General features: G+C 62.9%; 45 protein-coding genes and 3 pseudogenes. 28 read left to right on the forward strand and 20 right to left on the reverse strand.

Annotated elements, in window-relative coordinates:
* The 3 genes and pseudogenes from B3397_RS18925 to ligD all read left to right on the forward strand — a co-directional run.
* A pseudogene (locus B3397_RS18925) lies at positions 1-195 on the forward strand (GntR family transcriptional regulator); the annotation flags it as partial.
* Positions 196-504: 309 nt separating this feature from the next.
* Positions 505-2,652 (forward strand): ergothioneine biosynthesis protein EgtB, encoded by a 2,148-nt coding sequence (gene egtB, locus B3397_RS18930; RefSeq protein ID WP_296253066.1) that lies wholly within the window; start codon positions 505-507, stop codon positions 2,650-2,652.
* An 18-nt stretch (positions 2,653-2,670) separates the two neighbouring features.
* Complete coding sequence (ligD, locus tag B3397_RS18935; RefSeq protein ID WP_296253069.1) at positions 2,671-5,220, forward strand: DNA ligase D; 2,550 nt, start codon at positions 2,671-2,673, stop codon at positions 5,218-5,220.
* Between the two features lie 250 nt (positions 5,221-5,470).
* Here the strand turns inward: ligD and uraH are convergent, their stop codons facing one another.
* Positions 5,471-5,824, reverse strand: coding sequence for a hydroxyisourate hydrolase (uraH, locus tag B3397_RS18940; protein WP_296253071.1), 354 nt, complete (start codon positions 5,822-5,824; stop codon positions 5,471-5,473).
* 418 nt (positions 5,825-6,242) lie between these two features.
* Between uraH and puuE the strand changes: the two genes are divergently transcribed.
* The 7 genes from puuE to B3397_RS18975 all read left to right on the forward strand — a co-directional run bounded on the left by puuE (position 6,243) and on the right by B3397_RS18975 (position 13,624).
* On the forward strand, positions 6,243-7,172 hold the full coding sequence (gene puuE / locus B3397_RS18945) for an allantoinase PuuE (protein ID WP_296253073.1): 930 nt from the start codon (positions 6,243-6,245) through the stop codon (positions 7,170-7,172).
* On the forward strand, positions 7,169-7,693 hold the full coding sequence (gene uraD / locus B3397_RS18950; protein WP_296253074.1) for a 2-oxo-4-hydroxy-4-carboxy-5-ureidoimidazoline decarboxylase: 525 nt from the start codon (positions 7,169-7,171) through the stop codon (positions 7,691-7,693). The genes puuE and uraD overlap by 4 nt, the downstream gene beginning before the upstream one ends.
* 86 nt (positions 7,694-7,779) lie before the next feature.
* Entirely contained in the window at positions 7,780-8,775 is a 996-nt protein-coding gene (gene alc / locus B3397_RS18955; protein WP_296253076.1) for an allantoicase, read from the forward strand.
* A gap of 138 nt (positions 8,776-8,913) precedes the next feature.
* A complete protein-coding gene (locus B3397_RS18960) occupies positions 8,914-9,417 on the forward strand; it encodes an ureidoglycolate lyase (RefSeq protein WP_296253078.1) in 504 nt (167 codons plus the stop codon).
* A 47-nt stretch (positions 9,418-9,464) separates the two neighbouring features.
* A complete protein-coding gene (locus B3397_RS18965; RefSeq protein ID WP_296253080.1) occupies positions 9,465-10,757 on the forward strand; it encodes a urate hydroxylase PuuD in 1,293 nt (430 codons plus the stop codon).
* 292 nt (positions 10,758-11,049) lie between these two features.
* Positions 11,050-12,402, forward strand: coding sequence for a nucleobase:cation symporter-2 family protein (locus B3397_RS18970; protein WP_296253082.1), 1,353 nt, complete (start codon positions 11,050-11,052; stop codon positions 12,400-12,402).
* 433 nt (positions 12,403-12,835) lie between these two features.
* The gene (locus tag B3397_RS18975) at positions 12,836-13,624 is read left to right on the forward strand and encodes an outer membrane protein OmpK (protein ID WP_296253084.1); all 789 of its coding nucleotides are present in this window, start codon (positions 12,836-12,838) and stop codon (positions 13,622-13,624) included.
* Positions 13,625-13,700: 76 nt separating this feature from the next.
* On the opposite strand, the gene B3397_RS18980 is transcribed toward B3397_RS18975, so the two are convergent.
* Positions 13,701-14,903, reverse strand: a complete 1,203-nt coding sequence (locus B3397_RS18980) for a PLP-dependent aminotransferase family protein (protein WP_296253086.1) — start codon at positions 14,901-14,903, stop codon at positions 13,701-13,703.
* 287 nt (positions 14,904-15,190) lie between these two features.
* On the opposite strand from B3397_RS18980, the gene B3397_RS18985 reads away from it, so the two are divergent.
* From B3397_RS18985 to B3397_RS19000, 4 genes are read left to right on the forward strand one after another with little or no spacing between them, the layout of a single operon-like run.
* A complete protein-coding gene (locus tag B3397_RS18985) occupies positions 15,191-15,802 on the forward strand; it encodes a paraquat-inducible protein A (RefSeq protein WP_296253088.1) in 612 nt (203 codons plus the stop codon).
* Entirely contained in the window at positions 15,799-16,413 is a 615-nt protein-coding gene (locus tag B3397_RS18990) for a paraquat-inducible protein A (RefSeq protein ID WP_296253089.1), read from the forward strand. The genes B3397_RS18985 and B3397_RS18990 overlap by 4 nt, the downstream gene beginning before the upstream one ends.
* The gene (locus tag B3397_RS18995) at positions 16,406-18,088 is read left to right on the forward strand and encodes an intermembrane transport protein PqiB (protein ID WP_296253091.1); all 1,683 of its coding nucleotides are present in this window, start codon (positions 16,406-16,408) and stop codon (positions 18,086-18,088) included. The genes B3397_RS18990 and B3397_RS18995 overlap by 8 nt, the downstream gene beginning before the upstream one ends.
* The gene (locus B3397_RS19000) at positions 18,085-18,687 is read left to right on the forward strand and encodes a PqiC family protein (RefSeq protein WP_296253094.1); all 603 of its coding nucleotides are present in this window, start codon (positions 18,085-18,087) and stop codon (positions 18,685-18,687) included. The genes B3397_RS18995 and B3397_RS19000 overlap by 4 nt, the downstream gene beginning before the upstream one ends.
* Here the strand turns inward: B3397_RS19000 and B3397_RS19005 are convergent.
* The 11 genes from B3397_RS19005 to B3397_RS19055 all read right to left on the reverse strand — a co-directional run bounded on the left by B3397_RS19005 (position 18,680) and on the right by B3397_RS19055 (position 32,506).
* Positions 18,680-19,096, reverse strand: coding sequence for a response regulator (locus tag B3397_RS19005; RefSeq protein WP_296253095.1), 417 nt, complete (start codon positions 19,094-19,096; stop codon positions 18,680-18,682). The two genes, B3397_RS19000 and B3397_RS19005, sit on opposite strands and share 8 nt — an antisense overlap.
* 252 nt (positions 19,097-19,348) lie before the next feature.
* Entirely contained in the window at positions 19,349-22,924 is a 3,576-nt protein-coding gene (locus B3397_RS19010) for a molybdopterin cofactor-binding domain-containing protein (RefSeq protein ID WP_296253097.1), read from the reverse strand.
* Positions 22,917-23,426: a (2Fe-2S)-binding protein gene (locus B3397_RS19015; RefSeq protein WP_296253099.1), complete on the reverse strand. Its 510-nt coding sequence runs from the start codon at positions 23,424-23,426 to the stop codon at positions 22,917-22,919. Before B3397_RS19015 ends, B3397_RS19010 begins: the two co-directional genes overlap by 8 nt.
* A gap of 307 nt (positions 23,427-23,733) precedes the next feature.
* Positions 23,734-24,207 carry a MarR family winged helix-turn-helix transcriptional regulator gene (locus B3397_RS19020; RefSeq protein WP_296253100.1) on the reverse strand — a complete coding sequence of 158 codons (474 nt, stop codon included), beginning with the start codon at positions 24,205-24,207 and terminating at the stop codon, positions 23,734-23,736.
* 136 nt (positions 24,208-24,343) lie between these two features.
* Positions 24,344-25,393, reverse strand: coding sequence for a 2,5-dihydroxypyridine 5,6-dioxygenase (locus B3397_RS19025; protein WP_296253102.1), 1,050 nt, complete (start codon positions 25,391-25,393; stop codon positions 24,344-24,346).
* A gap of 331 nt (positions 25,394-25,724) precedes the next feature.
* Positions 25,725-26,834, reverse strand: coding sequence for a glutamate 5-kinase (gene proB / locus B3397_RS19030; RefSeq protein ID WP_296253104.1), 1,110 nt, complete (start codon positions 26,832-26,834; stop codon positions 25,725-25,727).
* A 352-nt stretch (positions 26,835-27,186) separates the two neighbouring features.
* A complete protein-coding gene (gene phnN, locus B3397_RS19035; RefSeq protein WP_296253106.1) occupies positions 27,187-29,232 on the reverse strand; it encodes a phosphonate metabolism protein/1,5-bisphosphokinase (PRPP-forming) PhnN in 2,046 nt (681 codons plus the stop codon).
* A 5-nt stretch (positions 29,233-29,237) separates the two neighbouring features.
* Positions 29,238-30,074: a carboxylating nicotinate-nucleotide diphosphorylase gene (nadC, locus tag B3397_RS19040; RefSeq protein WP_296253108.1), complete on the reverse strand. Its 837-nt coding sequence runs from the start codon at positions 30,072-30,074 to the stop codon at positions 29,238-29,240.
* Positions 30,075-30,135: 61 nt separating this feature from the next.
* The gene (locus B3397_RS19045) at positions 30,136-30,867 is read right to left on the reverse strand and encodes an ABC transporter permease (protein WP_296253110.1); all 732 of its coding nucleotides are present in this window, start codon (positions 30,865-30,867) and stop codon (positions 30,136-30,138) included.
* Between the two features lie 5 nt (positions 30,868-30,872).
* Complete coding sequence (locus B3397_RS19050) at positions 30,873-31,622, reverse strand: ABC transporter permease (RefSeq protein WP_296253112.1); 750 nt, start codon at positions 31,620-31,622, stop codon at positions 30,873-30,875.
* A 32-nt stretch (positions 31,623-31,654) separates the two neighbouring features.
* Entirely contained in the window at positions 31,655-32,506 is an 852-nt protein-coding gene (locus tag B3397_RS19055) for an ABC transporter ATP-binding protein (RefSeq protein WP_296253115.1), read from the reverse strand.
* Between the two features lie 620 nt (positions 32,507-33,126).
* Here B3397_RS19055 and B3397_RS19060 point away from each other — a divergent pair.
* The 6 genes from B3397_RS19060 (at position 33,127) to B3397_RS19085 (ending at position 39,329) form a co-directional block, all read left to right on the forward strand.
* Positions 33,127-34,113 carry an ABC transporter substrate-binding protein gene (locus B3397_RS19060; protein ID WP_296253117.1) on the forward strand — a complete coding sequence of 329 codons (987 nt, stop codon included), beginning with the start codon at positions 33,127-33,129 and terminating at the stop codon, positions 34,111-34,113.
* A 363-nt stretch (positions 34,114-34,476) separates the two neighbouring features.
* Positions 34,477-35,625: an FAD-dependent monooxygenase gene (locus B3397_RS19065; protein ID WP_296253120.1), complete on the forward strand. Its 1,149-nt coding sequence runs from the start codon at positions 34,477-34,479 to the stop codon at positions 35,623-35,625.
* Positions 35,622-36,434: an alpha/beta fold hydrolase gene (locus B3397_RS19070; RefSeq protein WP_296253122.1), complete on the forward strand. Its 813-nt coding sequence runs from the start codon at positions 35,622-35,624 to the stop codon at positions 36,432-36,434. Before B3397_RS19065 ends, B3397_RS19070 begins: the two co-directional genes overlap by 4 nt.
* Positions 36,435-37,187: a maleate cis-trans isomerase family protein gene (locus B3397_RS19075; protein WP_296253124.1), complete on the forward strand. Its 753-nt coding sequence runs from the start codon at positions 36,435-36,437 to the stop codon at positions 37,185-37,187. It abuts the gene before it with no gap.
* Positions 37,188-37,197: 10 nt separating this feature from the next.
* Positions 37,198-37,824 carry an N-carbamoylsarcosine amidohydrolase gene (locus tag B3397_RS19080; protein ID WP_296253126.1) on the forward strand — a complete coding sequence of 209 codons (627 nt, stop codon included), beginning with the start codon at positions 37,198-37,200 and terminating at the stop codon, positions 37,822-37,824.
* Between the two features lie 197 nt (positions 37,825-38,021).
* The gene (locus B3397_RS19085; protein WP_296253128.1) at positions 38,022-39,329 is read left to right on the forward strand and encodes an MFS transporter; all 1,308 of its coding nucleotides are present in this window, start codon (positions 38,022-38,024) and stop codon (positions 39,327-39,329) included.
* A gap of 290 nt (positions 39,330-39,619) precedes the next feature.
* Here the strand turns inward: B3397_RS19085 and B3397_RS19090 are convergent, their stop codons facing one another.
* Positions 39,620-40,825, reverse strand: coding sequence for a sensor domain-containing phosphodiesterase (locus tag B3397_RS19090; RefSeq protein WP_296253130.1), 1,206 nt, complete (start codon positions 40,823-40,825; stop codon positions 39,620-39,622).
* Positions 40,826-41,059: 234 nt separating this feature from the next.
* On the opposite strand from B3397_RS19090, the pseudogene B3397_RS22600 reads away from it, so the two are divergent.
* The 3 genes and pseudogenes from B3397_RS22600 to B3397_RS19100 all read left to right on the forward strand — a co-directional run.
* Positions 41,060-41,764 (forward strand): annotated as a pseudogene (locus B3397_RS22600) (PAS domain-containing protein); the annotation flags it as partial.
* 120 nt (positions 41,765-41,884) lie between these two features.
* Positions 41,885-42,319, forward strand: a pseudogene (locus tag B3397_RS22605) (methyl-accepting chemotaxis protein); the annotation flags it as partial.
* Positions 42,320-42,419: 100 nt separating this feature from the next.
* Positions 42,420-43,358 (forward strand): AEC family transporter, encoded by a 939-nt coding sequence (locus B3397_RS19100; protein ID WP_296253135.1) that lies wholly within the window; start codon positions 42,420-42,422, stop codon positions 43,356-43,358.
* A 410-nt stretch (positions 43,359-43,768) separates the two neighbouring features.
* Here B3397_RS19100 and B3397_RS19105 read toward each other — a convergent pair whose 3' ends face one another.
* Positions 43,769-44,536 (reverse strand): SDR family NAD(P)-dependent oxidoreductase, encoded by a 768-nt coding sequence (locus tag B3397_RS19105; protein WP_296253137.1) that lies wholly within the window; start codon positions 44,534-44,536, stop codon positions 43,769-43,771.
* A gap of 37 nt (positions 44,537-44,573) precedes the next feature.
* Positions 44,574-45,629 carry a sigma-54-dependent Fis family transcriptional regulator gene (locus B3397_RS19110; protein WP_296253138.1) on the reverse strand — a complete coding sequence of 352 codons (1,056 nt, stop codon included), beginning with the start codon at positions 45,627-45,629 and terminating at the stop codon, positions 44,574-44,576.
* Positions 45,630-45,785: 156 nt separating this feature from the next.
* Here B3397_RS19110 and B3397_RS19115 point away from each other — a divergent pair, with 156 nt between their 5' ends.
* Positions 45,786-46,685, forward strand: a complete 900-nt coding sequence (locus B3397_RS19115; RefSeq protein ID WP_296253140.1) for a LysR family transcriptional regulator — start codon at positions 45,786-45,788, stop codon at positions 46,683-46,685.
* A gap of 157 nt (positions 46,686-46,842) precedes the next feature.
* Here the strand turns inward: B3397_RS19115 and B3397_RS19120 are convergent, their stop codons facing one another.
* The 3 genes from B3397_RS19120 to B3397_RS19130 are packed head-to-tail and all read right to left on the reverse strand — an operon-like array spanning position 46,843 to position 50,565.
* Positions 46,843-47,640, reverse strand: a complete 798-nt coding sequence (locus tag B3397_RS19120; protein ID WP_296253142.1) for an SDR family NAD(P)-dependent oxidoreductase — start codon at positions 47,638-47,640, stop codon at positions 46,843-46,845.
* A gap of 13 nt (positions 47,641-47,653) precedes the next feature.
* The gene (locus tag B3397_RS19125; protein ID WP_296253144.1) at positions 47,654-49,537 is read right to left on the reverse strand and encodes a TRAP transporter large permease subunit; all 1,884 of its coding nucleotides are present in this window, start codon (positions 49,535-49,537) and stop codon (positions 47,654-47,656) included.
* A complete protein-coding gene (locus tag B3397_RS19130) occupies positions 49,534-50,565 on the reverse strand; it encodes a TRAP transporter substrate-binding protein (protein ID WP_296253146.1) in 1,032 nt (343 codons plus the stop codon). Before B3397_RS19130 ends, B3397_RS19125 begins: the two co-directional genes overlap by 4 nt.
* A 402-nt stretch (positions 50,566-50,967) precedes the next feature.
* Here B3397_RS19130 and B3397_RS19135 point away from each other — a divergent pair, with 402 nt between their 5' ends.
* From B3397_RS19135 to B3397_RS19150, 4 genes are read left to right on the forward strand one after another with little or no spacing between them, the layout of a single operon-like run.
* A complete protein-coding gene (locus tag B3397_RS19135) occupies positions 50,968-52,137 on the forward strand; it encodes an acetyl-CoA acetyltransferase (RefSeq protein WP_296253148.1) in 1,170 nt (389 codons plus the stop codon).
* On the forward strand, positions 52,134-53,708 hold the full coding sequence (locus tag B3397_RS19140) for an acyl-CoA synthetase (protein ID WP_296253150.1): 1,575 nt from the start codon (positions 52,134-52,136) through the stop codon (positions 53,706-53,708). The genes B3397_RS19135 and B3397_RS19140 overlap by 4 nt, the downstream gene beginning before the upstream one ends.
* Positions 53,708-54,259: a hypothetical protein gene (locus B3397_RS19145; RefSeq protein WP_296253152.1), complete on the forward strand. Its 552-nt coding sequence runs from the start codon at positions 53,708-53,710 to the stop codon at positions 54,257-54,259. The genes B3397_RS19140 and B3397_RS19145 overlap by 1 nt, the downstream gene beginning before the upstream one ends.
* The gene (locus B3397_RS19150; RefSeq protein WP_296253153.1) at positions 54,256-54,666 is read left to right on the forward strand and encodes a PPC domain-containing DNA-binding protein; all 411 of its coding nucleotides are present in this window, start codon (positions 54,256-54,258) and stop codon (positions 54,664-54,666) included. The genes B3397_RS19145 and B3397_RS19150 overlap by 4 nt, the downstream gene beginning before the upstream one ends.
* A gap of 115 nt (positions 54,667-54,781) precedes the next feature.
* Here the strand turns inward: B3397_RS19150 and B3397_RS19155 are convergent.
* Positions 54,782-54,927, reverse strand: a 146-nt coding sequence (locus B3397_RS19155) for an HAD family hydrolase (protein WP_414704412.1), incomplete at its 5' end; no start/stop codon positions are given.

A 54,927-nucleotide genomic window follows, 5' to 3' on the forward strand; every position in this document is an offset into this window, starting at 1 on the left:
CATTGCTCCTACGACGAACACACCCAGCTGATTGATGCGATCGAAGCCCAGGACGCCGTGCTGGCGGTGAATTTGATGATGCATCACATGGATCACATCGACAGCAAGCTCAACCTGGACGAAGAGAGCGCCTCGGATGACCTGCACGCAGTGTTTTCGCATCTGTTGATGGGCAAGAAGGCGGTAAAGGGTTAAAGCAACCAAGCGATATAAGCCACACCCCCGAACGGCTCCCTCTCCCCCAGGGAGAGGGCTGGGGTGAGGGGACCATTCACCCCATAACTCCCGCCCCACCCCACCACTCAAGCAACATCCGGCAAAAATCTCCGAACCCCGCCCTCCTCGTACAGTCACACCTTCTAGACCCGCGCTCTGAACCCCAGCCGCCGGTCCCGTTGGAAGTGACACAACCCGACAGCCTGGGCCTTACACCCGGGACATGTCAGCGCTTCCACCCTCGTTTCCCATCGTCGCCAGCGACGGAGCCGTCGGAGCAGCCTTTTGATGAACAGCCTTTCCCAGCAAACACTGCCGGTCAGCCAGGCCCATGACCTATTGCAGCGCTACCGCGAGGTTCGTCAGCACAGTGCGCACCTGGCCAGCCCGCTGAGCCCCGAAGACCTGGGCGCGCAATCGATGCCCGATGCCAGCCCGGGAAAATGGCACCTGGCGCACACCAGCTGGTTCTTCGAGACCTTTCTGCTGGCCGAGCAAGTCGCGGACTATCGCCCGTTCGACCCGACTTTCTGCTACCTCTTCAACTCCTATTACGAAGCCGTCGGCCCGCGCCAGCCGCGCCCGCAGCGTGGCCTGATGACCCGCCCGGCGCTGGATCAAGTACTGGCCTACCGGGCCTATGTCGACCAGCACATGCAACAACTGCTCGCCCAGGACCTGGATGACGACACCCAGGCGCTCATTGAACTGGGTCTGTCCCATGAGCAGCAGCATCAGGAACTGCTGTTGATGGACATTCTGCACCTGTTCAGCCTGTCCGCCCTGAAGCCGGCCTACGATCCACAATGGCCGCGGGACAAGGGCGGCCGTCGCGGCAAGTTCGTGGACGTGGAAGGCGGCCTGGTGGACATCGGCCATGGCGGTGCCGGCTTTGCCTTCGATAACGAAGGGCCGCGTCACAAGGTTTACCTGGAACCGTTCCAGATCGCCGATCGCCTGGTCACCAACGGCCAGTGGCTGGAGTTCATCGAAGCCGGCGGCTATAGCCAGGCCAACCTGTGGCTGTCCGAGGGCTGGGCCATCGTCCAGGCCGAAGCCTGGCAGGCGCCGCTGTACTGGCAGCGTGGCCGCGATGGCGGCTGGCAGGAAATCAGTCTGCGCGGCCTGCACCCGGTCGACCCCAATGCCCCGGTCACCCACGTCAGTTATTACGAAGCCGCGGCCTTCGCCCAGTGGGCCGATGCACGCCTGCCCACCGAGGCGGAATGGGAAGTGGCCGCCTGCGCCGGTTGCCTGCAGCAGGTCGATGACGTCGCCTGGCAATGGACTCAGAGCGCCTACAGCGGCTACCCAGGCTTCAAGACCGCACCCAGCGCCGTGGGCGAATACAATGGCAAGTTCATGATCAACCAGATGGTGCTGCGCGGTGGGGCCAGCGTCACACCCATCGGCCACAGCCGCCACACCTACCGCAACTTCTTTGGTCCGGCCTGCCGCTGGATGTTCTCGGGCCTGCGCCTGGCGCGCGACGCCGGCCAGCCAGGGGCTACCGACAGCGACAACGGCGAATTCGCCCGTGATGTGATCGCGGGCCTTTCGGCGACCCCGAAGGCCCTGTCGCCCAAATATTTCTACGACAGCCAGGGTTCGAAGCTGTTCGAGGACATCTGCACCCTGCCCGAGTACTACCCCACCCGCGCCGAGACGGCCTTGCTCACCGAGGTCGCGCCGCAGCTCGCTGAGATCATCCCCGACGGTGCCGCGCTGGTGGAATTTGGCGCCGGCGCCTGCGACAAGGTGCGGCTGTTACTCGATGCCGTGCCGCAGATCGCCCTCTATGTGCCCATCGATATCTGCAGCAACGCCCTGGAGCGCGCCGCCAGCCAGCTGCGCGAGCGTTATCCAACGTTGCGCATCGCGCCGCAGGTGGACGATTTCACCCGTGCACTGCACCTGCCGGCCGCCGCCAAGGGCCATCCACGGGTCGGGTTCTTCCCGGGCTCCACGCTCGGCAATTTTACCCGCCCTCAAGCCGTGGAATTCCTGCGCTCGGCGCACGGCCTGCTGGGCCGCGATGGCTGCTTCATCATCGGCGTAGACATGGTCAAGTCGATCGACACGCTGGAGGCGGCTTATGACGACGCCTCCGGGGTTACCGCCCAGTTCAACAAGAATCTGCTGACCCGCATGAATCGCGAGCTCGGCGCGGACTTCGACGAAACCGCCTTTGACCATTTGGCGGTGTGGAATCCGCAGTTCGAGCGCATCGAAATGCACCTGGTCAGCCGTCGCGAGCAGACCGTGGAAGTGGCCGGACGGACCTTCGGCTTCCAGGCCGGCGAGCGCCTGCACACCGAGAATTCGCACAAGTTCACCGTGGAGTCCTTTACCGAACTCGCGGCGCTGGCCGGCTGGCGCGTCAGCCATCAATGGATCAGCGAGGCGCCACAGGTCGGGTTGTTCTGCCTGCGCTAGCGCTTCCCGAGGTGCACCATGAGCAAGGCCCTGGACGAGTACAACAGCAAGCGCAATTTTGACGCCACGCCGGAACCCTCCGGCGCCAAGGCGCGGGGCAAGCGGGCAAAAAAACCCGCCGGTGGCCTGCAGTTCTGTATCCAGAAACACGATGCCAGCCACTTGCACTATGACTTTCGCCTCGAGCTCGATGGCACCATGAAAAGCTGGGCGGTGCCCAAGGGGCCTTCACTGGACCCCAAGGCACGGCGCCTGGCGATTCATGTGGAAGATCACCCACTCGATTACGCAAGCTTCGAGGGCAACATTCCCGACGGCCACTACGGCGCCGGTGATGTAATCGTGTGGGATCGTGGCGTCTGGGTGCCCGAGGGCGATCCACAACAGGCGTACGCCAAGGGCAAGCTCAAGTTTGCCCTGCAGGGCGAGAAGCTGGGCGGCAGTTGGAACTTGGTCAAGACCCATCTGCAAGGCAAGAAGGAGCAGTGGTTCCTGATCAAATCCAAGGACGACGCCGCCAGGCCACAGGGCGAGTACGACATTCTCGAAGATCAGCCCGACAGCGTGCTCAGCGAACGCACCCTGCTGCCGCGCAAGAAGGCCGCCAAGGGCACTCCCAAGCCCGTGGAAAAAGCACCGGCGAAACGCCGCCGGACCAGTAAGACCACGCAACTCGAAGGGGCCAAGCCGGCCAAGCTGCCCGCCAGCCTCAAGCCGGAACTGGCCACTTTGGTGGAGTCAGCGCCCGAGGGTGAATGGCGCTACGAGATCAAGTTCGACGGCTATCGGCTGATGGCCCGAGTCGAGGGCGACACGGTCCAGTTGTTCACCCGCAACGGCCACGACTGGACCGCCAAGATGCCGCGCCAAGCCAAGGCATTGGCTGCGCTGGGCCTTGAGTCGGGCTGGCTGGACGGCGAGGTGATCGTCGCCAACGAACACGGCGTGCCGGATTTCCAGGCGCTGCAGAATGCCTTCGAAGCCGAGCGCAGTGGCGAGATGGTGTATTACCTGTTCGACGTGCCCTTTCTCAACGGCATGGACCTGCGCGAAGTGCCCCTGGAACAGCGCCGGGCAGCCCTGGCCCAGTTGCTCAAGAGCAACAAGGATGAGGGCCTGCGTTACTCCGATGATTTTGCCGAAGCGGCCGATTCGCTGCTCGACAGCGCCTGTCAGATGAACATGGAAGGCCTGATCGGCAAACGGCTGGGCAGCACTTATGTGTCCCGGCGCAGCGGCGACTGGATCAAGCTCAAGTGCAAGCACCGGCAGGAATTCGTCGTGGTCGGCTACACCGAGCCCAAAGGCAGCCGCAGTGCCTTTGGCGCATTGTTGCTGGGCCTGCACGATGCCGACAGCGGCGAGTTGCGCTACGCGGGCAAGGTCGGTACAGGCTTCAACGACGCCACCCTGCGCACCTTGCTCAAACAGCTGCAACCCCTGGAAACCGCCAACAGTGCTGTGAGCAACCCGCCCAAGGGCGCAGACGCTCGTGGGGTGCACTGGCTCGAACCGAAACTGCTGGCGGAAGTGGCTTACGCGGAAATGACCCGCGATGGCTCCGTTCGCCATTCCGTCTTCCATGGCTTGCGCGCCGACAAACCGGCCAAGGCGATTACCGAGGAGAAACCTGTGCGCAAGACCGCCGCAGCCAAAAAAGCCGCGCCCAAGGCCAATGCCGACGATCTGGTGGGCCAGGTGCGCATTACCCACCCCGAGCGGGTCATCGACGCGGCGAGCGGCACCACCAAGATGCAGCTGGCCGAATACTACGGTCGGGTGTCGCCATGGCTGCTGCCGCACCTCAAGCAACGTCCGGTCGCACTGGTGCGTGCCCCGGAGGGGATCACCGGGGAGCTGTTTTTCCAGAAAAATGCGGGGCATCTGGCCATTCCGCACATCGTCACTTTCGACAAGAGCGAGGCCGGACAGGCGGCCATGGTGATCGATGACGGCCAGGCATTGCTCGGCGCGGTACAGATGGGCACGGTGGAACTGCACACCTGGAACGCCACCGCCAAGGACTTCGAACACCCCGACCGTTTCGTGCTGGACCTGGACCCAGACCCGGCACTGCCGTGGAAAAGCATGGTAGAGGCGACGCAGCTGACGTTGACGCTGCTCGATGAGCTGGGCCTGAAGTCGTTCCTCAAGACCAGTGGCGGCAAGGGCATGCACATCGTGGTGCCACTCAATCGCAAGCTGGGCTGGGATGAGGTCAAGGATTTCAGTCATGCGATCGTCGATCACATGGCCAAGCTGATGCCGGATCGCTTCTCGGCGGTGTCGGGGCCGAAGAATCGGGTGGGCAAGATTTTCATCGACTACCTGCGCAATGGCCTGGGCGCGACCACGGCCTGTGCCTATGCCGTGAGAGCACGGGAAGGTTTGCCGGTATCAGTACCGGTGTTTCGTGAGGAAGTGGCGCAGATCAAGGGCGCCGATCAGTGGAATATCGGCAATGTGCACGAGCGGTTGGCTGAGTTGGATGATGACCCCTGGGCGGATATTTTCAAGGTCAGGCAGGGGATTACGGTGGCGATGCGCAAGAAATTGGGGTTGAGGTAGGGGGCTAGGGTTTTGGGGTTCTAGGGGTTCTGGGCAGGATTGGGATTTGTGGGGGATGGTCCCCTCACCCCAGCCCTCTCCCTTAGGGAGAGGGAGCTAAAGGCAGTACGCGGTGTGCTTTTGGCTCCCTCTCCCTCAGGGAGAGGGCTGGGGTGAGGGGACCATCCCCCACAAATCCAAAACCCTACCCCCATAAAAAAGCCCGCAGTGTGGGGCGGGCAAAGGCATCACAGGTTCAGCCGACCTACCTTTAACTCCCGCGGTAAGTCGAATAGCTGTACGGCGAAATCAGCAGAGGTACATGGTAGTGCTCCTGCGCGGCATCGATCCCGAAGCGCAACACCACCACGTCCAGAAACGCCTGATCGGGCAGGGTCAGACCCCGGCTGCGGTAATAGTCCCCGGCAGCGAACTGCAACTGGTACACCCCCGTCTCGTATTCCTCACCCTGCAACAGCGGCGCGTCGCAGCGTCCGTCGCTATTGGTCACCGCGCTGGCGACCAGCTCCAGTTGCTCACCCTGCACGCGATACAGCTGCACCGAAATGGCACTGCCAGGGCAGCCGTGGGCGGCATCCAGTACATGCGTAGTCAAACGTCCCATTGCGCGCGATCGCCTCATAGCTGATGTGAAATTGAAGGGTCGCGCACCAGATTCGAGCAGGTCGCGCGGCCTTGATGGAATTATTAAGACACTTCGCGGCAGAATTGTACACAATTTTATTGCAGGGTTAGCTTCGTCATTCAATCACAACTCCAAAGCCCCGAAATCCACATGATGCTTGCCACGCCGAGGTTGAACCGTTGCTAATTGACCGGGCAGGCAGGTTTTTTGCAGGGGTTCAGCAGGTATTCCTCGCCACGAATATTCCGCCAGCGACGCCCCACAGCCCGTCAAAAAATTTCCCGAAAATCGGGCTTACAAAATGTCGCAAAAGTTGTATACAATCGATCCATCGTCGTGGCGCACCCCTCTCGGTGAGCGTCACGCCAACCCCATCACGCACAAAAGGAAGACTGCGGTGAGTGCTGACTACCCACGTGATCTGATCGGCTATGGCCCTACCCCTCCTCACCCGCACTGGCCTGGGAACGCCCGCATCGCCCTGTCCTTCGTGCTCAATTACGAAGAAGGCGGCGAGCGCAATATCCTGCATGGCGACAAGGAATCCGAGGCCTTTCTGTCCGAGATGGTGGCGGCCCAGCCGTTGCAGGGCGAGCGCAACATGAGCATGGAGTCGCTGTACGAATACGGCAGCCGTGCCGGTGTATGGCGCATTCTGAAGCTGTTCAAGGATGCCGACATTCCGCTGACCATCTTCGCCGTCGCCATGGCTGCCCAGCGCCACCCGGACGTGATCCGCGCCATGGTCGCTGCCGGCCATGAGATCTGCAGCCACGGCTATCGCTGGATCGACTATCAGTACATGGATGAAGCCCAGGAGCGCGAGCACATGCTCGAAGCGATCCGCATCCTCACCGAAATCACCGGCCAGCGTCCGCTGGGTTGGTACACCGGGCGTACCGGGCCCAATACCCGCCGGTTGGTGATGGAGGAAGGTGGCTTTCTCTATGACTGCGACACCTACGACGACGACCTGCCCTATTGGGAACCGCATACGCCCACCGGCAAGCCGCATCTGGTGATCCCCTATACCCTGGACACCAACGACATGCGCTTCACCCAGGTGCAGGGTTTCAACAAGGGCGATGACTTTTTCGAGTACCTCAAGGACGCCTTCGACGTGCTCTATGCCGAAGGCGCCGAGGCGCCAAAAATGCTCTCGATCGGGCTGCATTGCCGCCTCATCGGCCGCCCTGGCCGGCTGGCCTCGCTCAAGCGTTTCATCGAGTACGCCAAGGGCCATGAGCAGGTCTGGTTCACCCGTCGCGTCGACATCGCCCGTCATTGGCAGCAAACCCACCCGTACAAGGTTGAGCAAGCACTATGAGCCCGTTCCAATCCCTCAAGCCGTCGAGCCTGAGCCGCGATGAGTTTGTCGCCGCCTTTGCCGACATCTATGAACATTCGCCATGGGTCGCCGAAAAAGCCTACGACCTGGGCCAGGGCGACGAGCTGGACCACGTCGAGACCCTGCACCAGCGTATGAGCGATATCCTGCTGAGCGCCGATCACACTCGCCAACTGGCCCTGGTCAACGCTCACCCGGACCTCGCGGGCAAGGCCGCCGTGCAGGGTCAACTGACCGCGGCCAGCACGGCAGAACAGGCCGGTGCCGGCATCAACCAGTGCACCCCCGAAGAGTTCCAGCGCTTCACCGAGCTCAACGATGCCTACAAAGCCAAATTCAAGTTTCCTTTCATCATGGCGGTGAAGGGCAGTAATCGGCACCAGATCCTGGCGGCGTTCGAAACACGTATCCACCATTCGGCGGACACCGAGTTCCAATGCGCCCTGACCGAAATCAACAAGATCGCCCTATTCCGCCTGCAAACCGTAGCAGCGGCATAAGCCGCGTCCGCAGATACCGCGGCTGTTCCGTTGCTACCTATTGAATGCTGACGCGGCCGACGCCGCTGCTACAGGAGAATGAACACATGAAAGCGTACGCTGCTCCCTTTGAGAAGTTCGTCAACCTGGCCGACGCCCGCCTGGGCACTCAGGCGGTTTCGGTGACCGACGATTGGTTCGCCGACGTCAACCGGCTGTTCCAACCTACGCCTGCGGTGTGGAAGGAAGGCGTGTTCGACGACAACGGCAAATGGATGGATGGCTGGGAATCGCGGCGCAAGCGCTTCGAAGGCTATGACAGCGCGGTGATCCGCCTGGGCGTGCCGGGCTCGATCAAAGGCGTGGACATCGACACCTCGTTCTTTACCGGCAACTACCCGCCTTCGGCCTCGCTGGAAGCCTGCTTCGTGGCCAGCGGCGACCCGACCGAGACCACTCAATGGGTCGAAGTGCTCAGCGCCGTGGAATTGCAGGGCAACAGCCACCACTACCACGCCATCAGCAATGACACGGCCTTCAGCCACCTGCGCTTCAACATCTATCCGGACGGCGGCGTAGCTCGCCTGCGGGTATACGGGGTGCCGTTCCGCGATTGGTCGGCGGTGGGCGACAACGAACAGGTCGACCTGGCTGCGGCCCTCAACGGGGGTCGCGCGCTGGCGTGCTCCGACGAGCACTTCGGCCGCATGAGCAACATCCTCAACCCCGGCCGTGGCGTGAACATGGGCGACGGCTGGGAAACCGCCCGCCGCCGCACGCCGGGCAACGATTGGGTGATCGTCGCCCTGGGCCACCCCGGCGTGGTCGAGCAGGTGATCGTCGACACCCTGCACTTCAAGGGCAACTACCCCGACAGCTGCTCGATCCAGGGTGCCTTCGTCAAGGGCGGCACCGACAGTCAGATCGAAACCCAGAGCCTGTTCTGGCGCGAGCTGTTACCCAGCCAGAAACTGGAAATGCACCAGGAGCACAGTTTCCAGGAGCAGATCAAGGCGCTGGGGCCCATCACCCACATCCGCCTGAACGTGTTCCCCGACGGTGGCGTGAGCCGGCTGCGGGTATTGGGCAAGGCGGCCAGATAGGGTGCGGCCATCGCGGCCGGAACCCGCTCCCCAGGGACGGCGGCGTTGCCCGCCCCTGCAGGAGCGGCGTCCAGCCGCGAAGGCGCCCCTTCAGGCAGCAAACATCCACCTGACTCACCACACAACAGAAGACCCACCATGCGCACACTGATGATCGAACCCCTGAGCAAAGAAGCCTTCGCCCCCTTCGGTGACGTGATCGAAACCGACGGCAGCGATCACTTCATGATCAACAACGGTTCGACCATGCGCTTTCATCGGCTGGCCGAGGTGGAAACCGCCACGCCAGACGACAAGGCGATCATCAGCATCTTCCGCGCCGAGGCGCTGGACATGCCATTGACTGTGCGCATGCTCGAGCGCCATCCGCTCGGCAGCCAGGCTTTCATTCCGCTGCTGGGCAACCCTTTTCTGATCGTGGTCGCGCCACTTGGCGATGCACCTGTATCAGGCCTCGTCCGCGCCTTTGTCAGCAATGGCAGGCAGGGCGTCAATTACCATCGCGGCGTTTGGCACCACCCGGTGCTGACGATCGAAAAGCGGGATGACTTCCTGGTGGTTGATCGCAGTGGCAGTGGCAATAACTGCGACGAGCATTTTTTCGATGAGGACGAGCGACTGGTCCTCGACCCCCACCAATAAGAAAAGCGTTGGCCGCCGCCCAAGGTGGTCGACTAGAGGTAAAGATCGTGGAAGCACATCTGATCGAATGGCTGAATCTGGGCGTGCGCTGGATTCATATGATCGTCGGGATTGCCTGGATTGGCGCATCCTTCTATTTCGTCTGGCTGGAGAACAACCTCAATCGGGCCAACCCCCGCGATGGCTTGAGTGGCGACCTGTGGGCCATTCACGGCGGCGGGATCTATCACTTGGAAAAATACAAGCTGGCTCCTCCGACCATGCCGGACAACCTGCATTGGTTCAAATGGGAAGCCTACTGGACCTGGATGTCGGGCGTCGTGCTGCTGTGCGTGGTGTTCTATTCCAATCCAACCCTGTACCTGTTGGCGCCAGGCAGCGGCCTGAGCGGTCCGCAAGGCGTGGCCATCGGGATCGGTTCTCTGATCGCCGGCTGGTTCATCTATGACTTTCTCTGCGATTCACCTCTGGGCAAGCGTCCCGGCCTGTTGGGCCTGGTGCTGTTCGTGCTGGTGATCGCCGCGTGCTTCGGTTTCACTCAGGTGTTCAGCGGTCGGGGTGCTTACCTGCATACCGGTGCTGTGATCGGTACCATCATGGTGGGCAACGTGTTCCGCATCATCATGCCGGCGCAGCGCGCGCTGGTGGCGGCTATCGCCGAAAACCGCACACCCGACCCTGCCCTGCCGGCCAAGGGTCTGCTGCGCTCGCGGCACAACAACTACTTCACCCTGCCGGTGCTGTTCATCATGATCAGCAACCACTTCCCCAGCACCTATGGCAGCCAGTACAACTGGCTGATCCTGGCCGGGATTGCGGTGGTGGCGGTGTTGGTGCGGCATTACTTCAACACGCGACACACGGGGGGGAATTTCGCCTGGGCGCTGCCCGCTGGTGCCTTGGGCATGATCTGCCTGGCCTATGTGACTGGTCCTACGCCCATCAACCGGGGGCCGGATGTGGCTCAGGTGCAATATCAGCCGTTGCCGGCTACCGCGGTGGGTGGCAAGACCGCGGCCGAACGCGCCGCCGAGCCGGTCAAGCCGGCGCCTGAGGCGGCTCCCGCCGTGGCCGCTGGGGCGGATTTCGAGAAGGTCCATGTGGTGATCCAGGAGCGCTGCTCGGTGTGTCATTCCGCCAAACCCACCAGCCCGTTGTTCAGCACGGCACCGGCCGGGGTGATGTTCGATACCGCCGAGCAGATCCAGAGTCAGGCGGCGCGAATCCAGGCCCAGGCGGTGGCGAGCCAGATCATGCCGCTGGGCAATATCACCCAGATGACCCAGGAGGAGCGCGACATGATCGGCAAATGGATTGCCCAGGGAGCGCCGACTCACTAACCGCGGTCTGGCCGATGCACCGCGGTGAGGCTATCGCGGGCAGAGACCCGCTCCCACAGGGGACCGCAATCCGGCAGAGACCCGCTCCCACATGGGACCGCGATCCGGCAGATACACCGCATTCCCCTTGTGGGAGCGGGCTCTGCCCGCGATGGCAGCGGCGCGGTCTGGCTGAAACACCGCGGTGTGGCTATCGCGGGCGGAGACCCGCTCCCACAGGGGGCACTGCAAGACTGATGCATCGCTGTAGCGCTACACACACGCAAAATAACAACAAGATCCGAGGTGTTGCATGTCCGAGTCCAACCCTGCACGCATTCCACCCGCCCCACCCCGCCAGGCCCTGCCCGCGCTGCAACTGGTATTGGTCGGCCTGCAACACGTCTTGCTGATGTACGGCGGCGCCATTGCGGTGCCGCTGATCATCGGCCAGGCCGCCGGCCTCTCCCGCGAAGAGATCGCCTTCCTGATCAATGCCGACCTGCTGGTAGCCGGCGTGGCCACCATTGTCCAGTCGCTGGGCATCGGCGCGCTGGGCATCCGCATGCCGGTGATGATGGGGGCCAGTTTCGCCGCCGTGGGCAGCATGGTGGCAATGGCTGGCATGGACGGCGTGGGCTTGCCGGGGATTTTCGGCGCGACCATTGCGGCCGGTTTCTTCGGCATGCTGATCGCACCGTTCATGTCCAAGGTCGTGCGTTTTTTTCCGCCTCTGGTCACCGGCACGGTGATCACCTCCATCGGCCTGTCGCTGTTCCCCGTAGCGGTGAACTGGGCCGGAGGTGGCAACGCCGCTGGCCAATTCGGCTCGCCGGTGTACCTGGTGGTGGCCGGACTGGTGCTGGCCACCATCCTGCTGGTGAACCGCTTCATGCGCGGCTTCTGGGTCAATGTCTCGGTGCTGATCGGCATGGGCCTGGGCTACGTACTGGCCGGATGCATCGGCATGGTCGATCTCAGTGGCATGGCCGCCGCACCCTGGCTGCAGGTGGTCACGCCGCTTCATTTCGGTATGCCGACGTTCAGCCTGGCCCCGGTCCTGTCGATGTGCCTGGTGGTGGTGATCATTTTCGTCGAGTCCACCGGGATGTTCCTGGCGCTGGGCAAGATCACCGACCGCGACGTCACCCCGGGCATGCTGCGCCGCGGTCTGTTCTGCGATGCCGCGGCCTCGTTCGTGGCGGGTTTTCTTAACACCTTCACCCACTCTTCTTTTGCGCAGAACATTGGGCTGGTGCAGATGACGGGCGTGCGTTGCCGCTATGTAACGGTGGTGGCCGGTGGATTCCTGATCGCCTTGAGCCTGGTGCCCAAGGCGGCGTTTCTGGTGGCCTCGATCCCGCCGGCGGTGCTGGGCGGCGCGGCCATTGCGATGTTTGGCATGGTGGCGGCAACCGGAATCAAGATCCTTCAGGAAGCCGACATCGGCGACCGGCGCAATCAGCTGCTGGTGGCGGTGAGCATCGGCATGGGTCTGATTCCGGTGGTAAGGCCGGAATTCTTCGCCCATCTGCCCGCCTGGATGGGGCCGATCACCCACAGCGGTATTGCCATGGCCACGTTGAGCGCGGTGCTGTTGAACCTGCTGTTCAATGTGCTCGGCGGCGCCGGACGCGAGGCCATGACCAAGGCAGCACATGGTTGATGCAGGGACTTCCCGTGGAATCCCGCTTCTGTGGGAGCGGGTTCTACCCGCGATGGATGCACCGCGGTCAGTCTGATACACCGCGTCGCTTGCATCGCGGGCAGAGCCCGCTCCCACAGGATCGGAATTGGGGTAGTGCAGATCACAACCATGGAGCACTGCCATGCACTACCGCTCCCACTTGGCGCACTCTCACACTACAATGCGCGCCCTGACTGATCAGTCAGACAATAAAAAGCCTCACTTATAACGCTGTTCACTCTTTATTTGTCCGCTCGGACAGGTTTTTTATCGCGTGCGAGAAAGCTGGCGCAGCTCTTGCTAAAGCCTTTGCGCGCCATTGATAAAGCTGACCGATTGGACAGCAACAAGAGACGCCATCACAGAGCGTCAATCAACTTACTGAACGAAGATCGAACCTGGGAGCACATGAATGAAACGTACTTTCTCGAGCCTGACGCTGGCCGGCAGCCTACTCGTTGCAGGGCAAGCCATGGCCGACGGTGATTGGCTGCAGTGGCAGAGCAACAGCCTCACCTATTTGGTGGGCAAAGACTTCGCGGTCAACCCCGAACACCAGCAGACCTTTACCTTCGAACATGCGGACTCGTGGAAGTACGGCGACAACTTCCTGTTCGTCGACAAGATTTTCTATAACGGCAAAGCCGATGCCACCAGTGGCAACAACACCTATTACGGCGAGTTCAGCCCGCGCCTGTCGATGAGCAAGATCTTCGGCCAGAAGTTCGAGTTCGGCCCGATCAAGGATGTGCTCCTGGCCATGACCTACGAGTTTGGTGAAGGCGATAACGAGTCGTACCTGATCGGCCCGGGTTTCGACCTGGACGTGCCCGGCTTCGATTACTTCCAGTTGAATTTCTACAACCGTCAGACTGACGGCAGCCGTGCCGGCGATAACGTCTGGCAGATCACGCCGGTGTGGTCTTACACGATCCCGGTGGGCAACTCCGACATTCTCATCGATGGTTTCGCCGATTGGGTGGTGGGCAACGATTCGAACAAGAACGGCAGCTACCACGCCAACCTGCACTTCAACCCGCAGATCAAGTACGACCTGGGCAAGGCGCTGAATTACAGCGCGCGTCAGGTGTATGTAGGTTTTGAATATGACTACTGGGAGAACAAGTACGGGATCAAAGATACCCGCTTCTTCGACACCAATCAGAACACCGCCAGTTTGTTGTTGAAAGTGTTCTTCTAAACGTGGCAGCGGCGTGAGCCGCGTCCGAGCGCGGTGTTTCGGACGCGGGCATTGAACCTGGGGAAGTGGACGCGGCTTACGCCGCTGCTACGGCGCGTTGGAGGCGGGTCAGGCCTTCGTCGATTTCGGCAAGGCCTGGAGCGGCGAAGGACAGGCGGATGCTGCTGGGGTCAGGGTGTTCGCCGTAGAACGCCGCGCCGGGCACGAACAGTACGTTCTGTGCGATGGCCTTGGGCAACAACGCCTTGGCATCCAGCCCATTGCGGCAGCGTCCCCAGATGAACATGCCACCGGCCGGTGCACTGACTTCAAGGTATTCGGCCATGGGCCGCAAACCGGCCAGCATGCGTTCACATTTCTCCTTGTACCCGGCAGCGAGACTCGGCAAAGCCCGCTCCAGGGCACCGTTGGCCAGGTAATTGGCGGCAATGCGCTGGGTCCAGGGCGAGGTGCATAAATCCACCGTCTGCTTGGCCACCAGGCAGCGCTGACGGATCGCCGCAGGCGCCACCATCCAGCCCACTCGCAGACCAGGGGCCAACACCTTGGACAGGCTGGACAAATGAATCACCCTGCCCTGCGCACCGTCGACCTGCTCGCTAAGGGCCAGCAGTGAGGGGACATCCTGGCCGGCAAAGCGCAGCGCGCCATAGGGGTCGTCCTCGATGATCAGGAAATCGTGCTGCACCGCCAGGCGCAGCAACGCCAGGCGACGGTCCAACGGCAAGCAGGCGCCGGTGGGGTTGGCGAAGGTGGGCACGCAATACAGCAAGGCAATCGACCCCGATGGGCGCCCCGCCAACTGCTCGGCCAAGGCCTGTGTGTCCAAGCCTTCGGCATCGGTGGCAGCGCTGAGCACCTGGGCACCCGCCAGGCGCAGGGCCTGCAGGGCGGCAGGATAGGTAGGCCGTTCTACCAACACCTGGGCACCCGGCGCCAGCAGCACTTTGAGGAGCAAATCGAAACCTTGCTGGGAACCCGTGGTGACGATCAGGTCGTCCACATGCACCGCTGCCCCGCGACGCGCCATCAACGCTGCCAGCTGCTCGCGCAACGCCGGCAAGCCCTCGGTGGCGCCGTATTGCAGGCAGTCCAGCGGGGTCTGGCCGATCGCCTCGGCAGCGGCTTGCTGAAGCCCTTGCTGGTCGAAGAACGCCGCCGCCGGGTAACCGCCGGCGAACGAGATCATGCCGGGCTGCGCCAGGTACTTGAACAGCTCGCGGATGGCCGAGCCTGTGGGGTTTTCGAAGGCGGGCGTGAAGCGGTAATCCAGGGGCATGGGCGTGCTCTGTGGCGGGTTTCATCGGAGTATCGCGGCGGGGGGTGGGGGCGACAAACGATGATATTTCCAGATGTCATGCCTTGGGGGATTGGTAGGGGTCGGGATTTGCGGTGAATGGTCCCCCCGACATACCACCAATGCATCGCCATACGGAACGCAGACCACTATCATGACTCTGATAATCATGGCACCGCGCCACTGGACTGGACAGACTCCGGTAAATCTGGGGAAATGCGCGCCTCTATAATGCTGGTTCCCTACTACTTGCCCATGCCCAACGCCGAATGAATACCACCCCCCGCTGGATCATCTGCGAGCACTGCGACTCGATGTTCGAGTCGGTCCCGCTGGCACGCGGGCAGAAATCCCAATGCACGCGTTGCGGCGCGGTGCTCGAGCGCGCCCAGCGTATGAGTATCCAGGCGCTGTTCGCCCTGGCGCTGACCGCAGCCATGCTGTTCATCCTGGCCAATGCCTTCCCGGTCATCAGCATCAGCATGGAAGGCCTGAGCAACCAGGCCACCCTGTGGGCCTCGGTCGAGGCCCTGGCCCAGGGCCGGATCACGCCCATGGCTGCGGTCACCGGACTGACCATCATTCTCGCGCCGCTGCTGCAGATCACCCTGCTCTGCTGGCTGCTCGGCTTTGCCACCGCCGGGCGTGCGGCACCTGGGTTCAAGGCCTGCATGCGGGCGCTGGAGCATCTGCGCCCCTGGAGCATGCTGGAAGTGTGTCTGCTGGGTATCCTGGTGGCCATCGTCAAGCTCGCCGGCATGCTCGATGTGCACCCCGGCGTCGGCCTGTGGGCTCTGGCCATGCTCACCGTGCTGCTGATTCTGATTTCCGGCAAGGACATCCGCCGCCTCTGGGATGACCTGGAGGGCCAGATCAAATGACCACGCCGGCCTATGCCCGTGATCTGGACCTGATGCTGTGCCACACCTGTGGCCAGATCTGCCAAAGCCATGAACACCATTGCCCCCGCTGCGATGCCAAGGTGCATGCGCGCAAGCCCAACAGCATTGCCCGCACCTGGGCGCTGCTGCTGGCCGGGCTGATCTTCTATATACCGGCTAACCTGTTGCCCGTAATGCGCACCAACATGTTCGGCAACGCCAGCGACAACACCATCATGAGCGGTGTGATCGAGTTCTGGCACGGCGGCTCATGGGACATCGCCGCGCTGATCTTCTTTGCCAGCGTGGTGGTGCCGTGCATGAAATTCCTGATCCTGGCCATGCTGCTGGTGACCTGCCAGCGCAAGAGCCGCTGGGCCATGCGCGAGCGGGCTCGGCTTTACCGCTTCATCGAGTTGATCGGCTACTGGTCGATGCTCGATGTGCTGGTGGTGGCGCTGGTGGCCTCGCTGGTGCAGTTCCGTTCCCTGAGCTCCATCGATCCGTTGATGGGCATCGTGTTTTTTGGTCTGGTGGTGGTGCTTACCATGTTCGCTGCCATGAGTTTCGATCCCCGGCTTATCTGGGATGTAGAGGTTGAAGATGTCTGATCGTCCAGGTTCCAACGCGGTGCCCCCGAGTGCTCGGCCCGAGGTCAAGACGCGCCGCTTCAGTGTGTCGCTGGTGTGGATCGTGCCCTTTGTCGCCGCCCTGATAGGGCTCACGATGCTGATCAACAACGGCCTCAATGCCGGGCCCAAGATCGAGATCAGCTTCCAGACCGCAATGGGCCTGGAAGCCAACAAGACCCAGGTCAAGTACAAGAACGTGGTTATCGGCCAGGTAACAGCCATCGCCTTGAGCGACGACCGCAGCCACGTGGTGGCCACGGTCGAGCTGAACAAATCTGCCGAAGGGTTCACGGCCGAAGACTCGGTATTCTGGGTAGTGCGCCCGCGCATCGGCGCCAATGGCATTTCCGGGGTCGACACCCTGCTGTCCGGCGCCTTCATCGGTGCCGACGCAGGTAGCGCCGAGCCACGCAAGCGCGAATTCGTCGGCCTGGAGACACCGCCGCCGATCACCTATGGCGAACAAGGCAAGCGCTTTACCCTGCACACCGACGATCTGGGTTCGCTGGATATCGGCTCCCCGGTCTACTACCGCCGCATCGAAGTCGGCCAGGTGGTGTCTTTCCAGCTGGCCGAGGACGGCAAAGGCGTGGACGTGGAAATTTTCGTGCATGCGCCCAATGACAAGTACGTCACCACCGACACCCGCTTCTGGAACGCCAGCGGTGTGGACCTGACCGTGGGCGCCAACGGCCTGAAGGTCAACACCGAATCGCTGTCGACCATCCTGGCCGGCGGCGTAGCCTTCGTTGAACCCAAGTACAGCCCCAACGCTACCCCGGCGACCGAACGAGCCAAGTTCAACCTGTTCGAGGATCAGGAAACCGCGCTCGCGCCACCCGATGGCGAGCCGCGCTACATCAGCATGAGCTTCAACCAGGCACTGCGCGGATTGGCGGTGGGTGCGCCGGTGGAGTTCCTGGGTGTGAATATCGGCCGAGTGGTTTCGGTCAACCTGGACTATGACCCCAAGACCCAGAGCTTCCCCAGCGTGGTCGGCGCGGTGATCTATCCGGACCGCCTGGGCAAGGCTCACGAAAAGCTGCTGGCACGAATGGGTGGCGAAGACGATGAGCGCACGGCGCGATTGATGGCTGCGTTCGTCAAACAGGGCCTGCGTGCCCAGGCCAGGAGCGCCAACTTGCTCACCGGTCAGCTGTACATTTCCATGAGCTTCGTGCCGAACGCGCCACCGGTCACCTTCGATGTTGCCGCACGGCCGCTGCGGGTACCGACCATGCCGGGCAGCCTGGACAAGGTCCAGGAGCAGTTGCAGGGCGTGGTGGACAAGGTCAGCAAGTTGCCCCTGGAAGAAATCGCCAACAACCTCAATGGCAGCCTGAGCGAAATGCAGAAGACCCTGCATCAGGTCAACAACGAGGTGCTGCCACAGATGCGCGGCACCTTGCAGCAGACGCAGAAAACCTTGAGCACGGCCAATTCGAGCTTTTCCGAAGACTCGCCAGAACGGCAGCAGTTGGGTCAGGCAATGGACGAAATTCAGCGCACCGCCCGCTCGGTTCGGGTGCTGACCGACTTCCTCAGCCGCAATCCGGAAGCGCTCATCCGCGGCCGCACCAAACAGGGCGAGCCGGATGCCTACAAGGCGCCGGGCAATACCTCACGTGAAATCGAACCGGAAGTTCAACCATGATCAAACGCACCCTGATGTTGGCCGTGAGCCTGGGCCTGAGTGCCTGCAGCTCGCCGGTCACCCACTATTACACCTTGCAGGACACGGCGCCGTCGGCGCCAGCGCAGTCGGTGAACGCACCGTTCCAGTTCGAGATGCTGGCGGTGCGCATGCCAGTGCAGGTGGACCAGCCACAATTGGTGGTGCGCCAGGATCGCGGCAATCTGGCGATTCTGGAGAATGATCGCTGGAGTGCGCCGCTGGCCGATGAATTCCACGATGCGCTGACCGACCGCCTCGAGCGCCAATTGGGCACCCGCGATCTGGCAGGCTTGCCAAAGGATACGCAGCGCCCGGTTCTGTCCGTGCAGACAGACGTCCGGCGCTTCGACTCGCTGCCGGGGCAATATGCCTTGGTGGATGTGGTGTGGAGCCTGGGCTTGCGCACCGCAGGACAGCCTCGCCAGACGCTGACCTGCGCCAGTCAGATTCGTGAGGCGTCGGGGCCGGATTTGAGCAGTCTGGTAGTGGCCCACCAGCGAGTGATCGACACACTGGCGAAACAGATCGCCGCGACCGCTCGCAACTGGGCTCGGGGGACGGGCGGCTGCCCTAGCTGACGCTGCGCGGCACTGTGGCCAGGGCTTTCTCGACGCCGTCGAGCAACTGGCCCATTGTCCAGGGTTTGCGAATGAAGCTGACCGGAATTTCCACGCCGGAACTTTCCGGGGTTTCATGCCCGGACATGATCATGATGGGAATCTCCGGCCAGGTCTTGGCCGCGAAATTGGCCAGCCCTGCGCCGTTCATGCTGCCTGGCATGAGGATGTCGGTCAGCAGCAGACCCACTTCGTTGGAGCGTTGCTTGAGAAAAACCAGCGCGTGATCCGCGGACTCCACACCCTCAGTCTTCCAGCCTTCCTCGACCAGCAGTTCACAGACGAACTCGCGAATCAGCGCTTCGTCCTCCACGACCAGAACCAGGTTCGCTCCCTTGGAAGCGCCGTTGATGTGCGGCGAGTCGGTCATTGCCAAATCCTTGTGTCTACTTGAATTGATTGGGGAAAATGGCCGTAATTCGGCTGCTTCCACACTCATGTTAGGAGAGCGGAAAACGCAGCGAATTCCTTTTGTCGAGGCTGGGCCGACGAGCGGTAACGCGCGGCCTGATCCGGCCTGCCAGAGCGGCGCCTGACGGGCCCGGCCCCATTGCCAATAGAGGCTTCACCCATGTGGGAGCGGGCTCTACCTGCGATGAGGCCGCAACAGCCCGCCCCTCCGTCAATGACTTCCCGGATTGGCCCGTAACCACGCCACCTGCTTCTGCATATCCGGCCACGCCGCTTTATCTGCAGCAAAGCGGGTGCGCAGGTACGCCACCAGATCCGCCACCTGGCGATCCGAAAGGCTGTTCTTGAACGCCGGCATGTAGCCCAGTTCATTCATTGCCGGGTTCTCGATGCCATGCAGGATCACCTTGATCAGGTTATCGGGCCTATCGCTGTGCACATTGGTGTTGGCGGCCATCGAAGGGCTTACGCCAAACAGCAATGGCCCGCCTTCCGCGGCGCTGTGACACCCCTGGCAGGCGCCTTCGAATACCCGCTTGCCCGACGCCACCGTCACAGGGGATACCGGCGCTGCCTGGGCTTTTGCCGGTGCAGCGGCCGCTGTCGGCTCGGCATTCAGCGAGCTCAGGTAATGGGCAATGGCCCTGACGTCACTGTGGGGCAAAGTGGCCAACTCACTCACCACTGGCCCCATGGGCCCGGCAGCCACGCCATGCTCGCTGGAAAAACCCGTGGTCATGTACTGGAACAGCTGATCTTCCGTCCACGGCGTGGGCGCCTTGGACAGCCCGGTCAACGGCGGCGCCTCCCACCCATCGACCATGGCCCCGGCAAGGAACCCATTGCCGCCCTTCTCCGCCCCCAGCGCATTACGCGGTGAATGGCAGGCCGCACAATGGCCCAGGCCGTTGACCAGATAATTGCCGCGGTTCCACTGCTCGCTCTGGCTCGGGTCGTTCTGGTACTCGCCCTGTTTGAGAAACAGCGCGTTCCAGCCGGCCATCAGCGGCCGCACATTGAACGGAAAACGCATCTCGTTGGCCGGCGCAGTCTGCGCAACGGGTTGCTGAGACATCAGGTAGGCGTACAGCGCCTGCATGTCCGCTTCCTGGATAGTGCGAAAGGCGGTGTAGGGAAACGCCGGGTACAGGTGCTTGCCGTCGCGGCTGATGCCTTGGCGCATGGCACGGTCGAACGCGGCGAACGACCAGTTGCCGATGCCGGTATCTACATCCGGGGTGATGTTGGTGGAGTACAGCTTGCCGAACGGCGTGTCCATCGCCAGCCCGCCCGCGTTGGTGACGCCTCCCGGCACGGTATGGCACACGGCACAATCCCCGGCCGCCGCCAGCTGCCGCCCGCGCTCCAGGGTAGCCGCCGTCCAGGTGCCGGGGCCGGGTGGCGTGACCGGGGCAATTTCGGCGCGCCAGGGCATGGCGGTCAAGCCAACCCCCAGTGCGGCTCCGAACAAGCCCCCCAACCACCAGCGTTTTTTCTCAGGCTTGGGGGCCGGGGCATACGGCGGGCCGAGCGGGTCGCGGGGTTCATTGCCGCCATTGAGTGCCTGACGGACGCGCTCGGCGGTGATCGGCAGCTCACGAAAGCGTATGCCGGTGGCATCGAACAAGGCGTTGGCGATGGCTGCCGCGCTGGGCACCGAAGCCGACTCACCTGCGCCCAGGGGCTGCTCGTTCTGACGCGGCATCATCATCACGTCTACCGCCGGCACTTCGGGGAAGGTCAGGATTGGGTAACCGCCCCATTCCTTGCTGGCGATGCGCGACTCTTCGAAAGTCACCTGCTCTTTGAGCACGCGACTGGTGGACTGCATGACGTTGCCGTGAATCTGATGCTGCACGCCGGCCGGGTTGACCATCATGCCGGCATCGTGACCCACCACCACGCGGGTGACGGCGACCTCACCGGTGACTTTGTCCACCGCCACATCGGCGACCCAGGCTGCCCAGGCGGCGCCGAAGCCCGGGAACTTGCTGTGAATGTAACGGGCGTAGGCAAACCCACGGCCGCGCAATACGCCCTCTTCGCTGGGGGTCTGACCGGGCTCGGTACGAGGCGTCCAGGCGGCACGCTCGGCGGTGGCCCGCACCAGTTCGGCGGCACGCTCGTCGGGCAGATAGCGCAGACGGTACTCCACCGGATCGACGCCTGCGGCGAACGCCAGCTCGTCGATGTACGACTCGTGGGCGAACACGTTGGGCAGCGCCGACACGCCACGCAGCCAGGACGCGCGGACAATGGGCGCCATGTCGTTGATGGTCACCCGCAGTTCGGGGTAGTTGTAGTGCGGCACCGCCGTGCGGTCGCCCATCTCGTACATCACGGCCACCGGCTCGACTCGACCGGTCAACAGCAGGGCCAAGGTCGGCGCACCGTTGGACGGGTAGCTGGTGCGAAAGTCATAGACACTGGGGTTGCCCGCCGCGTCGAGACCGCCATCCACTTCCATCAGCTGCGCGGTGCCCTTGGGCTCCCAGGCATGCTCCTGCTCGCGGGTCAGCTGCACCCGCACCGGCTTGCCCACCGCACGGGACAGCAACACCGCGTCGGCACAGACGTCGTCGGCGCAGTTACGCCCGTAGCAGCCGGCGGCTTCCATGCGCACGATCTCGATGAGCGCCTCGGGGTACTCCAGCAGCCAGGCCAGATCGGCACGCAGGGCGTGGGGATTCTGCGTGCCCGACCAGATGCAGATGCCGTCCCCGCGCACGTCGGCGACGGCGCAGGAGGGGCCGATCGAAGCGTGCAGCTGGTACGGCCACAGGTAGCTGCGGGTGAAGCGTTGATCGACTTTGGCCAGGGCCTCATCGACGCCACCGGTATCGTGTACCACCCGGGCGATGTGGGGGTTGTCGCGGATCGCCTGTTCCACGTCGTTGAGTTGGGGCAGCTTGTGGTTCCAGGGTTTCCAGCGCACTTGCAGTTCGTTGGCGGCCTTGATGGCCTGCTCTTCTCGCTCGGCGACGATGCCGATGAAGTCACCGATGACCACCACTCGGACGATCCCCGGAATATGGGCGATGGAGCTTTCGTCGACACCGATCAGGCTGGTGCCGACGAAGTCGCCGGTATCGAAGCCGTCATAGGGCGGGCGTACCACGCGACCATGGAGCATGTCCGGGACGCGCATGTCATGAACGAAAGTCTGCTCACCGGTGGCCTTGCCGGGAATGTCGACGCGCGCTGAGCTTTGCCCGACGATTTTATAGTCGGCCACGGCCTTGAGCGGCGCATCGCCGCTGATGGTCAATTCGATGTGCTGGTCTTCGATCACTTCGGCGAAGGTCAACTGACGGCCGTCCGCGCAGCTTAGACAGCCACGTGTAATGGTGAGGGTCGAAGCGTCCACGGCCAGGCGCTGCGCCGCCGCTTGAAGCAACCAGCGGCGAGCTTCGGCAGCGGCGTTGCGCAAGGGGATGGCGGAGATCTGCAGGGTGGCGCTGGCGATGGTCGCACCCTGATTCGGCGCCCGTTCGGTGTCGCCGAGCACCATGGTCAACTGGTCCATGCCCAGGTCGAGCTCTTCGGCGACGACTTGCGCCAATGAGGTGCGGATACCGGTGCCCAGGTCCACGTGGCCGTTGAACGCGTAGGCCTTGCCATCCGCGCACAGGGCGATGAACAGGCCCAGTTCCTTGGGTTTGAAGATGGGCGCCTTGCCCTTGGGCACCAGCCCGGGCGGTGGCTGGATCTGGTCCACCACCAGCAACACGCCGTTGCGCGCCAGCAGTTCGGCCTGGGTGGGGACGATAGCGGTGCTGTCATTCATGGTCATGGCTCTCACGGCAAAGCTGGGCGGCCAGGTGCACCGCCTTGAGTATTTCCAGATGGGTGCCGCAACGGCACAGATTGGCCGACAGCGCGCTGCGGATCTGTTCGTCGCTGGGGTTGGGGTTGCGGTCAAGCAGGGCCTTGGCGGTCATGATCATGCCGTTGAGGCAATAGCCGCACTGCGCTGCCTGCTCGCGAATGAACGCTTGCTGCACCGGGTGTGGCGTGGCGCGGCTGCCCAGGCCTTCCAGCGTGGTGATGGTGCGGCCCTGAGCGCCTTTCCAGGGCATGACGCAGGAGCGCGTGGCGCGTCCATCGACGATCACCGTGCAGGCACCACACTCGCCCAGGCCGCAGCCGTACTTGGGGCCATTGAGCTCGAGATCGTTGCGCAGGACCAGCAGCAAAGGTGTGTCGGCCATGGCCGAGCGGGTGACCGGCTGGCCATTGATGGTGCATGAGACGTCGATTGATCGACAGGCGTCTGGAGCCTTGGACATCGGCTTGCTCGCTCAATGTGTGTAGTAAGTCCTACACGAAAAGGCAAGAACGATGCCAACAGGTACGGTGATGGGGTTTGGGGGGGGATCGGCGGTGAATGGTCCCCTCACCCCAGCCCTCTCCCTGGGGGAGAGGGAGCCGTAAGCGGGGCCTTACGCGGTGTGCTTTTTGCTCCATCTCCTCAGGGAGAGGGGGACGTAGGCGGGGGCCTTACGCGGTGTGCTCTTTGCTCCCTCTCCCTCAGGGAGAGGGCTGGGGTGAGGGGACCATTCACCACAACACCCATGCCGATCCCCAATCGCCCCCCTACTCCTGCGGCTCTTCGATCATCTTGCGCAGCAGGTACACCATTGCTACCCGCTCTGCCGGATTCAGGTTGGTCAGCGTCAGCTCACTGATTTCCTGCGCCCGCGGCACGGTTTGATCGACTGCTGCGCGGCCCGCCTCGGAGAGGTGCACGATCACCTTGCGTTTGTCCTGTGCGTCGTGCCCCAGGCTGATCAGCTCCCGCGCCTTCAGCCGCTCGACGATGCCCCGAATGGTCGCCTGGTCCACGGCCGTCACCGCCACCAGCTCGGTCAACGAGCTTGGCCCGTTGTCACGCACGGCGCACAGGGTGATGAACTGCACCGCCGTAAGCTGTGAGTCACCGACGTTCTGCTGGAAAATCGCCATGTGCCGCTGATAGGCCTTGCGCAGCAGGTGACCGACCTGCTCGGAAAACGTGTAGGCATGTTCTGGGCTATGGCTGGAACTCATGGGCGCGAAATGTCCGTTCATACAAAAAGATCCCTAGCCTGTCGCACCGGCCCAAGCCGGGTCAACACCCACGTTCCACCGGCGTAAGCCGGGTCCCGGACGCCGCGGTATATCGGGTACACCATGGGGCCGGGACGCGGCTTACGCCGCTGCTACTTTATGCTTTGGATTCGGTGGGGGCGACGACGTCACCGGCCAGTACTACGGCCTGATCGTCCAGGTAGATATCGCAATGGCGCAAGGGGATATCCAGGTGGCAGGGCGTCTTGCGCTTGCCGCCTACTTCGGTGTTCGGGCCGGTGGAAAACAGGAAGTTGCCGTAGAACGCCCGGGCGTCCATGCACATGCCATCGTTCTTGTCGTGCAGGCCCATCGCGGTCCACTGCGCCCGTCGCTGCAGGCCCCAGCCGATATGGGAAATGCCGTACACCTCGGGGTCCTTGAAATACTTCAGGTAGTCGCGCAGGTACTCGGCCTCGAAGCCACCGTGGATGCCGGTGATGAAACCCTTCTCGATCTCCAGGGTGATCTGCTCACGGCAGTAGGTCTTGAACGGCAGGACGATATCGCCCACGTCCAGCACCAGCGTGCCTTCGGCGGTCTCTTCGTTGGGCCAGGAGAACAGGAAACCACTCGGCCAGTGGTCCCAGCGACCGGGCTCATCGGCAAAACCATACTCGGTCACGGCCGGATACTGGCCCAGCTGGGCACGAAAATCGCTGCCGGCCTTGGAGCGCACGCTGATCGAGCGCGCCGCCTTGAGCATTTTTTCCGCAGCCAGCACGCGCACCTTGTCGGCTTCGGTAGGCAGCATGCGCGCCAACACTTCCGGGGGCTCGACGGCGAGCAGAATGCGCGTGCCGGTCTTGAGTATCTGCTCCTGCTCGGGCGAGTGCAGCAGCATCATGGTGTCGATCACCAGGTCCGCCGCCTCCAACGCCCGCTGCGCCGCCAGATTGCCGGTCAGCGCAGTGTCGCCACAGTAGGCGGTCATGTCGTTGCCCATGGCCACCGGCGCGTTGAACGACGGCAATTCCACGGCGTAGACCTTGGCCTTGAGGCGCTGCGCGGCATCCATCGCAGCGCGTACGGTGCGGGGGTTGGAGTAGTGGCTCTTGAGTACGGCGACGCTCTGGGTTTCATCGACCTTGGACAGGGTCAATACGTGCTCGAACATTTGGGTCAATTCACTATCGCTGACCGGCATTGCTGCTCTCCTTCAACCGTGGGCTGGTAAATGCACCATAGGCAGGCACATGGGCGGAACGTTGCGCGAATATGGAGCGTATACTCTATTTATTCGCAGTATGGGGATTTGTGCAAGCGTGTCGCAAGTTTCACGCCAGAATTGGGGGTTGTCTGGGGGATAGGGGGTGAATGGTCCCCTCACCCCAGCCCTCTCCCTGAGGGAGAGGGGGCTGTACGCGGGTGTTGCGGATACGCCGATCTGCTTCTAGCTCCCTCTCCCCTAGGGAGAGGGCTGGGGTGAGGGGACCATTCACCACCCAACCCAAGCAAACGAAAAAAGCGTAAACACTCTAACCCCCCGAACTCACCATATTCCCCACACTCATGATCTGCGGCTCTGCCACATACCCAATCTGCCGCGCAAACGCCTCGACGAACTGCCCGCGCAGCCGCTGGATTTCCTGCGAGCTGTAGTTGACCAGCCCGCGCGCCAGCTCCGCGCCGTCTGCGCCACGGCAGATCACCATGTCACCGCGCTGGAAGATTCCTTCCACCCGCAGGATCATCAACGCGCTGATGCCTTCGCCGAAGCGGTTGGCGGACGCCGGTCCGGCGATGATCTCCAGCGCGCCGCGCGAGGGCAGATGTCCGGCGAGCCAGCGGGCGCGCGCCGCTACGGGGGTGCAATCGCACAGCAGCAAGGTGCCCACATGCTCGCCTTCGGCAAGCCGCTGCAGGACATCCGCCGAACGCCCGCCAGCGATGACCGTATGGGCACCTGAGCGCGCCGCCAGCCGCGCCGAACGCAGCCAGGAACGGACGTCGAAGGAAAAATGCTCGGTCATGTCGTGGGCGAAGCGATCCAGTGCCGGGTCGGCCGCGGACACTTCGGGCATAGGCGCCTGCGGTTCGCCCTGGCGGACTTCGCAGAGCCCGTCCAGGCTGGTGAGCATCACGTACAGATCCGCCTCCACCAGATTGACCACCAGCGAACCAAGGGTATCGGTATCCCCGGCGCGGATGCCGTGGCTGGCCACGGTACCGTTCTCGCTCACCACGGGAATCACCCCCTGCTCGAGCAGCACGCCCAAGGTGCTGCGCGCGTTGAGGTAATGCTTGCGATGAGACAGGTCATCGTGGGTCAACAACACCTGGGCGGCCTGACAGCCCTGGCCCGCCAGACCTCCGGCCCAGGCGTTGATCAGTGCGATCTGGCCGATGGCTGCCAGCGCCTGAGTCTCGTGCAGGGCGTTGCCGAACGAGGTATTCATCGAGGGCTCACCACATGCCTGCACTGCGCCGGCGGACACCACCACCACTTCGATGCCTCGCGCCCGCAGTTGTGCCAGCTGTTGCGCCAACTGCCCCACGGCCTGCAGATCCAGACCGGTTGGCGAGGCGATCAATCGGCTATCGACGTGAATGACCCAACGTTTTGCGGCGGTAATATCCGTGCGCATGGCTTATCCCTTTATTGATGCGGTGTGGCTTTCGCGACTTTTACGGCGCTCCTACGGGAGGAACACTGCCCGCCTGTTGTAGGAGCGGCGTGCAGCCGCGAAGGGCGCACCGCGGTGTGTCTGGTAGTGCGCGGTGTGGCTTTCGCGACTTTTACGTCGCTCCTACAGGGGGGGGAACGCTGCCCGCCTGTTGTAGGAGCGGCGTACAGCCGCGAAAGGCGCACCGCGGTGTGTCTGGTAGTGCGCGGTGTGGCTTTCGCGACTTTTACGTCGCTCCTACAGGGGGGGAACGCTGCCTGCCTGTAGGAGCGGCGTACAGCCGCGAAAGGCGCACCGCGGTGGTCAGTCGATCCTATTGAGCCGGTGTAACGGTTACGCCGCTGTTGATCTGCGCCAGGATGACCGCGGACTCAAGGTCCGTGGCGCTGGACGCGTGGATCCGATACAGCACCTGCCCGGCCAACACCGTGGCGCCCTCGCTCACCTGCAGGTCGATACCGGCGGACTTGTCCAGCGGCGCACCGGCGCGCCGGGCGATTTCGGCGATTCGCCAGCCATCGAGCTGGCTGACCACCCCATCCGCCGGCGCCATCACCGGACAGGTCAAAGCCCCTGGCAACACCGGCGTTCTGCGCCCCTGGGCATCGATGATGCGCTCGAAGGCGGTCAACGCCGCGCCGCTGTCCAGCAATTGCTCGGCCCGCGCACGACCGGCCTCGACGCTGCCAATGGCGGGGTCCCAGGCCAGTATCTGTCCGGCAAAGAAGATCGCCTTCTCGCGCAGATCAGCTGGCGCTTCGCTGGCCCCACCGAGCACCCAGCGCACATCGCGCACCTCCAATGCCGGCCCGATACCGCGGCCAATCGGCCGCGACCCGTCTGTCGCGAACGCGACCACGGTCAGCCCGAGGCTACCCCCCACCTGCTCGAACAGGTCACCCAACTCCCGCGCCTGAGCGTGAGTCTTGAGCTTGGTTCGAGGCCCGTAAGGAATATCGACAATCACATGGGTAGAACCCGCGGTGAGCTTCTTCGACAGAATCGAGGCCACCGACCAGCGATTGGAATCGATCCCCAGCGGCCGGGTGATGGTGTTCATCACATCGTCCACCACGGAATGGTTCAAGCGCCCGTTCCAGGCAATGCACGCGCCCGCCTCGGCCACGCAGCGCTGCACATCGGCGGCGGTCAGGTCGACGCGGGCCACCGCCTCCATGGCATCGGCAGTGCCTGCGGCGGAGGTGATCGCCCGCGAAGACGTCTTGGGCATGGCCAACCCATGGGCGGCGATGATCGGCACCACGATCAGGGTGATCCGGCTGCCGGGCACCCCGCCCATGGAGTGTTTGTCGACCACGATCGGCTGTTGCCAGCGCATGGCAGGAGTGAAGCGCGTACGCACCCGAGCCAGCGCCACCACCTCGGCGTCGGACAGACTGCGCGTGGCGCTGACCAGGAAGGCACTGATTTCGCCCTCCGAATAACGCCCCTCGATGATGTCACGCAGCAACATCTCGTACTGCGCTTCGTCCAGCTCGTTGCCCTGCACCTTATGCACCAGGGCCTGCCGACTGGCCGGCGATGGCGTGCGCCGCAGCGCCACTTCGGTGCCTTCGGGCAAGCCCCAGGCCGCGAACGCCTCCTCGCTCAGCCCCAGTTCGCCAGCGCCGAGCAACGCCGAAACGTCCAGGCCATGGACCTGCACGCTCAGCGACTGCCCTTCGGCCAACAGATCGACCTTGGCCGAGCCCAGGTAATCCCCTGCCACCAGCACCGAACCCTGCACTGGCAGATAAGCGATACGCTCGGTGCCCACCGAAATCGGTACCCGCCGCAGGCGCAAGCGCTGCGCCGCGGTTTCCAGCGCGCGAATGAAATTGCCGATGCCCAAGGCCAGTTCACCGTCGTTGCTCACCCGCAGCGTCTCGATGTCCACCGGCAACGGGTCAACCTGGCGCAGTACGCGCGCCCTGGCCTGCTCGGCACTCTCCCGACCACGGGCCAGGATGCGCGCCGCCAGCACCTCGACCGAAGCGGTCACCTCGACCACCACCAGGCGTGGCACCAGCGCCGACAAGGCCCTGATCATCTTGCGCGAACCATTGGCGATGACATTGCAGCCATCGGCCAGCACCTGGAGCAGGTCCGCTGGCAGTCCATAAGACAAGCCGTGGGCCTGCCAGGTGACCAGGAACTCGCCCGCCGCAGCGCTGGCATTGAATTGGGCCTCGGTGACACCGTTGTGGTCTTCGCCAGGCGCGCCCGTGGGCCGCGTGATGGTGCGGCGAGCGAACACATAGCGACCGGTGTCGCCGAGGTGGGCGCGGGCGCCTTCGATCAGCGAGTCTTTCCCGGCCCCGCTGGGGCCGACGACAAAGAAGAAGATGCCCTGCGCCATATCGGTTACTCCGCCTCGTCCAGGCCGATGTCGACACACACGGCTGCCTGGTTGAGCTTGCTGGTAGAAATGTAGTCCACGCCGGTCTTGGAGATCGCGCCAATGGTGGACAGGTTGATGCCCCCGGACGCTTCCAGCTTGGTGCGACCGGCGACCATTTTCACCGCTTCGCTCATGTCTTCGACACTCATGTTGTCGAGCATGATCACATCGACGTTGGCATCCAGCGCCTCGGCCACCTGCTCCAGGCTGTCGCACTCCACTTCCAGCTTGGTCAGCACCGGCAGTTGGCGACGCGCGCGCTGCACGGCCTGGGTGATACCGCCGCACACGGCAATGTGGTTGTCCTTGATCATCACACCGTTGTCCAGGCCCAGGCGATGGTTCAGGCCGCCACCGCAGGTCACGGCATGCTTCTCGAGCATGCGCAGGCCAGGGGTGGTCTTGCGGGTGTCGATCAGGCGGGCCTTGCTGCCGGCGACGGCGGCCACGTACTTGGCGGTCTCGTTGGCGATGCCGGACATGCGCTGGACGATGTTGAGCGCGGTACGCTCGGCGGTCAACACGCTGCGCGCATTGCCGCGAACGTCGATCAGCACCGCGCCGGCTTCGACTTTCTGGCCGTCCTTGACCCGCACGATCACTTCCAGGGTCGGATCGTAGCGCTTGAACACCCGCGCGGCGATGTCGATACCCGAAACGATCAAGGTTTCCCGGGCATTCATGTAGAAGGCGCCGGTTTCTTCGGGCTCGATCATGACCTGAGCGGTGAGGTCGCAATAACCGATGTCTTCGGTCAGCCACAGGTCAATCAGGCGATCGGTCTGGAATACGTCGTACATCTTGATTACCTCGTTACAGAGAAAACGATGTGGGGTTAAGGGTGCTTCAGGGATCAGCGATTCAACGGTGCTGCAGCTTGCGATCGAGCATCAGCATCAGGCTGTTGCAGGTCACGGCAATCAGGGTCAGCAGCAAGGCCACCGCCATGATCGTGGAAATATCGCCCAGGCCCATGGCGTTCACCGCCAGGTAACCCAGGCCGCGCTGGGAAGCGAACATCTCGCCGATCAGCACGCCCAGCAGCGTCAGGGCGAAGCCCAGGCGCACGCCGGCCACCACTTCCGGCAGGATCGCCGGCAGCAGCACGTGAAACAGTTTCTGCGCCGGGGTCATGCGCAAGGTACCGGCAGTGCGCAGGTACACCGGGCGCATCTGGCGAATGGCATTCATGGTGAACAGCAGAATCGGGATCAAGCCGTGCATCACCCCGAACGCCACCTTGGACGACAGCCCCAGGCCGAAGCACAGCAGCACCAGGGGATACAGGGTGACCTTGGGAATGGCATACAGGTTGAGCAGGATCGGCTCGGCTACCGCGCCGGCCAGCCGGCTGACACCCAGCAGCACCCCCAGGATGATGCCGCCCACCAGCGCCAGCGCCATGGCATAGGCAAAGGCCTTGGCGGTGGCGCCCAGGTTCAGCCACAGCTCGGCGGTGCCAAGCATCTTCACCAGGTGGCCAATGGTTTGCCCGGGCGACGTCAGGGCGCCGGCACCGATGATCCAGTGCAGCACTTGCCAGCCGGCCAGCAGCGCCAGGAGCAGCAAGGTGGTGGGAATGAATTTCTGCATGGCAATCACCGTTGCCGACGCGCTTGCAGGCGCCGGTCGAAGAAGTTGAGCACCGAATTGATCACGGTCACGCTGATCAACACCAACAGCATCAAGGCGTACATGTTGTCGCTCTCGAAGTTGTTGTAGGCGAAGGCAATGGCATATCCGATGCCCGAGCCGGACAGAATGAACTCCGACGCAATCACGCCGATGAAGGCATAGGCCACCGCCAGTTTTACACCTCCGAACAGGTAGGGCAGCGCCGCCGGCAACATCACCAACCACGCACTCTGCCAGCGGCTCATGCGCATCACCGCAGCGCTTTTGCGCAACACGCCGGGAATTCGATCCAGACCGGTCAGGGTGGCGGTGATCATGGCGACGATGCCCAGCAACACGGCGATGGCGATGATCGAGCCGTGGCCTACGCCGAAGATCACGATGAACACCGGATAGAAGATGAACGTAGGCACCGCGTAATAGCTGGCCAGCAACGGCTCCAGCGCTTCACGCAGACGCGGCAGCGAATGGATCGCCAGGCCGATGAGAAACCCGGCAACCACGGCGATGCATGCCGACGCGATGATGTTGGTGAAGCTGAACACAATGTCCTGATTGAACTGGCCACTGGCGGCCAGGCTCAGCAGATGAACGAACATCTGTGACGGCGGGATCATCACGCTGTGGCCGATCACCTGACTCTGGCAAAGCGCTTCCACCAGCAAGATGAAGCCAATGACGAAACCCGCTCTTAGTACACTTTCAAGATTCACATCCAAGCCCTCGGGAAATGGGTAGGTACGGATCAGTGCTGGCCGCCCATCACCTTCATCGTTTCCACCCGCAATTTTTCCCACAGCCTGGCGTTGATTTCGCCGAAGCGCGGGGTGGATACCACGCGGCTGTCGCGATCGCGCTCCCAACCCGTCTCGACCATGTCGATGAATAGGCCCGGGCGTGAGGACATCACCCCGACGCGGTCGGACAGCATGGCCGCCTCGTCCAGGGCGTGAGTGATCAGCAGCACCGTGGCCGAGGTTTCCCGCCACAGGCGCAGCAGCTCGTCGCCCATCAGCAGACGGGTCTGCTGGTCCAGCGCACCGAAGGGTTCGTCGAGCAGGATCAGGCGCGGCTGCATCACCAATGTGCGAGCGATGCACACCCGTTGACGCATACCGCCAGACAGCTGAGCGGGATAGGCTGCCGCGAAATCCTTGAGGCCCATGAAACCCAGCGCATAATCGACCCGGCGCTGCACTTCCGGGCCATCGACACCGCTACGGCGCAGGCCAAAGGCGATGTTGTCGCGGACATTGAGCCAGGGGAACGAGGCATCTTCCTGAAACACCACACCGACGCCGTCGGGCACGCCACTGATGACCTTGCCTTCGAACATCACCTGCCCGGAGCTGGGCTTGGCCAGCCCTGACAGCACGTCCATCAACGTCGACTTGCCGCAACCCGAAGGCCCGACCACGGAGAAGAATTCACCTTTGTTCAGGGTCAGGTCGATCGGGCCCAGCGCCTGGAACATCTCTTTGCTACCGGCCTTCTTGAAGGAGCGCGTGACCTTGTTCAAGGTTACGTGGGCGGTGCGAGTGGTGGATGAAGGTCGCACGTCGTTGACGGCGGTGGCGTCTTTCAAGGCAAACGTCATATCTACTCCTCCAGGTCGGCTGGTAATCGTGCGAGCCCAAGGTTCGCGCCGCTGATCATTTATGATGCATACGCTGTATGTGTGAGTATTTGCAAAACGAGGGCCAAGTCGCTGTTCAAGCCACTATGAATCCAAAGCGTATTTATATTGCATTGATAGATAAGCGTTTTTTTAATCAGAAAACGTTGCTCTCCGAATTTGCTCAACAGCGTTATGAGCACACCAATTAAAAATGTACACGTTATACCTGTGCGCACTGATCTCCCCGCGCCACGGCGGAGCCAAACGTGGGACATGCGCACCATAGCGAGGCGCAAAACCGGGCGGAAGCGCTGCAACAACCATTGCTCTAATTTAACGCACACACTCTTTATAGGCGCATTCGAGAGAGCACCCGACAGAGCATTCAACATCACCGACTTATCCGGGTCACCTGGGTTATATACAAGTTAATCAATGACTTGATAGGTGCATCACGATACCTAGGCATACCTTTCAAGTTATGGCCCCGCTTTTGCAATAGGCATTATTAACAGCGTACCGATAATAATAACGACCTAACACTCATCCCTGCCCTTGCCATTACGAACGCATCCCGACCATACCCAGGAGTTTCGAGAATGATTGCAAAGCAAGCCCTCATGCTGTCGACCCGGAAATTCGCCCTTGCCGCCATCGCCGCACTGACAGTGGCGACACAGGCCGCACACGCCGACGAAATTTCAGTCACGCAGTGGGGCACCAGCCTCTACGGTCTTCCCTATGCGGTGGCCATGGACAAGGGCCTGTTCAAGCAGGCCGGCATCGACATCACCGGCATCCTCGGCTCGGGCGGTGGTGGCACCACGGTTCGCAACATTCTGGCCAGCGATACGCCTTATGGCGAAGTGGCGGTAGCAGCCGCCCTCGCCGCCCAGCGCCAGGGACTGGATCTGGTGATCGTCAACACCGGCACCCGCTCGGTGGCGGAGTCTTCGGTAGTGACGGTCAAAGGCTCGCCGATCAAAGACATCGAGCAACTGGAAGGCAAGAAGGTGGCGATCACCTCGCCCAAGGGCGTGTCCGAAATGCTCTTGCTCATGTCGCTCAAAACCAGCGGCGTGGATGCTGCCAAGGTTAGCCGGGTGGCCTCGGGGGGCTACGTCAATGGCCTGACCCTGCTCGATCAGAAGGCGGTAGATGCCGCCGTGCTGATCGAACCGCTGTCGATTCTGCGCAAGGATCAATATGACGTGTTGTACAAGTCCGGTGACGTGCTGCCGCCCATGACCACTTCGGTAGGTATCACCACCCGCGAATTCGCCAAGGCCCACCCGGACAAACTGCGCGCCATCATCGAAGGGCGTCGAATGGGGGTAAAAGCGATCTATGACAACCCGGCCGAGGCGGCGACGATCCTGGCCAACAGCTTCAAGCTGGAACCGGCGGTGGCCAAGGAAGCAGTCGACAACATGATCGCGCCGCACATGTGGAGCGAAGGCAATTTCGATCTGGTGGAATTGGAGCGCATGGCCGACGGCTTGCGCCTTAATGGCGAGCTCAAGGGCACCGTGGATTGGGTCAGTGTCATCGACAAGAGCTACCTGCCGACACAATTGCAGCAGTAGGGTAAACGACCGTGGGCCGGCACACCGGCCCCTTCCCCTCCTCTGTAGGAGCGGCGTAAAGCCGCGAAGACGCCCGCCCAGCCACCCAACAACCCCATCCCAGCCCCACCGCACCATCTCCACGCACCCAGCCTCAAAAAGGTGCGCATATAGCGTACTCGCTACTTATCACCCCAACCCAACTAAAAGCCTCACCCCACGAACGCCCCCATACAAGCGCCGATAACAAATTTTTAATCGTTATACATCAGTTATTTAGCGTACATCGAGGGCCCATTCACCCCACCCCTCTCAAAATCAGGAATAAATAGTGCATACGCTATGACTACGCATTACCCCACCTGACACCCAAGAGGATTACCAATGGCAAACGCAAAGAAAATCGCCATCGTCGGCGCCGGCCTGGGTGGCGCTGCCGCCGCGACCTTGCTGCAGCAGGCCGGCTTTGACGTCGACGTCTACGAACAGGCTCCGGCGTTCTCGCGCCTGGGCGCGGGCATCCACATGGGCCCCAATGTCATGAAGATCTTCCGCCGCATGGGCATCGAGAAACAGCTCGAGCTCATGGGCTCGCACCCCGATTTCTGGTTCAGCCGCGACGCCAGTGGTGAGTACCTGTCACGTATCAAGCTGGGCGACTTCGCGCGCAAGGAATACGACGCCGCCTACATCACCGTACACCGCGGCGACCTGCACGCCCTGCAGATGTCGACCCTCAAGCCCGGCAGCGTGCATTTCAACAAGCAGTTGATGCAGGTCGAAGACACCGGCAGCGATGTCGTGCTGAGCTTCGCCGATGGCACCCAGGCGCGCGCCGACATCGTGGTCGGCGCCGACGGTATCAATTCGCAGATTCGCGAGCATCTGCTGGGTGCCGAAGCACCGACCTACAGCGGCTGGGTGGGGCACCGCGCACTGATTCCGGGCGAAAAGCTCAAAGCCTTCGATTTCGACTTCGAAGCCTGCGTGAAGTGGTGGTCCGAAGATCGTCACCTGATGGTCTACTACACCACCGGCAAGCGTGATGAATACTACTTCGTCAGCGGCGTGCCCCAGGCCGAATGGGAAGGCGGCAACGCCAGCTTCATCGATAGCAGCAAAGACGCCATGTACGACGCCTTCAAAGGCTACCACCCCACTGTCCAGGCGCTGATCGCCAGCTCCGAATCCATCACCAAATGGCCGCTGCTCAACCGCAAGCCACTGCCGGTGTGGAGCAAGGGCCGCATGGTGCTGTTGGGCGATGCCTGCCACCCGATGAAGCCGCACATGGCCCAGGGCGCGGCCATGGCCATCGAAGACGGCGCGATGCTTGCACGCTGCCTGCAGGAAACCGGCGTCGATGACTTCGCCACAGCCTTCGACCTCTACGAAGCCAACCGCAAGGAGCGCGCCTCACGCGTTCAGGCGGTGTCCAACGCCAACACCTGGCTGCGCACCCAGGAAGATCCGGCCTGGGTGTTCGGCTACGACCTGTACGGCCACGAACTGAAAACGGAGAGCGCGGCATGAGTACGTTTCTTTACGGCGGCAATGTGCACGCCAACGGTATCCGCCAGCACTATCTGCGTTATGGCGGCAAAGGCACACCGCTGCTGCTGATTCCGGGCATCACCAGCCCGGCCATTACCTGGGGCTTCGTTGCCGAACGCCTGGCGGGACAGTTCGATGTCTACGTATTGGATGCCCGCGGGCGTGGCCTGTCGTCCACCGGACCGGATCTGGACTACGGCACCGATGCCTGCGCCGACGACATCGTGGCCTTCGCCGCCGCCCTGAACCTGACCGAGTACCATCTGCTCGGCCATTCCATGGGCGCTCGCTTCATCATGCGCGCCGCCACCCGCCACCCCCACGCCGGTATCAAGCGCCTGGTACTGGTGGACCCGCCGGTGTCCGGCCCCGGCCGCCGCGAATACCCCGGCAAGATGCCCTGGTACGTGGACTCGATTCGCCAGTCGCTGCACGGCATGAACGCCGAAGACATGCTTGCCTTCTGCCCTACCTGGACCGAAGAACAGCGCGCCTTGCGCGCCGAATGGCTGCACACCTGTTACGAACCGGCGATTCTCAAGGCCTATGAAGACTTTCATGAGCTGGACATCCATCAGGACTTCGCCAAACTGCCGGCCCCGGCGCTATTGATGGTGGCCGGCAAGGGCGGCGTGATCCAGGCCGAAGACGAAGCCGAGATCAAGGGCCTGCAGCCCTTGATTCGCCTGGCACGGGTCGAGAACGCGGGCCACATGATCCCGTGGGACGACTTCGATGGTTTTTTCGTTGCCTTGGGCGACTTTCTGCAACAGCCTGGAGCACTCTGAATGAACAAGGTTTATCGCATCGGCCAGATCGTGCCGAGCTCCAACACCACGATGGAAACCGAAATTCCCGCGATGCTGACCGCCCGCCAGCTGATTCGCCCGGAGCGCTTCACCTTCCACTCGGCGCGCATGCGCATGAAGCACGTGAAGAAGGAAGAACTGGCGGCGATGGACGCCCAGTCCGACCGCTGCGCGCTGGAGCTGTCCGACGCGCGCGTCGACGTGCTGGGTTACGCTTGCCTGGTGGCGATCATGGCCATGGGTCGCGGCTATCACCGCGAATCGCAACAGCGCCTGGGCCAGGCCGTACGTGACAACGACTCCGATGCCCAGGTCATTACCAGCGCCGGTGCCCTGGTCGACGGTTTGAAGGTGCTGGGGGCCAAGCGTATTGCCCTGGTCGCGCCGTACATGAAGCCGCTGACCGAACTGGTCGTCGACTACATCGAGCATGAAGGCATCGAGGTCAAGGTCTGGCATGCGCTGGAGATCCCTGACAACCTTGCCGTGGCCCGCCACGACCCCGCCAACCTGCCCGGCATCGTGGCCGACCTGGACCTGGAAGGCGTGGACGTGATCGTGCTCTCGGCCTGCGTGCAGATGCCGTCGCTGGGGGCCGTGGCCAAGGTCGAGGCACAAACCGGCAAGCCGGTACTGACCGCAGCCATCGCCACCACCTACGCCATGCTCAAGGCCCTGAAGCTTGAAGCCATCGTACCGGGTGCCGGCGCGCTGCTGTCCGGCGCTTACTGAGGAGTTCCCGATGACGACCGCTCAAGACAACTACCAGGGTGTATGGGGCAACCGCATTGGCTTCGGCCAGCGCCCTGCCCTGTTGATGATCGACTTCATGCAGGGCTATACCACCGAAGGCGCACCATTGTTCGCGCCCGGCGTGGTCAGCGCGGTGCGTGAAAGCGTCCAGTTGCTGGCAGCAGCGCGGCAGGCCGGCATCCCGGTGATCCACACCAATATCCGTTACCACCCCGGGCACTTCGCCGACGGCGGTATGTGGGTCAGGAAAGCACCGGTGATGAAAGACATGGTCGAAGGCAATCCGCTGGCCGCGTTCTGCGGTGAGGTGTTGCCGCTGGCCGAAGAAGTGGTGCTGAGCAAGCAGTACGCCAGTTCGTTCTTCGGTACCAGCCTGGCGCCGATGTTGCAGTCGTTGGGGGTGGATACCATCATCCTGGCGGGCTGCTCCACCAGCGGTTGCATCCGCGCCACCGCAGTGGATGGTGTGCAGCATGGTTTCCGGACCATCGTGGTACGCGAGTGCGTCGGGGATCGGCACGAAGCGCCGCATGAAGCGAATCTGTTCGATATCGACAGCAAGTATGGGGATGTGGTGTTGAAGGCAGAGGCGCTCGGGTATCTGCACGATCTGTAGTGGATGTACCGGGCTCTTCGCGGCTGCACGCCGATCCTGCAAGGTGTGGTTATCCCTTGTTGAAGCGACGTGAAGCCGCGAAGAGGTCCTCCCTGACATAACAAAAGAAACCACCCTTAGCCTGTATTCCTGAACTGCCCCCCCATTGAATCAATTTTGTGCCGCCCTGCACCTGCGGCAGAAACAGGAGATGCACCATGTCACTGAGCAACGCCGAAACGGTCGGCCTGCCCCAGGCCGCCACCGCCGATACCTATCGCAAGATCGTCTGGCGTCTGATTCCGTTCTTGTGCTTCTGTTACCTGGCGTCCTACCTGGACCGCATCAACGTTGGCTTCGCCAAACTGCAGATGCTCGACACCCTGCACATGAGTGAAACCGCCTATGGCCTGGGCGCCGGGTTGTTCTTCGTCGGCTATATCCTGTTCGAAGTACCTAGCAACCTGGTGCTGGAAAAGGTCGGCGCGCGCCTGTGGATCGCGCGAATCATGATCAGTTGGGGCTTGCTGTCCGGGCTGACCATGTTCGTCACCACCGAGTGGCAGTTCTACACCTTGCGCTTTCTGCTCGGTGCTGCCGAAGCCGGCTTTTTGCCGGGCGTTCTGTATTACCTGAGCCAATGGTTTCCGTCGTATCGCCGCAGCCGCATCATCGCCCTGTTCATGATCGGCCTGCCGCTGTCGAGCCTGCTGGGCAGCCCTATTTCAGGCTGGATCATGGGCAACTTCGACGGTGTGCAGGGGCTGCATAACTGGCAGTGGCTGTTCCTGCTGGAGGCGATTCCCACGGTGATTCTGGGCTTTCTGTGCTTTGTCATATTGCCCAACGGCATCCGTCAGGCCAAATGGCTCAGCGACGGCGAGAAAGCCGAACTGGAGGCGGTGCTGGCCAAGGACAACAGTGAGAACAAGGGCGGCCATTCGTTCCGCGATGGCTTCTTCAACCTCAAGGTGTGGATGCTTGGCGGCATCGATTTCTCGATTCTGCTCAGTGCTTACGCCATGGGCTTCTGGCTGCCGACGTTCATCAAGAACGCCGGGGTGTCGAACCCCAGCGACATCGGTCTGCTGGTGGCCATTCCGAGCCTGGCCGGGTTGATCGGCATGCTGGCCATCGGTGCCAGTTCCGACAAGCACCGCGAGCGCCGCTGGCACATCATCGTTCCGTTCATCATCGGCGCGGCGGCGATGTTCTTCAGCACCTTCTTCACCCAGAACGTAGCGATCACCGTGCTGCTGTTCTCGGTGGCATCGCTGACCATCATCGGCGCGGTGCCAGTGTTCTTCAGCCTGCCAGCCACGTTCCTCAAAGGCACCGCCGCCGCCACCGGCTTTGCCCTGGCCTGCTCGGTGGCCAACATCGCCGGGCTGGTGAGCAACTCGCTGATGGGTGCCGTAATGGACAAATTCCACAGCCCGCAGATCGCCATGTGGATCTTCGCCGGGTGCCTGCTGCTAAGCTCGCTGCTGGTAGTCGCCCTACCCGCCAAAACCGTAAACCGCTAACCCGTAGCAGCAGCGTAAGCCGCGTCGGGCCGTTACACCGTACACCTGACGGCGCCTCGCCCCCCGCGAACCCCGTAGCAGCGGCGTAAGCCGCGTCCGGTCGTCATACCGTACACCTGACACACCGCGGTGCCTCGGGCCTCGCGAATGTAGCAGCGGCGTGAGCCGCGTCCGGCCATTACACCATACGCCTGCCATACCGCGGTGCCTCGGGACGCGGCTTACGCCGCTGCTACAGTTGTGGGGGGGGCCGCGTCGGGGGGGGTTAGACGGTACACGCCGCATCCGGCTCAAGCCAGGGCATCCAGGGTCTGCGGATGGCCCAGCAGGAACCCTTGTGCCATCGCGGTGCCCAGGCGCTTCAACTGGGCGAGCTCCTGCTCGGTCTCCACTCCCTCGGCGACGATCACGCTACCGGTCTCGCGGCCAAAGGCGATCAATGCCGAGGCCATGGCTCGGCGCTGCAGGTCGCGGTCGATGCCACGGGTCAGGCTCATGTCGAGTTTGATCATGTCCGGGCGCAATTGCAGGATGTGCCGAAGGCTGGCATAGCCGGCGCCGGCATCGTCGATAGCCACCCGCACACCCTGGGCACGCAAGGGTTGTAGCGCCACCTCGAGCAGATGGTAATCCTGCACCACCGCGTGTTCGGTCAGCTCCAGCACCAGCCGGTGCGCCGGCTGATCGGCCAGGGCAGCCAGCAGCCTACCGCTTAGCACCAGTTGCGGCGAGCAGTTGAGACTGAGGTAGGTATGCCCCGGAAAGTGCGCCAGCGCCGCCAGCGCTTCGGCGATGGCCAGGCATTCCAGCTCTTCGCCCAAACCCACATCCGCCGCCTCCTGAAACCAGACATCGGGCGCGCGCTGCGGCTGGCTGGCAAACCGCGACAGACATTCCCAGCCGGCCACCTGCATGCTCGCCAGGTCGAAGATGGGCTGATAGACAATCAGCGGCTGGCGGGCATCCATGGCCGCGCGCACCCTCGTGGCCTTCTCGTCGTAATTGCGCGCGCGGCCCAGATCCGCCTCGATGCGCTCGGCGATCAGTTCGCCGAATACCTTCATCACTTGCAGGTCACGCTCGGTAAGACCAGGCATGGGGCAGTGACTGAAGCAGCAGAAGGTGCCGTAAAGACGCCCATCGCTCAGATGCACCGGCACGCTCATGTGCGAGCCGATGGGGAGGGTATGGGTCTCGGCAATGGCCAATGCCGCTGGAAAATCAGCGGTGTCCGGTATCACTCCGGGTAGCAGGCCGTCGACCACGCTGCGGCAATAGCCGGCACTCATCGCCAGTACGTCGCCCGGACTCAGGGGCGCCTGGCCACGGGCGTCGACGTGGGTGAACACACGATCGGTGTCGCGAAAATGCGAGACGAAGGCGACATCCATGCCCAGGTGCGTGCGCATCGCGCGCAGTACCCGGTCGATGCAGCCCGCTTCGGTAGCGTTCAACGGCCTCAAGGCAACCAGATCCATCAGGTTATCGGCTGTCATGCTCCCTTTAGCCTCCTAGTGCGATAGTGCCATCAGTGTAGATGCACCTCCCCCCTTCGCTTCAAGTAAAAATCGACGAATTGCGCGGTTGAGCGCCGAACATAAGCCAGACTCAAGTATCCGATGGCCGCGCCGATGCAATGGTCATCACCACCCCCAGCTCAGGGAAGCGCCGCCATGTTCAATAACAAACTCAAACAGGAACTCGCCGAGCTTCGCGAGAAGGTCTCGTCGATGGAACAGGTGCGCGCCAGCCTCGACGAGGAAATGCTGGGGGTGTTCCTCGATCCGCAGGGCCGGATCACTTCGGTGAATGCCAACTTCGAACGGGAGATGGGCTATCGTCCAGGCGCCCTGACCGGGCATCCCATCAATGAGCTGGTGCCCCAGCACGTCAAGGGTCTGGAGTTGTACGCGCTGTTCAAGGGTGCGCTGCAGCGCGGCGAGCACTACAGCGGCGTGATCCGCCTGATGCGTGGCGATGGCAGCGAGGCATGGCTGCGCTCGATCCTGCAGCCGATCAAGAACAGCGTCGGCGAGGTCACCCAGTTCTCGATCTACGCCAGCGACCTGACCCGCACCATCGAGTCGTCGCGCGAAGATGAGAGCCTGATCAAGGCGCTGCTGCGGTCCACGGCGGTGATCGAGTTCAATCTGGAAGGCGAAGTGATCACCGCCAATGATCGCTTCCTCGACGCCATGGGCTACACCCTGGAACAAATTAAGGGCAAGCATCACCGCCTGTTCTGCGAGCAGGCCGAATCCAGCTCGGCGCAATACCGGGCGTTCTGGGACAAGCTGCGCAGTGGCGAATTCGTCGCCGACCGCTTCAAGCGCATTGACCGTCATGGCCGCGTAGTCTGGCTGGAAGCTTCGTACAATCCGGTGATCGATGCCCACGACAAGCTGTACAAGGTGGTCAAGTTCGCCACCGTGATCACCGACCAGGTCGATCAGGACGTGGCCGTGTCGCAGGCTGCCAACGTCGCCTTCAGCACCTCGCAGCAAACCGATGCCTGCGCCCAGCGCGGCGCCACGGTGGTCAAAGACACTGTGACCGTGATGCGTGAACTGGCCCAGTGCATGCAGCAGGCGGCCGACGGCATCGGTGCGCTGGATCAGCAGTCACAGATGATCGGCAGCATCATCAAGACCATCAGCAGCATTGCCGAGCAGACCAACCTGCTGGCCCTCAACGCGGCGATCGAGGCGGCCCGCGCCGGTGAGCAGGGCCGTGGCTTTGCGGTGGTGGCCGACGAAGTGCGGCAACTGGCCTCGCGCACCAGCAAGGCCACCGAGGAAATCACCGGAGTGGTGCAGCAGAATCAGAAGCTGGCGGGCCAGGCGGTGGCCTTGATGGAAACCGGAAGAAAGCAGGCCGATCAGGGGCTGGCGCTGGCCAATGAAGCCGGCGAAGTGATCGTGGAAATTCAGGACGGCGCGCAGCGGGTGGTGGATGTGGTCGGGCAGTTTGCCAATCGGTTGGGGCATTGATTTTCGGGTGATGGGCTGGGTTCTTCGGTAAGTGGAGCATTCACCGCTAAACTCCCTACCCTACACAACCCGCCCTCCAACCCAAGGACGCTCTTGCGCAATGCTTGCCATCTTCAACGTCGCCTTTCCCGTGTTCGGCCTGATTTTGATCGGCTTCGTCTGTCGGCGGCGCAACATCCTGGGGCCGAATGCTTCCACCGAACTCAACCGTTTCGTGATCTATCTGGGGCTGCCCTCACTGCTGTTCGAAGCTATGGCGCGACTGGGGTCGGTGGAGGCGTTGAACCTGGGCTACATCCTGTCGTTCGCCCTGGGCATGGCGGTGGTGTTCCTCTTGACCTTGTGGTTACGCCTGCGCCATGACGCGCATTTCATCGATGCCACGGTCGACGCATTGGGGGCCGCCTATCCCAATGCGGGCTTCCTCGGTATTCCGCTGTGTCTGCTGACGTTCGGCCAGCAGGCGATTGCGCCAGGCGTCATTGGGGTATTGATGACTGCGTGCGTACTTTTCGCGATCGCCATCATCATGATCGAAACCTCCCGCCAGACAGAAAAGCACCTGGGCCGGACCTTGGCCAAGGTTGGCGGTTCGCTGCTGCGCAATCCGATCATGGTGGCGCCGGTGCTGGGCAGCCTGGTGGCCTGGAGTGGCGTGGCGCTGCCAACCGGGGTGCAGCAACTGTTCAATTTTCTGGGCGGCGCCGCCGGGCCTTGCGCACTGGTCTCGATCGGCCTGTTCCTGGCCGCTACCGAGTCGCGCAGGGCCGATAATCACACGCTGTGGATGCTGGTGGCCATGAAGCTGCTGTTGCAGCCGGCACTTACAGCGGTGCTGGCGTTCTGGGTGTTCGACATGCCGCCGATGTGGGCGTGGTCGGCACTGCTGTTGAGCGCATTGCCCATCGGCAATGGCCCGTTCATGCTGGCCGCGCTGTTCGGTAGGGAGGCTGACACCATGTCACGCGCGATTCTGGTGTCGACCTTGTTGTCGCTGGTGACGGTGTCGTTGATTCTGGCGTGGATTCCGGCGATGTGATGGGGTGACCTCGAGGGCCTCATCGCGGGCAGAGCCCGCTCCCACAGGGACCGCGTGAACACCAAAGAGCCCTGATGCCAGAGCTACTGCCCACAGGGGCCGTGTGAACACCACAGAACCCTGATGCCAGAGCTACTGCCCACAGGGGCCGTGTGAACACCACAGAACCCTGATGCCAGAGCTACTGCCCACAGGGACCGCGTGAACACCAAAGAGCCCTGATGCCAGAGCTACTGCCCACAGGGACCGTGTGAACACCAAAGAGCCCTGATGCCAGAGCTACTGCCCACAGGGACCGTGTGAACACCAAAGAGCCCTGATGCCAGAGCTACTGCCCACAGGGGCCGTGTGAACACCACAGAACCCTGTGGGAGCGGGCTCTGCCCGCGATGGGGCCCTCCAGGCCGCCGTCAATCCCGCATGTAGCCCCCATCCACATCCATGATTTCCCCGGTCACGAACGCGGCCGCATCCGAGGCCAGGAAACACACCGCCGCGGCGATGTCCCGCGGTGTTCCGGCGCGGCCCAGGGGCATGTCGGCCAGTACCCGGGCGCGCGCGTCGGGTGCCAGCACGCTGGTCATTTCGGTGTCGGTCAGGGCCGGGGCGACGGCATTGGCGGTGATATTGAAGGGCCCGCCTTCGCGAGCCAAGCCCTTGGTCAGCGCTATCACACCGCCCTTGGCCGCGGCGTAGCAGCTGTTGCCCAGCAACCCACCGCCGCGTTTGCCCGCCACCGAGGCGATATTGATGATCCGCCCAGCGCGCCGATCCATCATCGCCGGCAGCACTGCCTTGGCGCAGTAGAAGACACTGGTCAGGTCGATGGCCATGACACGGTTCCACTCAGCGGCACTGACTTCCAGCAAAGGCCCGGTGGAGACGATGCCGGCGTTGTTGACCAGGATGTCGACGTCCCCCCACTGCATTCGAACCGCCGCCACCATGGCCAGCACTTGCTGCTCATCGGAGACGTCGACAGCCAGGCCCAGAGCCTCTATGCCCTGCCCGCCCAATTGGGCAGCAGCACGTTGCGCGGCAGTGAGGTCGAGATCGGCGACCACCACGCGTGCACCGCATTGGCCGAGGGCTTGGGCGATGGCAAAACCGATGCCGCGGGCGGCACCCGTGACCAAGGCGATACGGCCGGTGATGGCGAGGGAGACAGGGGTATTCATTGTTGTTATTCCCTTGGGTGTGATTGTGGGTGGGCCATCAAGCCAACGAATACCCACCCTGCGCCAATTGATCCTTGAGCGGCGCAATCCCCAAGCGCCGCAGCACCCGATACAGCGAAGGCCTGCAGATACCCAGCGCCCGGGCTGCAGCGGACATGTTCCAGCGGCACTCGTTGAGCACGCCGAGCACATCGTCGCGCTCACTCGCCGGCGCGGCCGCGGGGGCCGCGCGCAAGATGGGCGTGACAGTGGCTGTCTTGACCACCGCCGGCGCCGAGGTCTGGGCCAGGAATTCGGCCGGTAGATCCGCCAGCTGGATACGCGCGCCTTCCATCACCGCGCAGGCATAGCGGATGACCGCGCGGAGCTGACGCAGATTGCCCGGCCAGCTGTGGTTGAGCAGCAGCGGCCAGACGCTGGGGGCCAGCACCTGCTGCGGATCGCACCCCGGCAGCTCGCTGGCCAGCATGCCGCGCACCAGCTCGGCGATGTCGGTGCGTTCGCGCAACGGCGGCAGGCGCACCACACCGGTGGCGATGCGGTAGAACAGGTCCTCGCGAAAGGCGCCGTTTTCCACCATCTGCTCCAGGTTCTGATGGGTGGCGCAGATCAAGGCAAAATCCACCGGCACGCTGCGCTCGGCGCCCAACGGGGTGATCTCGCGCTCGGCAATGACTCGCAGCAGACGGGTCTGCTGTTCGTAGGGCATATCGCCGATTTCATCCAGAAACAAGGTGCCGCCATCGGCTTGTACCACCTTGCCCTTCTTGCCGCACGGCAGCGCGCCGGAGAACGCACCGCGCGAATAGCCGAACAGCTCGCTTTCCACCAGGCTTTCCGGAATCGATGCGCAATTGAGCGCCACGCACTGAGCGGAACGTCGCTGGCCGTGCGCGTGCAGGGCGCGCGCCAGGACCTCCTTGCCGGTGCCTGTCTCGCCCTGGATCAGCACGGCAATGCCACGCTCCATCAAACGCAGGGCACGGCCAAAGGCCTGGCGTACCTGCGGGTCGCTGTCGTGGGCGATATCACATTCGGGGCGGTCGTTGAACCGAGCGGGGGCAAGCGAAACGTGTTCACGTACGGAGGGCATCAGCGTCACCTTTTATTGTTCTATAGCTTGTGACTATGTCGACTCACCGCGCTTGTGACGCGACGGTCGAAGTGGCGTTGCAGATTCACAATAGTCCAGGCGAACTTATATTTTCCAATCCATAATCAAGCATCCATTGATACCTTTGCGAGCATCATGATCGAGCTAAGGCATTTACAGTATTTCCGCGCACTGGCTGAAACCCTGCACTTTGGGAGGGCGGCGGCAAGGCTGCATATCTCGCAGCCGCCGCTGTCGCGGCAGATCGCGCTGCTGGAAGATGAATTGGGGGTCAAGCTGTTCGACCGGTCGCGTCGGCGGGTGGAACTGACGGATGCCGGGCAGCGCTTCTATCTGGATACCGGCACCGTATTCGCGGCGTTCGAACAGGCCAAGCGCAATGCCCTGGCCGCTGCACGCGGTGCGGCGGGCGAGTTATCGGTGGGCTTCATGATGTCCACGGCCTACAGCGTGACTCCGGCGATCACCCGCCGGTACGCGGCGCTGTATCCTCAAGTGAACCTGAAACTGACCGAGACCTTGCCACTGGATCTGGCTCAGGACATCAGCAGTGGCAGCAAGGACGTGGCGATCATGTACCGCCCGCAGGATTGCACGGGGCTGGAGACGGTGACCATCTACCGCGAGGAGATGACGGTGGTGCTGCCGCCCGGGCATCGATTGCTGGAACAGGCGCTGATCGAGCCTCAGGATCTGGCTGGGGAAACCTTCATCATCGTGCCGCGGCGCATCGCCCCGGCGCTGCACGACATGATCGTCAATTACTGCCTGCAGCACGGCGTCACGCCCAACGTGGGGCTGGAAATCAATATGCAGCAGACCATCGTCAACCTGGTGGGTGAAGGGCTGGGCATCGCCATCGTGCCCCGCTCGATGCGCAACATGCGCCTGGCCACCACCACCTTCCGGCCGTTGCGCAACGCCCCGGTGATCGAGGTGGTGGCCGTGTGGAAAGCGGATAACCACAACCCTTGCATCGCTACCTTCATCGAAAGCGCGGAAGTGGCAGGGGCGCAGGCGTTACGCGAGCTTTGAGGGGTGCCAGTGCCGGCCCCATCGCGGGTAGAACCCGCTCCCACAGGGGGTGGGGGTGTCGGGGGGCTTGGGTGTACGATTGCTGGGGTGAAATGCGGTCTCGTGTGGGAGCGGGTTCTACCCGCGATGGGGCCGGCACTGACACACCCCAGGAACCTCAGATCTCCAGAATCCCCGAGGCCATGAACCCACCGTCCACCGGGATCACATGCCCGCTGATGTACGAGGCATCGTCGGACGCCAGAAACGCCACCGCGCCTGCCATCTCCGCCGGCGTGCCATAGCGGCGCAATGGCACCGCCCGGGCATAGGAATCGCGGGTGGCGCTGGAATGCAGGCGCTGGGTCAGCGGCGTATCCACCGGCCCTGGGGCAATGCCATTGACAGTGATGCCGTACTCGGCCAGTTCGATCGCCATCTGCCGGGTCAAGCCGATCACCGCAGCCTTCGACGTACCATACGCGGTACGCCCCATGCTCGCGCGCATGCCACTGATCGACGCCACGTTGATGATCCGCCCCCAGCCATTGGCCCGCATCAAGCGAGCCGCATGCTGGCCACAGAGCAACGTGCCGGTCACGTTGATGTTCAGCACCCGCTGCCAGTCCGCCAGATCACAGTCCAGAAACGCCTGGGTTCTGGCAATACCCGCATTGTTCACCAACACATCGCAGCGCTCGAGGCTGGCGAATGCCGCAGCGATCGACTGCTCGTCGCCGATGTCAATGACCAGCGCCTGGGCTTCGATACCTTGGGCGCGCAAGCCGGCAACCCCCTCGTCGGCAGCCGTGGCGTTGATGTCGGCGACCACCACCCGATGCCCATCCTGGCCCAGGCGCTCGGCAATCGCGGCGCCGATGCCCATTGCCGCCCCTGTGACCAGCGCCACCCGACCCACCGCACCTTGGCCGGATACCGCGGTAGAACGTGAAACCTTAATGACTGCTTGGCTCATGACCAGGCCTCTCTTATAGGAAACCGATGGAAATCCAGGGGAAACAGGCAACGATCACCAATGCCACCACCAACGCCCCCAGGTAGCCCCAGACGCGGCGAATGACATGGTCGGACGAAGTCTTGCTGATGGCGCAGGCGGCATAGAAACCTACGCCCAAGGGTGGCGCGAACAGGCCGATACCCATGGCCAGAATCACCACCATGGCGTAGTGCACCGGGTGGATGCCGAGCATCTCGGCCAAGGGGAACATCAGCGGCCCGAACAGCACGATGGCCGGTATCCCCTCCAGCACACTGCCCAGCACTAGGAAGGTCACGATGGTGACGATCATGAAGCCGATGGCGCCGCCAGGGATCTCGCTGATCAGGTCCACCAGGTTGGCCGAGAAGCCTGATTGCGTCAGCGCCCAGGCCATGGCCGAGGCCATGCCGATGATCAACAGAATGGCGCCGGACAACGCTGCCGCCTCGATCATCATCGGGTACACCTTGCGAAACTCGATATGGCGCATGAACAGGTGCATCACCAGGCCCACCAGCACCACATAGGCCACGCCAATGGTCGAAACCTCAGTGGCCGTGGCCGCGCCTTCCAGTACGGCCACGCGAATCAGCAAAGGCAACGCCAGGGCCGGCAACGCGACCATGAAGGTCTTGGCCACCACCGACAGCGGAGCGCGCTTGATGTCCGGGATCGCTTCCTTGCGTGAACGCCACCAGCAGACGATGGCGATCACCACGGTTGCCACCACCGCCGGCATCAAGCCACCAATGAACAGTGCAGTGATCGACACGCTGCAGACCGCGCCGATGGTGATCAGCACCAGGCTGGGGGGAATGGTTTCGGTCATGGCCCCGGTAGCGGCCAACAGAGCCGCCAGCTCCTCAGGCTTGGAGCCGCGCTTTTTCATTTCGGGAAACAGCGCCGGCGCCACTGCTGCCATGTCGGCGACTTTCGAGCCGGAGATTCCCGACACCAGAAACATCGCCCCCAACAGCACGTATTGCAGACCGCCACGAACGTGGCCCAACAGCGACCCCATGAAATCGATCAAGGTCCGCGCCATGCCCGACAGTTGCAGCACCACGCCGAGCAGCACGAACAGCGGCACAGCCAGCAGCACCATGTGCGACATGCCCTCATCCATTCGCCCGACCACGATGGACAGGGGGGCATGGGTGGCCAGCGCCAGGTAGGCCATAGTGGCGGTACCGAAGGCAAAAGCGATGGGAATGCCGCCGAAGACACAGGCTCCCAGCAGCACCAGGAAGAACACCACCAGGTTGTAGTTGCCGATCTCGGCCAGCAGCGGTTGCGCCAGCCACAACGCGCCGGCCACCACGGCCACCACCGCCACCCCGGCCAGGAACTGGCGCAAGGTGGAATAGCGCGCCATGCGCGCCACTGCCGCCAGCAACATCAGCACCGCGCCGGTGGGCAAGGCGGCAGCGCGCACGCCATCGGGAATGCCCAGGGCTGGGGTGGTAATCGCCATCTGTTCGTGGGAATGGATCATGGCCGGGGAGATGATCATGGCCACGAACAGCACCACGATCAGCGCAGACAGGGTTTCACTGAACCCCCGCCAGGCCAGCGGCAACTTGTTCACCAGCGCCGACATGCGCATGTGTTCGCCGCGATCCAACGCCAGGACGGCGCCGAACATCGCCAGCCAGATGAACAGCGAGGACGCCAGTTCGTCGGTCCACACCAACGGGTTGTGCATCACGTAACGGGAGAACACCCCGGCGAGCAGCACGCCTGTCTCGATCAACATCAAGGCGACCGCAAGCGCCTCCACCACACGCATTGTGCAACGGTTGAGGCAGGTAAGCGCCCGGGCCGGCAGGCGCATTGCAGCAGTGGAGGCCGGCAGCGCCGGGGCGCTCATCATGCCAATTTCCCCGAATACTTCTCCAGGATCGCCCAGGCCGAATCACCGAAGGTCTTGTGCCAGTCGCCGTAGTAGTTGGCGCTGCGCAGTTTCTCGCGGAACGGATCGGGCGCCGCGTCCACCAGCTCCAGACCCTTCTCCTTGAGGGTGTCGCGGATGCTGCCCTGCAGGGCCGCGAGGTCAGCGCGCTGGCCGACGATGGCGGCATCGATGTGCTTGCGCACCACGGCCTGCACGTCTGCCGGCAGGCGGGCAAAGGACTTGCTGTTGCCCAGCATCCAGAAGCCATCCCATACATGGTTGGTCAGCGAGCAGTATTTCTGCACCTCGTAGAGCTTGGCCGAGGACACCAGGGTCAGGGGATTTTCCTGACCCTCGACGATGCGCGTCTGCAGGGCCGAGTACACCTCGGCGAAGTTGATGCTGGTGGGCGCCGCGTCGAAGGCCTTGAAGATCGACATGATGATCGGGCTGGGTGGCACCCGCAGCTTCATGCCGACCAGGTCTTCAGGCTTGGCCACCGGGCGGGTACTGGTGGTGGTGACGCGGAAGCCGTTGTCCCAGATCTTGTCGAAGGCGAACAGGGTTTCGGTCTTGGCGATCTCGCCGCGCACATGGGCGCCGAGGTCACCGTCCATGGCGCTCCAGACCTGGTCGTAGTCCTTGAAGGCAAACCCGACGGCGCTGATCTGCACCGACGGTACCAGGGTGCCGAGAATCACCGGCGACAGGGCGAACAGATCGACCGCGCCGGAACGCACCTGGGCCAGGGTATCGGTGTCGCTGCCCAACTGGCTGCTGGGGAACACCTGAATCTGTACCGCGCCGTTGGTTTCTTCCTTGATGGCCTTGGCCATCTCCCGCGCCCGCACGTTCATCGGATGGATCATGGGCAGGTTGTTGGCAAACTTCAGTTTGAAATCGGCTGCCTGGCTCCTGGGGCTGTACAAGCCGATGCCGGTGGCAGCGAGCGCCGCCGAGGCAAGGGTGGCCGTCTTGATGAAACTGCGGCGCGAGAAATCGCTCATGTAGCTCTCCTGACCTTATTGTTGTTATTCGCCTGTCTCGGCGATGGGATAGCGGTGCACTGTCGATGGATAAAGCAAATCGGGTGCCACCCCTATCCGGTCCTCGGCAAATAGCCATTGCCAACCAGTGGAAAGCGCTCAAGTGGCTGATTCTCGGACACTAAATCGAACTTGTTTGAATGGTTCAGACGCTGGCGTGGAGGGCTCATCGCTCGCGCCCCTGTTACAGGTGTCTCCCAAAAAGTGTCGCCCTACCCCGTCCAGGGCGACACCTGTCGAACAGTGCTACCGCCGCCACGTAACAGTGAGGCCACGGCCCAGAGGGTTCGCTCGAGGGTTTTGGGCGTTGGCACCGCTCTTGCTACCGACCCTTGCAAACAACATCAAACGAGGAAACACCTCATGGCATCGCCTGTCATTACCGGTTGGTATCACTCCCCTTTCGGCAAGTTCGACCAGCTCGATCCGGAACAGATGATGGCCGATGCCGCCCTCGGCGCCTTGCAGCACGCCGACATCGCCCCCGAACAGATCGATTCGGTACACGTAGGCCATTTCAACGCCGGTTTCCTCTACCAGGATTTTCCGTCGGCGCTTCTGGCCAACCATATTCCGGCCCTGCGCTTCACCCCCTCGGTGCGTGTCGAAAACGCCTGCTCGACAGGCTCTGCCGCCATCCATTCGGCGCTGCAAGCGGTGCTCAGCGGCCAGTCCAGGCATGCCCTGGTGGTGGGCTTCGAGAAAATGAACACACTGCCCACCGCGCAGGTGGGTAAGATTCTGCTCAAGTGCTGCTACGCCAAGGAAGAAGCCGACATCGAGGGCGGATTCGCCGGGGTTTTCGGCACCATTGCACAGACCTATTTCGACCGCTATGGCGACCAGTCCGACGCACTGGCCATGATCGCCGCGAAGAACCACGCCAACGGCACCCTGAACCCCTACGCGCACATGCGTCGCGACTTCGGCTATGACTTCTGCCGGCAGCCGTCGGAGAAGAATCCCTTCGTCGCCGGCCCGCTCAAACGCACGGATTGCTCGCTGATCACCGACGGCTCGGCGGCACTGGTGATCAGCCGGGACGACCTGGTGGGCGGTCGTGCTCATGCCGTGCGCTTTCGCGCGGCGGTGCAGGTCAACGACTACCTGCCACTGTCACGCCGTGACCCTACCGTGTTCGAAGGCGCGGCCCGTGCCTGGCAGCAAGCGCTGGGCCAGGCCGAACTAGGCCTGGATGACCTGTCGCTGGTGGAAACCCACGACTGCTTCACCATTGCCGAACTGCTCGAATACGAGGCCATGGGCCTGGCAGAACGCGGCCAGGGCGCAAGGGTCATCCACGAGGGCATCAGCCGCAAGGACGGCCGCTTGCCGATCAACCCGTCAGGGGGGCTCAAGTCCAAGGGCCACCCGATCGGGGCCACAGGCGTGTCGATGCACGTCATGGCGGCGATGCAGCTCAGCGGTCAGGCCGGCGAAATGCAGCTGGCCAAGGCCGACCGCGCTGGGGTGTTCAACATGGGTGGCGCGGCGGTGACCAACTACGTGAGCATTCTGGAGCGCGCGCAATGATCGGCATCGACAACGTGATGAACCTGGGTGAGATGCTCAACCAGATCGCGCGCCGCTACCCGGAGGCGCCGGGCTTCATTCGCGGTGACCGGGTGCACAGCTGGCAGGAGATCTCCCGGCGGGTGGACAGCGTGGCGTCGGCGCTGCGTGCCCGAGGGCTGGTCAAAGGCGACCGCCTGCTGGTGCATTCGCGCAACAACCTGGAGCTGTTCGAGAGCGCCTGGGTGGCCTTTCGTCTGGGCGTGGTGTGGGTACCGACCAACGTGCGCATCACCCCGCCGGAAGCCGCCTACCTGGGCAGCTCCAGCGGTGCAGTGGCGATGCTGTATGACCAGGGTCTGGCCCACTACGTGGACGCCGTGCGCGAGGCGTCGCCGGCCTTGCAACAGGTGATTGCGATTGGCGAGCCGCGCGAGGGCGAGCTGGGTTACGGGCAACTGCTGGACGAAGGCGCTGCGCACTACAAGGCTTTCAAGCCTGCCGAAGTGACCTATCACGACCCGCTGTGGTTCTTCTACACCTCCGGCACCACCGGCCACCCCAAGGCCGGCGTACTCAGCCACGGGCAGATGGCATTCGTGATCAACAACCACATTGCCGACCTGATGCCCGGCCTGAGCCAGCATTCGCGCTCGCTGGTACTGGCGCCGCTGTCCCACGGCGCCGGTATCCATGCCCTGGTCAACGTCGCCCGCGGCGCCGCGTGCGTGCTGCCTGCCGGTGACAAGCTCGATTGCGACGAAGCCTGGCGGCTAGTGGCCGAGCATCGGGTCGACAATCTGTTCACCGTGCCCACCATCGTCAAGATGCTCACCGAGGACCCGGCCGTCGATCGTCACGATCACAGCAGCCTGCGCCACGTGATCTACGCCGGCGCGCCCATGTACCGCGCCGACCAATGCCACGCCTTGCGCAAGCTGGGCAAGGTGCTGGTGCAGTATTACGGCCTGGGCGAGGTGACCGGCAACATCACCGTATTGCCCGCCGATTGCCACGACGCCGAGGAATCGTTCGCCAAGGTTGGCAGTTGCGGCTATCCGCGCACCGGCATGCAGGTGGCCATCCTCGACGACGCCGGCAACGAGCTGGACACCGGCGTCGACGGTGAAATCTGCGTGCGGGGCCCGGCCGTATTCAGCGGTTATTACAACAACCCCCAGGCCAACGCCAGTTGCTTCAAGTTCGGCTGGTTTCACACCGGCGACCTGGGCCATGTCGATGAACAGGGCTACCTGTTCATCACCGGGCGCGCGTCGGACATGTACATTTCCGGCGGTTCCAACGTCTACCCGCGGGAGGTCGAGGAAGCGCTGCTCACCCATCCTGCGGTCAACGAAGTGGCCGTGCTGGGCCTGCCCGACGAGAAATGGGGGGAATGTGGCTGCGCGGTGATCGTTACCACGGCAGAAGTCAGCGACGAGCAGTTGCTGGCCCATCTGGAACCGCGCATCGCTCGCTACAAATGGCCCAAGCGCTTCGTGCGCTGGAGCGAGATGCCCAAGTCGGGGTACGGCAAGATCGTCAAGAAACAGATCCGCACACTGCTCCAAGAGCGCGAGGAGTTAGCCTGATGATTCCACATTTCGAACAGCGCGACGGCGTCCGCGTTTTCATTCATGGCGGCGTACCCCAGGCGCCACGTCGGCTGGACCTGGAAGTGGCCAATGGCGAGGAACTGCGCATTGTCCTGCCGCTGGCCAGCAACGTCAGCGAGGGGTTGCTGACGGCGCTCAAGGGGCGGCGCTATGGCAGTGCCGTGGGCCGCATCCTGTGCGGTGGTGCGGCGCACTTGAGCTATCACCGCATGGTGGTGACCGAGAATGCCGAGCGACCTTACGACTACGGTGCCCCCGTGGTACTGGACGGCTACATCACCTTCATCAGCGGCGCCATCACGGTGGGCAAGGACGCTCAGGGTGAGCCCCTGTTGCACTGCCACGCCGGCTTCCTGGACCGCGATGGGCGCCAGCACGGCGGCCATCTGGTCCTGAACAAACTGGTGGTGGGCAGCGAGAACCTGGTGATCCGCCTGTGCCTGTTCGACCAGGTCGCCTACCAGGCGCAGCCCGACGGTGAAACCCACTTCAATCTGCTCCACCCGGTACATCAGGAGGCTTCATGAGCGACGCGGCAGTGATCGAACCCAGTGTGCAGGATTCAGTGGTGCAGAGCGGCCGGCTGGGCCGCCTGGTGATTGCCCGGCTCAAACCCAACGAGGACATCATCGAGAGCGCCGAAGCGTTGTGCAGCAGCTATGGCATTCATCTGGCGGTGATTCGTGGCGGGCTCGGCAGCTTGATCGATGCGCAGCTCAACTACCTGGGGCGCCATGGCATGAAGACCATCGATGTGCCGGGGCCAGGGGTGGAGATTCTAAGCATCAGTGGCGAGATCGCCACCGGGCAGAGTCGATTGCAGGCGGTGGTGGCGGACGCCGATGGCAATATATTCGCCGGGCGGCTGGAGCGAGGGAGGAATTTGTCGTTCATCACGGTGGAGATGACGTTGCAGGAGTGGTTGCCGGATTGAGGGTGGGGTGTGGCTGGGAGCTGAGATTTGTGGTGGATGGTCCCCTCACCCCAGCCCTCTCCCTGGGGGAGAGGGAGCTAAAAGCAGATGGTGCGAATTCGGGTGATCGGCGCCCTTACCCTCGCAACGAAATCTCTTTCCACCCTCGCCGCTTCGCTTCTTCCTGCAACCGCGGATCAGGGTCCACCACCACCGGGTTGGCCACCTGCTCCAGCAGCGGCAAATCATTCATCGAGTCGCTGTAGAAGTAGCTGTCCTGCA

The sequence above is a fragment of the Pseudomonas sp. UBA4194 genome, from assembly GCF_002379585.1.
Lineage (GTDB): Bacteria > Pseudomonadota > Gammaproteobacteria > Pseudomonadales > Pseudomonadaceae > Aquipseudomonas.

Excerpts from the sequence above, each read along its gene's own strand:
- egtB (WP_296253066.1), top strand. The coding sequence starts at position 505 with ATGAACAGCCTTTCCCAGCAAACACTGCCGGTCAGCCAGGCCCATGAC.
- ligD (WP_296253069.1), top strand. The coding sequence starts at position 2,671 with ATGAGCAAGGCCCTGGACGAGTACAACAGCAAGCGCAATTTTGACGCC.
- uraH (WP_296253071.1), bottom strand. The coding sequence starts at position 5,824 with ATGGGACGTTTGACTACGCATGTACTGGATGCCGCCCACGGCTGCCCT.
- uraD (WP_296253074.1), top strand. The coding sequence starts at position 7,169 with ATGAGCCCGTTCCAATCCCTCAAGCCGTCGAGCCTGAGCCGCGATGAG.
- alc (WP_296253076.1), top strand. The coding sequence starts at position 7,780 with ATGAAAGCGTACGCTGCTCCCTTTGAGAAGTTCGTCAACCTGGCCGAC.
- B3397_RS18960 (WP_296253078.1), top strand. The coding sequence starts at position 8,914 with ATGCGCACACTGATGATCGAACCCCTGAGCAAAGAAGCCTTCGCCCCC.
- B3397_RS18970 (WP_296253082.1), top strand. The coding sequence starts at position 11,050 with ATGTCCGAGTCCAACCCTGCACGCATTCCACCCGCCCCACCCCGCCAG.
- B3397_RS18975 (WP_296253084.1), top strand. The coding sequence starts at position 12,836 with ATGAAACGTACTTTCTCGAGCCTGACGCTGGCCGGCAGCCTACTCGTT.
- B3397_RS18980 (WP_296253086.1), bottom strand. The coding sequence starts at position 14,903 with ATGCCCCTGGATTACCGCTTCACGCCCGCCTTCGAAAACCCCACAGGC.
- B3397_RS18985 (WP_296253088.1), top strand. The coding sequence starts at position 15,191 with ATGAATACCACCCCCCGCTGGATCATCTGCGAGCACTGCGACTCGATG.
- B3397_RS18990 (WP_296253089.1), top strand. The coding sequence starts at position 15,799 with ATGACCACGCCGGCCTATGCCCGTGATCTGGACCTGATGCTGTGCCAC.
- B3397_RS18995 (WP_296253091.1), top strand. The coding sequence starts at position 16,406 with ATGTCTGATCGTCCAGGTTCCAACGCGGTGCCCCCGAGTGCTCGGCCC.
- B3397_RS19000 (WP_296253094.1), top strand. The coding sequence starts at position 18,085 with ATGATCAAACGCACCCTGATGTTGGCCGTGAGCCTGGGCCTGAGTGCC.
- B3397_RS19005 (WP_296253095.1), bottom strand. The coding sequence starts at position 19,096 with ATGACCGACTCGCCGCACATCAACGGCGCTTCCAAGGGAGCGAACCTG.
- B3397_RS19010 (WP_296253097.1), bottom strand. The coding sequence starts at position 22,924 with ATGAATGACAGCACCGCTATCGTCCCCACCCAGGCCGAACTGCTGGCG.
- B3397_RS19015 (WP_296253099.1), bottom strand. The coding sequence starts at position 23,426 with ATGTCCAAGGCTCCAGACGCCTGTCGATCAATCGACGTCTCATGCACC.
- B3397_RS19020 (WP_296253100.1), bottom strand. The coding sequence starts at position 24,207 with ATGAACGGACATTTCGCGCCCATGAGTTCCAGCCATAGCCCAGAACAT.
- B3397_RS19025 (WP_296253102.1), bottom strand. The coding sequence starts at position 25,393 with ATGCCGGTCAGCGATAGTGAATTGACCCAAATGTTCGAGCACGTATTG.
- proB (WP_296253104.1), bottom strand. The coding sequence starts at position 26,834 with ATGCGCACGGATATTACCGCCGCAAAACGTTGGGTCATTCACGTCGAT.
- phnN (WP_296253106.1), bottom strand. The coding sequence starts at position 29,232 with ATGGCGCAGGGCATCTTCTTCTTTGTCGTCGGCCCCAGCGGGGCCGGG.
- nadC (WP_296253108.1), bottom strand. The coding sequence starts at position 30,074 with ATGTACGACGTATTCCAGACCGATCGCCTGATTGACCTGTGGCTGACC.
- B3397_RS19045 (WP_296253110.1), bottom strand. The coding sequence starts at position 30,867 with ATGCAGAAATTCATTCCCACCACCTTGCTGCTCCTGGCGCTGCTGGCC.
- B3397_RS19055 (WP_296253115.1), bottom strand. The coding sequence starts at position 32,506 with ATGACGTTTGCCTTGAAAGACGCCACCGCCGTCAACGACGTGCGACCT.
- B3397_RS19060 (WP_296253117.1), top strand. The coding sequence starts at position 33,127 with ATGATTGCAAAGCAAGCCCTCATGCTGTCGACCCGGAAATTCGCCCTT.
- B3397_RS19065 (WP_296253120.1), top strand. The coding sequence starts at position 34,477 with ATGGCAAACGCAAAGAAAATCGCCATCGTCGGCGCCGGCCTGGGTGGC.
- B3397_RS19070 (WP_296253122.1), top strand. The coding sequence starts at position 35,622 with ATGAGTACGTTTCTTTACGGCGGCAATGTGCACGCCAACGGTATCCGC.
- B3397_RS19075 (WP_296253124.1), top strand. The coding sequence starts at position 36,435 with ATGAACAAGGTTTATCGCATCGGCCAGATCGTGCCGAGCTCCAACACC.
- B3397_RS19080 (WP_296253126.1), top strand. The coding sequence starts at position 37,198 with ATGACGACCGCTCAAGACAACTACCAGGGTGTATGGGGCAACCGCATT.
- B3397_RS19085 (WP_296253128.1), top strand. The coding sequence starts at position 38,022 with ATGTCACTGAGCAACGCCGAAACGGTCGGCCTGCCCCAGGCCGCCACC.
- B3397_RS19090 (WP_296253130.1), bottom strand. The coding sequence starts at position 40,825 with ATGACAGCCGATAACCTGATGGATCTGGTTGCCTTGAGGCCGTTGAAC.
- B3397_RS19100 (WP_296253135.1), top strand. The coding sequence starts at position 42,420 with ATGCTTGCCATCTTCAACGTCGCCTTTCCCGTGTTCGGCCTGATTTTG.
- B3397_RS19105 (WP_296253137.1), bottom strand. The coding sequence starts at position 44,536 with ATGAATACCCCTGTCTCCCTCGCCATCACCGGCCGTATCGCCTTGGTC.
- B3397_RS19110 (WP_296253138.1), bottom strand. The coding sequence starts at position 45,629 with ATGCCCTCCGTACGTGAACACGTTTCGCTTGCCCCCGCTCGGTTCAAC.
- B3397_RS19115 (WP_296253140.1), top strand. The coding sequence starts at position 45,786 with ATGATCGAGCTAAGGCATTTACAGTATTTCCGCGCACTGGCTGAAACC.
- B3397_RS19120 (WP_296253142.1), bottom strand. The coding sequence starts at position 47,640 with ATGAGCCAAGCAGTCATTAAGGTTTCACGTTCTACCGCGGTATCCGGC.
- B3397_RS19125 (WP_296253144.1), bottom strand. The coding sequence starts at position 49,537 with ATGATGAGCGCCCCGGCGCTGCCGGCCTCCACTGCTGCAATGCGCCTG.
- B3397_RS19130 (WP_296253146.1), bottom strand. The coding sequence starts at position 50,565 with ATGAGCGATTTCTCGCGCCGCAGTTTCATCAAGACGGCCACCCTTGCC.
- B3397_RS19135 (WP_296253148.1), top strand. The coding sequence starts at position 50,968 with ATGGCATCGCCTGTCATTACCGGTTGGTATCACTCCCCTTTCGGCAAG.
- B3397_RS19140 (WP_296253150.1), top strand. The coding sequence starts at position 52,134 with ATGATCGGCATCGACAACGTGATGAACCTGGGTGAGATGCTCAACCAG.
- B3397_RS19145 (WP_296253152.1), top strand. The coding sequence starts at position 53,708 with ATGATTCCACATTTCGAACAGCGCGACGGCGTCCGCGTTTTCATTCAT.
- B3397_RS19150 (WP_296253153.1), top strand. The coding sequence starts at position 54,256 with ATGAGCGACGCGGCAGTGATCGAACCCAGTGTGCAGGATTCAGTGGTG.